At 36.8% G+C, this 57,671-nt stretch carries 44 protein-coding genes, 4 tRNA genes, 1 pseudogene and 1 riboswitch (2 of these 50 only partly in view); of the genes and pseudogenes, 17 read left to right on the forward strand and 32 right to left on the reverse strand.

Features of this window, described 5'->3' with window-relative positions:
* Nucleotides 1-1,075, forward strand: the 3' portion of a protein-coding gene (gene thrC, locus DF947_RS15410; RefSeq protein ID WP_109930935.1) for a threonine synthase. It extends 233 nt beyond the left edge of the window; the window shows 1,075 of its 1,308 coding nt (coding positions 234-1,308); its start codon lies beyond the left edge, outside the window; the stop codon is at nucleotides 1,073-1,075.
* Between the two features lie 172 nt (nucleotides 1,076-1,247).
* Entirely contained in the window at nucleotides 1,248-1,790 is a 543-nt protein-coding gene (locus tag DF947_RS15415) for an REP-associated tyrosine transposase (protein WP_109930936.1), read from the forward strand.
* A 154-nt stretch (nucleotides 1,791-1,944) separates the two neighbouring features.
* On the opposite strand, the gene DF947_RS15420 is transcribed toward DF947_RS15415, so the two are convergent.
* The 6 genes and pseudogenes from DF947_RS15420 to murQ form a co-directional block, all read right to left on the reverse strand.
* The gene (locus tag DF947_RS15420) at nucleotides 1,945-2,898 is read right to left on the reverse strand and encodes a methylenetetrahydrofolate reductase (RefSeq protein WP_109930937.1); all 954 of its coding nucleotides are present in this window, start codon (nucleotides 2,896-2,898) and stop codon (nucleotides 1,945-1,947) included.
* A gap of 76 nt (nucleotides 2,899-2,974) precedes the next feature.
* A pseudogene (locus DF947_RS15425) lies at nucleotides 2,975-3,241 on the reverse strand (four helix bundle protein); the annotation flags it as partial.
* A gap of 144 nt (nucleotides 3,242-3,385) precedes the next feature.
* Nucleotides 3,386-7,087 (reverse strand): methionine synthase, encoded by a 3,702-nt coding sequence (gene metH / locus DF947_RS15430; RefSeq protein WP_109930939.1) that lies wholly within the window; start codon nucleotides 7,085-7,087, stop codon nucleotides 3,386-3,388.
* A gap of 120 nt (nucleotides 7,088-7,207) precedes the next feature.
* A riboswitch (SAM riboswitch) is annotated at nucleotides 7,208-7,311 on the reverse strand.
* 115 nt (nucleotides 7,312-7,426) lie between these two features.
* Nucleotides 7,427-8,182: a Bax inhibitor-1/YccA family protein gene (locus DF947_RS15435; protein WP_109930940.1), complete on the reverse strand. Its 756-nt coding sequence runs from the start codon at nucleotides 8,180-8,182 to the stop codon at nucleotides 7,427-7,429.
* Between the two features lie 38 nt (nucleotides 8,183-8,220).
* Nucleotides 8,221-8,787: a hypothetical protein gene (locus DF947_RS15440; protein ID WP_109930941.1), complete on the reverse strand. Its 567-nt coding sequence runs from the start codon at nucleotides 8,785-8,787 to the stop codon at nucleotides 8,221-8,223.
* A 100-nt stretch (nucleotides 8,788-8,887) separates the two neighbouring features.
* A complete protein-coding gene (murQ, locus tag DF947_RS15445; RefSeq protein ID WP_109930942.1) occupies nucleotides 8,888-9,694 on the reverse strand; it encodes an N-acetylmuramic acid 6-phosphate etherase in 807 nt (268 codons plus the stop codon).
* A 189-nt stretch (nucleotides 9,695-9,883) separates the two neighbouring features.
* Here murQ and DF947_RS15450 point away from each other — a divergent pair, with 189 nt between their 5' ends.
* Nucleotides 9,884-11,491 (forward strand): S41 family peptidase, encoded by a 1,608-nt coding sequence (locus DF947_RS15450; RefSeq protein WP_109930943.1) that lies wholly within the window; start codon nucleotides 9,884-9,886, stop codon nucleotides 11,489-11,491.
* Between the two features lie 468 nt (nucleotides 11,492-11,959).
* Nucleotides 11,960-12,466 (forward strand): GNAT family N-acetyltransferase, encoded by a 507-nt coding sequence (locus tag DF947_RS15455; protein WP_109930944.1) that lies wholly within the window; start codon nucleotides 11,960-11,962, stop codon nucleotides 12,464-12,466.
* Nucleotides 12,467-12,835: 369 nt separating this feature from the next.
* Here DF947_RS15455 and DF947_RS15460 read toward each other — a convergent pair whose 3' ends face one another.
* On the reverse strand, nucleotides 12,836-13,405 hold the full coding sequence (locus DF947_RS15460; protein WP_109930945.1) for a cupin domain-containing protein: 570 nt from the start codon (nucleotides 13,403-13,405) through the stop codon (nucleotides 12,836-12,838).
* A gap of 179 nt (nucleotides 13,406-13,584) precedes the next feature.
* Here DF947_RS15460 and DF947_RS22290 point away from each other — a divergent pair, with 179 nt between their 5' ends.
* On the forward strand, nucleotides 13,585-13,743 hold the full coding sequence (locus tag DF947_RS22290; protein ID WP_158526284.1) for a hypothetical protein: 159 nt from the start codon (nucleotides 13,585-13,587) through the stop codon (nucleotides 13,741-13,743).
* Between the two features lie 96 nt (nucleotides 13,744-13,839).
* On the opposite strand, the gene DF947_RS15465 is transcribed toward DF947_RS22290, so the two are convergent.
* Together DF947_RS15465 and DF947_RS15470 are read right to left on the reverse strand one after the other, a co-directional pair.
* The gene (locus DF947_RS15465) at nucleotides 13,840-15,414 is read right to left on the reverse strand and encodes a Na+/H+ antiporter (RefSeq protein WP_109930946.1); all 1,575 of its coding nucleotides are present in this window, start codon (nucleotides 15,412-15,414) and stop codon (nucleotides 13,840-13,842) included.
* 109 nt (nucleotides 15,415-15,523) lie between these two features.
* Nucleotides 15,524-15,922 (reverse strand): response regulator, encoded by a 399-nt coding sequence (locus DF947_RS15470; RefSeq protein WP_109930947.1) that lies wholly within the window; start codon nucleotides 15,920-15,922, stop codon nucleotides 15,524-15,526.
* Nucleotides 15,923-16,306: 384 nt separating this feature from the next.
* Between DF947_RS15470 and DF947_RS15480 the strand changes: the two genes are divergently transcribed.
* Nucleotides 16,307-16,516, forward strand: a complete 210-nt coding sequence (locus DF947_RS15480) for a hypothetical protein (protein ID WP_109930949.1) — start codon at nucleotides 16,307-16,309, stop codon at nucleotides 16,514-16,516.
* Between the two features lie 33 nt (nucleotides 16,517-16,549).
* Nucleotides 16,550-16,744, forward strand: coding sequence for a hypothetical protein (locus DF947_RS15485; RefSeq protein ID WP_109930950.1), 195 nt, complete (start codon nucleotides 16,550-16,552; stop codon nucleotides 16,742-16,744).
* Between the two features lie 144 nt (nucleotides 16,745-16,888).
* Here the strand turns inward: DF947_RS15485 and DF947_RS15490 are convergent, their stop codons facing one another.
* Nucleotides 16,889-17,491, reverse strand: a complete 603-nt coding sequence (locus tag DF947_RS15490; protein ID WP_109930951.1) for an FMN-dependent NADH-azoreductase — start codon at nucleotides 17,489-17,491, stop codon at nucleotides 16,889-16,891.
* 113 nt (nucleotides 17,492-17,604) lie between these two features.
* On the opposite strand from DF947_RS15490, the gene DF947_RS15495 reads away from it, so the two are divergent.
* On the forward strand, nucleotides 17,605-17,982 hold the full coding sequence (locus DF947_RS15495; protein ID WP_109930952.1) for a winged helix-turn-helix transcriptional regulator: 378 nt from the start codon (nucleotides 17,605-17,607) through the stop codon (nucleotides 17,980-17,982).
* A gap of 228 nt (nucleotides 17,983-18,210) precedes the next feature.
* On the opposite strand, the gene DF947_RS15500 is transcribed toward DF947_RS15495, so the two are convergent.
* The 4 genes from DF947_RS15500 to DF947_RS15515 all read right to left on the reverse strand — a co-directional run bounded on the left by DF947_RS15500 (nucleotide 18,211) and on the right by DF947_RS15515 (nucleotide 20,236).
* Nucleotides 18,211-18,282: transfer RNA gene (locus DF947_RS15500), tRNA-Glu, on the reverse strand.
* 80 nt (nucleotides 18,283-18,362) lie between these two features.
* A tRNA-Met gene (locus tag DF947_RS15505) sits at nucleotides 18,363-18,438 on the reverse strand.
* 189 nt (nucleotides 18,439-18,627) lie between these two features.
* Nucleotides 18,628-19,827, reverse strand: a complete 1,200-nt coding sequence (locus DF947_RS22510; RefSeq protein WP_109930953.1) for a sugar transferase — start codon at nucleotides 19,825-19,827, stop codon at nucleotides 18,628-18,630.
* Between the two features lie 4 nt (nucleotides 19,828-19,831).
* Nucleotides 19,832-20,236 carry a response regulator transcription factor gene (locus DF947_RS15515; protein WP_109930954.1) on the reverse strand — a complete coding sequence of 135 codons (405 nt, stop codon included), beginning with the start codon at nucleotides 20,234-20,236 and terminating at the stop codon, nucleotides 19,832-19,834.
* Between the two features lie 752 nt (nucleotides 20,237-20,988).
* Here DF947_RS15515 and DF947_RS15520 point away from each other — a divergent pair.
* From DF947_RS15520 to DF947_RS15530, 3 genes are all read left to right on the forward strand, one after another.
* Entirely contained in the window at nucleotides 20,989-24,420 is a 3,432-nt protein-coding gene (locus DF947_RS15520) for a PAS domain-containing hybrid sensor histidine kinase/response regulator (protein WP_109930955.1), read from the forward strand.
* Nucleotides 24,421-24,849: 429 nt separating this feature from the next.
* Nucleotides 24,850-29,922 (forward strand): hypothetical protein, encoded by a 5,073-nt coding sequence (locus DF947_RS15525; RefSeq protein ID WP_109930956.1) that lies wholly within the window; start codon nucleotides 24,850-24,852, stop codon nucleotides 29,920-29,922.
* A gap of 30 nt (nucleotides 29,923-29,952) precedes the next feature.
* The gene (locus DF947_RS15530; RefSeq protein WP_109930957.1) at nucleotides 29,953-33,972 is read left to right on the forward strand and encodes a hypothetical protein; all 4,020 of its coding nucleotides are present in this window, start codon (nucleotides 29,953-29,955) and stop codon (nucleotides 33,970-33,972) included.
* A 54-nt stretch (nucleotides 33,973-34,026) separates the two neighbouring features.
* Here the strand turns inward: DF947_RS15530 and DF947_RS15535 are convergent, their stop codons facing one another.
* The 4 genes from DF947_RS15535 to DF947_RS15550 form a co-directional block, all read right to left on the reverse strand.
* Complete coding sequence (locus DF947_RS15535; RefSeq protein WP_109930958.1) at nucleotides 34,027-34,344, reverse strand: RNA recognition motif domain-containing protein; 318 nt, start codon at nucleotides 34,342-34,344, stop codon at nucleotides 34,027-34,029.
* A gap of 284 nt (nucleotides 34,345-34,628) precedes the next feature.
* Nucleotides 34,629-35,186 carry a hypothetical protein gene (locus DF947_RS15540; protein WP_109930959.1) on the reverse strand — a complete coding sequence of 186 codons (558 nt, stop codon included), beginning with the start codon at nucleotides 35,184-35,186 and terminating at the stop codon, nucleotides 34,629-34,631.
* Between the two features lie 287 nt (nucleotides 35,187-35,473).
* Nucleotides 35,474-35,545 (reverse strand) — tRNA-Glu (locus tag DF947_RS15545).
* Between the two features lie 79 nt (nucleotides 35,546-35,624).
* Nucleotides 35,625-35,700 (reverse strand) — tRNA-Met (locus DF947_RS15550).
* Nucleotides 35,701-35,815: 115 nt separating this feature from the next.
* On the opposite strand from DF947_RS15550, the gene era reads away from it, so the two are divergent.
* The 3 genes from era (at nucleotide 35,816) to DF947_RS15565 (ending at nucleotide 39,014) form a co-directional block, all read left to right on the forward strand.
* On the forward strand, nucleotides 35,816-36,712 hold the full coding sequence (gene era / locus DF947_RS15555) for a GTPase Era (protein WP_109930960.1): 897 nt from the start codon (nucleotides 35,816-35,818) through the stop codon (nucleotides 36,710-36,712).
* A 131-nt stretch (nucleotides 36,713-36,843) separates the two neighbouring features.
* Complete coding sequence (gene der / locus DF947_RS15560) at nucleotides 36,844-38,145, forward strand: ribosome biogenesis GTPase Der (RefSeq protein WP_109930961.1); 1,302 nt, start codon at nucleotides 36,844-36,846, stop codon at nucleotides 38,143-38,145.
* Nucleotides 38,146-38,504: 359 nt separating this feature from the next.
* Nucleotides 38,505-39,014, forward strand: a complete 510-nt coding sequence (locus DF947_RS15565; protein WP_205940799.1) for a GNAT family N-acetyltransferase — start codon at nucleotides 38,505-38,507, stop codon at nucleotides 39,012-39,014.
* Between the two features lie 96 nt (nucleotides 39,015-39,110).
* Here DF947_RS15565 and DF947_RS15570 read toward each other — a convergent pair whose 3' ends face one another.
* From DF947_RS15570 to DF947_RS15620, 11 genes are all read right to left on the reverse strand, one after another.
* Nucleotides 39,111-39,326 (reverse strand): hypothetical protein, encoded by a 216-nt coding sequence (locus DF947_RS15570; RefSeq protein ID WP_109930962.1) that lies wholly within the window; start codon nucleotides 39,324-39,326, stop codon nucleotides 39,111-39,113.
* 59 nt (nucleotides 39,327-39,385) lie between these two features.
* Complete coding sequence (locus tag DF947_RS15575; RefSeq protein ID WP_109930963.1) at nucleotides 39,386-40,150, reverse strand: 5'-nucleotidase, lipoprotein e(P4) family; 765 nt, start codon at nucleotides 40,148-40,150, stop codon at nucleotides 39,386-39,388.
* Nucleotides 40,151-40,191: 41 nt separating this feature from the next.
* The gene (locus DF947_RS15580) at nucleotides 40,192-41,319 is read right to left on the reverse strand and encodes an ATP-binding protein (RefSeq protein WP_109930964.1); all 1,128 of its coding nucleotides are present in this window, start codon (nucleotides 41,317-41,319) and stop codon (nucleotides 40,192-40,194) included.
* Nucleotides 41,320-41,514: 195 nt separating this feature from the next.
* On the reverse strand, nucleotides 41,515-42,399 hold the full coding sequence (atpG, locus tag DF947_RS15585; protein ID WP_109930965.1) for an ATP synthase F1 subunit gamma: 885 nt from the start codon (nucleotides 42,397-42,399) through the stop codon (nucleotides 41,515-41,517).
* A gap of 87 nt (nucleotides 42,400-42,486) precedes the next feature.
* Complete coding sequence (gene atpA / locus DF947_RS15590) at nucleotides 42,487-44,061, reverse strand: F0F1 ATP synthase subunit alpha (RefSeq protein ID WP_109930966.1); 1,575 nt, start codon at nucleotides 44,059-44,061, stop codon at nucleotides 42,487-42,489.
* Between the two features lie 230 nt (nucleotides 44,062-44,291).
* Nucleotides 44,292-44,831: an ATP synthase F1 subunit delta gene (atpH, locus tag DF947_RS15595; protein ID WP_109930967.1), complete on the reverse strand. Its 540-nt coding sequence runs from the start codon at nucleotides 44,829-44,831 to the stop codon at nucleotides 44,292-44,294.
* Nucleotides 44,832-44,935: 104 nt separating this feature from the next.
* Nucleotides 44,936-45,430 (reverse strand): F0F1 ATP synthase subunit B, encoded by a 495-nt coding sequence (locus DF947_RS15600; RefSeq protein WP_109930968.1) that lies wholly within the window; start codon nucleotides 45,428-45,430, stop codon nucleotides 44,936-44,938.
* A gap of 86 nt (nucleotides 45,431-45,516) precedes the next feature.
* Complete coding sequence (gene atpE / locus DF947_RS15605) at nucleotides 45,517-45,729, reverse strand: ATP synthase F0 subunit C (protein WP_025144011.1); 213 nt, start codon at nucleotides 45,727-45,729, stop codon at nucleotides 45,517-45,519.
* 41 nt (nucleotides 45,730-45,770) lie between these two features.
* A complete protein-coding gene (atpB, locus tag DF947_RS15610) occupies nucleotides 45,771-46,901 on the reverse strand; it encodes a F0F1 ATP synthase subunit A (protein ID WP_109930969.1) in 1,131 nt (376 codons plus the stop codon).
* A gap of 14 nt (nucleotides 46,902-46,915) precedes the next feature.
* Nucleotides 46,916-47,305: a hypothetical protein gene (locus DF947_RS15615; RefSeq protein ID WP_240615392.1), complete on the reverse strand. Its 390-nt coding sequence runs from the start codon at nucleotides 47,303-47,305 to the stop codon at nucleotides 46,916-46,918.
* Nucleotides 47,306-47,455: 150 nt separating this feature from the next.
* Nucleotides 47,456-47,677, reverse strand: coding sequence for an AtpZ/AtpI family protein (locus DF947_RS15620; RefSeq protein ID WP_109930970.1), 222 nt, complete (start codon nucleotides 47,675-47,677; stop codon nucleotides 47,456-47,458).
* 111 nt (nucleotides 47,678-47,788) lie between these two features.
* On the opposite strand from DF947_RS15620, the gene porW reads away from it, so the two are divergent.
* The 3 genes from porW to uvrC all read left to right on the forward strand — a co-directional run bounded on the left by porW (nucleotide 47,789) and on the right by uvrC (nucleotide 54,902).
* Nucleotides 47,789-50,557, forward strand: coding sequence for a type IX secretion system periplasmic lipoprotein PorW/SprE (gene porW / locus DF947_RS15625; protein WP_109930971.1), 2,769 nt, complete (start codon nucleotides 47,789-47,791; stop codon nucleotides 50,555-50,557).
* A gap of 101 nt (nucleotides 50,558-50,658) precedes the next feature.
* On the forward strand, nucleotides 50,659-52,878 hold the full coding sequence (locus tag DF947_RS15630; RefSeq protein ID WP_109930972.1) for a transglycosylase domain-containing protein: 2,220 nt from the start codon (nucleotides 50,659-50,661) through the stop codon (nucleotides 52,876-52,878).
* Between the two features lie 191 nt (nucleotides 52,879-53,069).
* Complete coding sequence (gene uvrC, locus DF947_RS15635) at nucleotides 53,070-54,902, forward strand: excinuclease ABC subunit UvrC (RefSeq protein WP_109930973.1); 1,833 nt, start codon at nucleotides 53,070-53,072, stop codon at nucleotides 54,900-54,902.
* A gap of 130 nt (nucleotides 54,903-55,032) precedes the next feature.
* Here uvrC and porN read toward each other — a convergent pair whose 3' ends face one another.
* The 3 genes in view from porN to porL are tightly spaced (at most 44 nt apart) and all read right to left on the reverse strand, a layout consistent with a single transcriptional unit that may run on beyond the window.
* Complete coding sequence (gene porN, locus DF947_RS15640; protein ID WP_109930974.1) at nucleotides 55,033-55,944, reverse strand: type IX secretion system ring subunit PorN/GldN; 912 nt, start codon at nucleotides 55,942-55,944, stop codon at nucleotides 55,033-55,035.
* 7 nt (nucleotides 55,945-55,951) lie between these two features.
* Entirely contained in the window at nucleotides 55,952-57,484 is a 1,533-nt protein-coding gene (gene porM / locus DF947_RS15645) for a type IX secretion system motor protein PorM/GldM (protein WP_109930975.1), read from the reverse strand.
* Nucleotides 57,485-57,528: 44 nt separating this feature from the next.
* Nucleotides 57,529-57,671 carry the 3' end of a type IX secretion system motor protein PorL/GldL gene (porL, locus tag DF947_RS15650; protein ID WP_109931099.1) on the reverse strand. 667 nt of this gene lie beyond the right edge of the window, so the window shows 143 of its 810 coding nt (coding positions 668-810); the start codon falls outside the window, past its right edge — the gene reads right to left on this strand; it ends in the stop codon at nucleotides 57,529-57,531.

The raw sequence follows: 57,671 nt of genomic DNA on the forward strand, positions 1-57,671 counted from the left end.
TGCAATTAATTTTGATGCGCCTGCGGTGAAGCTTGATGATAAGACCTTTGTATTGGAACTTTTTCATGGCCCATCTTTAGCATTCAAAGATTTTGGCGCCCGTTTTATGAGTCGGGTGATGGCCTATTTCTTAAAAGACGGCGAAAAGTTATTAGATGTTTTAGTTGCGACTTCTGGCGATACCGGTGGTGCTGTCGCATTGGGCTTTTTAGGCGTACCAAATACTAGAGTAACAATCCTTTATCCCGAAGGAAAGGTTAGTCCGATACAAGAATTACAGTTAACCACAAATGGCCAAAACATTAGAGCTGTAGAAGTTAAAGGCACTTTTGATGACTGCCAAGCTTTAGTTAAACAGGCTTTTGCTGATGCTGAATTGAATGCAAAGTTCAGATTGACCTCTGCAAACTCCATCAATATTTCGAGATTAATTCCGCAGACTTTCTATTATTTCAACACCTATGCACAATTGAAAAAACAAGGGTTAACTGATGTTATTTTTTCTGTTCCCAGTGGTAACTTTGGAAATATCGGCGCAGGCTTACTAGCTTATAAACTCGGCTTGCCTGTTAAACAATTTATTGCAGCAACCAATATCAACGATACCGTTCCACGCTTTTTGGAAACAGGTATTTACGAAACTAAACCATCAACCCAAACCTATTCAAATGCAATGGATGTTGGTGCACCAAGCAATTGGGTTCGCATTATGAATTTGTTTAAAGAAGATGTTGAAGAACTGAAAAAAGTGGTTACTTCATATCGTTTTAACGATGAAGAAACACTTGCAGGCATTAAAGAAATCGATGCTAAGTTTAATTATGTTGCATGTCCGCATACTGCGATTGCTTATTTAGCCATAGAAAAATTTAGAAAGGAACACCCTGAAGATCAAAGTGCAACTGTGTTTCTATCAACGGCACATGCTTGTAAATTTCCAGATATTTTCCCTCAAGATATTGCTGCCAAAATCGAAATTCCTGAACAGGTAAAAGCTTTGGAAAGTAAACCTAAACATGCGGATAAACTGGGCGTAGATTTTGAAGGATTTAAGCGTTATTTGTTAGAAAATTAAGGTGGATTATAAATCCACAACGCTATGGTCGAGAAAACATTTCTCGACCAGCCTAAGCATTAGTTAGTCGGGATTTGCAATCCCGTCTTTTGAACTAAGGGTTTTTAATCCTTAAATCCCCCTATTATAGATTACATCAAAACTGTACAAAAAGCATTTTATAATACTTATTATGGCTTTTAAATACAATGTAACAGATCAAAATGATCTTTATTTTATAACAACAACTGTAGTTGGCTGGATTGATGTCTTTACCCGCAAAGAACTTGCTCAAGTCATAATTGACAGCTTAAAATTTTGTCAGCATCATAAGGGATTGGTTATATATGCATGGTGCTTAATGCCTAGTCATTTACACATGATTGTTAGCGCTGAAGAAGGCAAAAAGCTTTCTGATATTATAAGAGATTTTAAAAAATTTACATCAAAACGAATTGTATCTACAATCAAGGAAATTAATGAAAGTAGAGATTGGTTATTGGATAAATTTTCATTTGCAGCCACAGTACACAGCAAGAGTGATGAGTATAAATTTTGGCAGGACGGATTTCATCCTATTGCGCTATATTCAAATGAATTTAAAGATCAAAAATTAGAATATATTCACAATAATCCTGTTGAAGCTGGAATTGTACATGAACCAGAACATTACATTAATAGTTCTGCTATAAATTATTCAGGAGGATTAGGGCTATTGGATGTTGTATTTTTATAAATTTTATTATTAATGTGGATTAAAAATCCACATTTCTATGGTCGAGAAAACATTTCTCGACCAGCCTAAGCATTAGTTAGTCGGGATTTGCAATCCCGTCTTTTGAACTAAGGATTTGCAATCCTTGAAAAGGAATGACCAATTTTTAACCAAATTAAAATATCGCTTTAGCAATTTTTTTAGTTTGTTCTGGTCTACCCATGGTATAAAAATGCAATACTGGCGCACCGAAATCCATTAACTCTTTACATTGCTTAATCATCGCTTCCGTACCGATTTCTTTTGCTTCAGCATTGTTTTTTGCGTGAGATAAGGCATCAGTTAATTCGTCCGGTAAATCGATATGAAAAATTTTAGGCAAAACATTTAACTGTGTAAGTGTGCTAATCGGTTTTAAACCTGGAATAATAGGAACGTTAATATCGTTCTCTCTGCATTTTTTTACAAAGTCGAAATATTTTTGATTATCGAAAAACATTTGGGTTACAATAAACTCTGCACCCATATCTACCTTTTGCTTTAAATATTTGAAATCGGCATTTAAGTTTGGTGCTTCAAAATGTTTCTCAGGATATCCGGCAACGCCAATACAGAAATCGCTTTTAAAGGTTTCTATATCCTCGTGCAAAAATTTCCCATCATTGTGGTTTTTAATATGCTGAATTAAATCAGTAGCATAACAATGTCCGCCTTTTGTTGGAATAAAAGAATGATCTGCTGCTCGAGCATCTCCACGCAAAGCCAAAACATTATCAATACCTAAAAACTGCAAGTCTATTAAGGCATTTTCTGTTTCCTCTTTAGTAAATCCGCCACAAATTAAATGCGGAACAGCATCTATTTTATATTTATGGATTATGGCTGCACAAATCGCTATCGTACCTGGTCGTTTACGGTAAGAAACCTTTTGTAAAAGTCCGTTTTCCTGTTCTTTATAAATGTAATCTTCTCTTAGAGAGGTTACATCAATAAACGGAGGATTAAACTCTAATAAAGGATCAATTGCATCGTAAATCCATTGAATGCTTTGTCCTTTTATGGGTGGCAATAATTCAAAAGAGAATAAGGTTTTACCCTTTGCGTTTTTTATATGGTCTGTAATTTTCATTGTGTAGTTGGTTCGTTGTTTGGTTTTTTAGTTGGTTTGGGTGTAAATCACAAAGCCTACTTTATTTAATGAAATTCTATTCTTTTGTGAGATATCTTATATAGCCATTAACTAGTTTCCCTAAAATCTCAATTTCATTTATGCATTCAGTTAGTTGAATTTCTGAAATATATCCAATATCAAATGAGACATAAATTTGAGTTTCTAGCTCATAAAGCGAACCTCTAGAAATTGCCAAAAACTGGATAGTTTCCTTTCCGTGGCGCCTACCCGACCCTTCAGCAATATTGGATGGAACTGAAACAGCACACTGCCTAATTTGAGATGTTAATCCATACATTTCTTCTTTGGGGAAAGCTCATGTTAATTTGTATATAAAAGCTGTAAATGCCCTTGCCTTTTTCCAAACATCTAATTCTGTATATTTTTGATAAGCCATATTTAACTTCTTAACAACTAAAAAACCAATCAACCAAAAACCAACAAACTAATAAGCCAAATTAGGACTCAACCAACGTTCAACTTCTTCAATCGACATATTCTTCCGTACGGCGTAATCTTCAATTTGGTCTTTGGTAATTTTTCCTAAACCGAAATATCTCGAATCTGGGTGGGCGAAATAAAATCCACTTACGGCTGCGGTTGGGTACATGGCGTAACTTTCAGTAATCTTTAAGCCAATTTTTTCTTCTGCATCCAATAAGGCAAATAAAGTACCTTTTTCGGTATGTTCCGGACAAGCTGGATAACCTGGCGCTGGACGGATACCTACATATTCTTCCTTAATTAAAGCTTGATTATTTAGATCTTCATCTTTTGCATAACCCCAATATTCCTTACGAACCAATTCATGTAATTTTTCGGCAAAAGCTTCTGCTAGCCGATCAGCGAGTGCCTTTACCATAATGCTGTTATAATCGTCGTAGTTTTTTTCGAACTCCGCGACCAGTTCATCACATCCTATGCCAGTTGTAACTGCAAAACCACCAAAATAATCTTGTACGCCACTCTCTTTATCGGCAATAAAATCTGATAAAGCATAATAAGGCTGTCCATCTACTTTTTCTGCCTGTTGGCGTAAAGTATGGATTCTTACCTTTTCAGCATTTCCGTTTTTAAGTTTTTCGTCGGCTTTTAACGTATCGCTTTGCACTTCCAATTCAATATCATCGCCTACGGCATTAGCTGGCCAAAATCCAAATACAGCTTTGGCAGTTAACAGCTTCTCGCTTACAATTTTGTTTAAGAGTACCTGTGCATCGTCAAAAAGTTTTTTGGCTTCATCGCCAACATTTTTATCATCAAATATTTTAGGGTAGCTTCCACGAAGTTCCCAAGTATGAAAAAATGGTGTCCAATCGATGTATGGAACAAGTTCTTCTAAAGGATAATCATCCAATACTTTGGTTCCTGTAAAACTTGGTGCTGGTGCAACCTTCGTGAAATCAGACTTAAATTTGTTCGTTCTCGCTTCTTCCAAAGTTTTAAAACGCTTATCAGAGCGTTTATTCAAGTGTGCTTCACGGGCTTTATCGTATTCTGCTCTAATCCCCGCCACGTATTCATCTTTGGTTTCGGGGTTCATCAGTGTACTACAAACTGTAACACTTCTCGAAGCATCCAAAACATGAATTGCCGGTCCAGAATAATTGGGCGCAACTTTAACCGCCGCATGGATTCTAGATGTTGTAGCTCCACCAATAATTAACGGAATGGTAAAACCCTCGCGTTCCATTTCTTTGGCAAAGTGAACCATTTCATCCAATGATGGGGTAATCAAGCCACTTAAACCAATAATATCGGCATTAATTTCCTTGGCTTTTTTAATGATTTCCTGTGCAGGAACCATTACACCCATATCTACAATTTCGAAGTTATTACAAGCCAAAACAACGCCCACAATGTTTTTACCAATATCGTGCACATCGCCTTTTACGGTAGCCATTAAAACCCTTCCTGCTGATGAACTTTGATTTTGATCTGGATTATCCAATTTTTCCTGTTCGATAAATGGCAACAAATAAGCAACTGCCTTTTTCATTACCCTTGCCGATTTTACCACTTGTGGTAGGAACATTTTTCCAGCGCCAAATAAATCCCCTACGATGTTCATTCCATCCATCAACGGACCTTCGATAACCTGGATAGGACGATCATATTTCTGGCGTGCTTCTTCAACATCATCATCCAGATATTCTACAATTCCTTTTACCAACGAATGGGATAATCGTTCCTCTACTGTTCCTTTCCTCCATTCTTCATCACGAACAATTTCTTTTCCCTTACTTTTGATGGTATCTGCATATTCTACCAAACGTTCGGTAGCATCATCTCTGCGATTAAGCAAAACATCTTCTACACGCTCTAAAAGTTCGGGTGGAATTTCCTGATAAACTTCAAGCATTCCTGCATTTACAATGCCCATATCTAAACCTGCCTGAATGGCGTGGTATAGAAATGCGGAGTGCATCGCTTCGCGAACCGTATTATTTCCTCTAAAAGAGAATGATATGTTAGAAACGCCACCACTAACTTTAGCGTAAGGCAGGTTTTCTTTAATCCACCTTGTGGCATTTATAAAATCGACAGCATAATTGTTATGCTCTTCTAAACCGGTTGCTACGGTTAATATGTTTGGATCAAAAATAATGTCTTCGGCTGGGAAACCAATTTCATGAACCAGAATATCGTAACTTCGTTTACAGATTTCTTTTCTGCGTTCGTAGTTATCTGCCTGTCCTTGCTCATCAAAAGCCATTACCACAACCGCAGCGCCATACTGCATAATTTTGCGGGCACTCTCACGGAATTTATCTTCACCCTCTTTTAAGGAAATAGAGTTTACAATTCCTTTTCCCTGCAAACATTTCAGACCATTTTCAATAACCGACCATTTAGACGAATCGACCATAATGGGCAGTTTTGCAATATCAGGTTCTGAAGCAATTAAGTTTAAGAATTTGGTCATCGCCGCTTCCGAATCCAACATCCCTTCATCCATGTTCACATCAATTACCTGCGCACCGCCCTCTACTTGTTGCAATGCAACGGCTAATGCGGCTTCGTAATCACCTCCTAAAATTAATTTAGAGAATTTTGGAGAACCTGTAATATTGGTTCTTTCTCCAATATTTACAAAAATGCTTTCGGGAGTTATGGTTACGGGCTCTAAACCACTAAGGCGCATAAATGGCTCAATAGCGGGAATTTTTCTTGGCGTTGCTTTTTTTGCATTTTTAGCAATACAGCCAATGTGTTCTGGCGTTGTGCCACAACAACCACCTACAATATTTACGAAGCCCGAAGCAATAAAATCATCAACCAAATGAGCAGTTTCATGCGGCTGCTCATCGTAAGCTCCAAACTCGTTTGGCAAACCTGCATTTGGATATGCCGATACATAGCATCCTGCTTTCGCTGCCAGCTCTTCAATATGCGGACGCATTTCTTTTGCACCCAAAGCACAGTTAAAACCGATACTTAAAGGTTTGGCATGCCTTACAGAATTTAGAAATGCTTCGGCAGTTTGGCCCGAAAGGGTTCTTCCAGAAGCATCGGTAATGGTACCGGAAATCATAATTTCCAGTTTTCTACCGATAATTTCTTCATATTTTTTGATGGCAACAATAGCCACTTTTGCATTTAATGTATCAAAAATGGTTTCGATTAGAAGTACATCAGAACCGCCATCAACCAAACCTCTAACCTGTTCGTAATAGGCAGCTTCCAACTCATCAAAATAAACAGCCCTATAACCTGGATCGTTTACATTGGGCGACATAGAAAGCGTACGGTTTGTGGGACCGATAGCCCCAGCCACAAAGCATTTACGATCTGGGTTAGAGGCCATAAATTCGTTAACCGCTTCTTTTGCAACCCTCGCCCCTTCGAAACTCATTTCGTATGAAAGGTCTTCCATCTGATAATCAGCCATGGAAATGCGCTGCGTACTAAACGTATTGGTTTCGATAATATCTGCACCAGCCTGCAAATATTCTAAGTGGATGGCTTTAATAATATCTGGACGCGTGATGTTAAGCAAATCGTTGTTGCCTTTTACATCACAAGGGTGATTTTTAAATCGTTCGCCTCTAAAATCCTCTTCAGTTAATGTATAACGCTGAATCATGGTACCCATAGCACCATCAATTACCAAAATACGCTTTTCTAATTCTTCTCTTATACCCATTGTTTTGTAAAATGTGGGATGGGAAATGGAAGATGGAAAAATGCCATAAACATCTTACATCAAACATTTTACATCTCCAAAAAGGCTTATCTTAAAAGTTGGCAAATGATTACCTTCCTAAACTTATCTTCTCTCGCCACTGCTGAGATTAGAATTTAGCACCTTGTTGGCACAGGTTGCTAAGACATCTTTGGGTCTAATCCCTCCGTCTTTCTTAATAAGCACACAAAAATGCAACAAAGCAACATCAATTCCAAAAATTATCGCTTTGCTACCAAATAAAATTACAAAGGCCATGCAAATCTGCACGGCCTTAAGAATATTGTTCTGTTTATAAAATTACCTTCTGTTTCCGAAAATTCGAAGTAAAAAGATAAAGATGTTTAAGAAATCCAAATAAAGAGAGAGCGCTGCAACTATCGAAGTTTTCTTAGCATCGATGGATAACACCTGATCGCCATTTGCTTCAATTCCTTCTCCAATTCTTTTAATCTTTTGAACATCGTATGCTGTTAAAGCAGTAAATATGGCAACACCAGCATAGGCCAAAAGCAGATTGAAGCTTTCGCTTTGGATAAAATAATTAATTAGTGTTGCAATGATAATTCCAATAACGCCTACCATTAAAATGGTGCGGAACTTACTTAAATCTACATTTGTAGTATAACCCATAAATGCCATAATCCCAAAAATTCCAGTCGCACCAGCAAAACAGCTTACTACCGAACTTGATGTATAAGCCCATAATATAAAACTTAAGCTTACACCTGTTAGCGCAGCGTAAAGAACAAATAATGATACGAGCGCAACATAAGATAGTCTACTCAAACCGAAACTAATTGTCATTACAAGAACTAGTGGAGCAAACATAGCAATGTAACCAAAAATGGTTGTACTCATTTTGCCTGTTTCTGGGTTAACAACCCTTAAATATTGCATTAGTTCTAAATTTGTTCCGAATAGATATGCGGCTAGCGTTGATAAACCTAATGCCACAAACATCCAAGTAAAAACACTTGCGAAGAATTTTTTAGAAACAGAGCCTTGCTGTACAAAAACACTGTTTTCCTGATATTGATAATTTTGTTGTTCCATTTTAATTTTGTGTATTTAAATTATATAAAAATAATGCTTTAATTCAATCTTTTTGTCAGTTGCTCTTCAACTTTTTTAAAGAATTGTAAAGGCTTTAATGTACGCCAGGGCATATTATCAAAGGCTCCACCAAAATTTATATAATAATCAATGTTGTTATCTTTAAACTCGTTAATCACATGCTCGCTAAAGTTTACACCAGCAATCCAGCCATCTTCAACTTCCTGAAACCATTCTTCATAATAGCTATCATCTGAAGCATGAAAATTTAAAACGTTTTCGCCAATGAGAATGAACTTGTTAATGCCTTCATCCATCATCAGTTCTAGAATATCCCGTTTCAACAACATAATATCGTTGTTTATGGCATCATTCCATTCTCCTATAAATTCTATAATTGCATAACTTCGGTCGTAATCGGCAAACAACACTTTCATGTAAAGCGTATTCGATCCAAATTCGTCCCATTGTGGGTGTAAAAGAAAGTTATATATCTGTTTATCGAAATAAAGTTCCGAATATTCGGTATTGTAAAATGGCGAACGCTCATCTTCTGCCGAAATATATTCATCTCTCCACTGATAATAAGGCTCTATTTCGTGCATCTATTCGTTTTTTGGTTTTTTGGATGTTTCGTTTTTTTAGTTTTCATTCGATATCATTCAAGCTCTTGGCCTAAAAACCAACCAACTAAAAACTAACCAACTACCCTTTACTTGCTTCTACAGCTTTGCGTACACTTCCATACTGGGTTAACAAATCGGCGGCTTCGTTGTATTCAATTTTCAATTCATCGGCTACCATTTGTATTCCTCGATCTACCAATTTATGGTTTGTTAACTGCATATCGACCATTTTATTGCCAACAACTCTTCCCAGCTGAACCATTACAGTAGTACTCAGCATGTTTAAAACCAGTTTTTGGGCAGTTCCAGATTTCATCCGTGTAGAACCCGTAATAAATTCGGGACCTACAACAACTTCAACCGGAAAATCAGACTCTGCGGCAATTGGACCACCGGTGTTACAAACTATGCATCCCGTTAAAATGCCCATTTTGCGAGCTGTATTTAAACCACCAATAACGTATGGCGTTGTACCAGAGGCGGCCAAGCCTACTAAGCAATCTTTTTCGTTGATATTGAATTCCTGCAAATCTTTCCAAGCCTGCTCGGCATCATCTTCTGCAAATTCAACTGCTTTTCTAATGGCGGTATCGCCACCTGCTATAATACCTACAACCCAATCAAATGGTACACCATAAGTTGGTGGGCATTCGGAAGCGTCTACAACGCCTAGCCGACCGCTCGTGCCTGCGCCAATATAAAAAAGACGACCGCCTTTTTTCATTCTTTCGGCTACAGCCGTTGTTAATTTTTCTATCTGAGGCAAAGATTTTTCTACTGCAAATGCAACAGTTTTATCTTCGTTGTTAATGCCCTGCAGAACTTCCATTACCGACATTTCATCAATGTGGTTGTAGTTGGATTCATGCTCGGTTACTCTATCCATAAATTTAATTTTGATAAAATTCGGTAAATTCTTTCTAAAAACTGCCTTAAAAATTCAAAAATATATGTTCAAACTTCAATCTTATAAATCGCAGAGTTAATTTATGTTAAAAATTATAAACAAAAGACAGTAAAATGGAGTTAAAAAATTAATCAACCCGCTAATTTTCATAAATTTGCAGCAACGCTGATGAAAAAAAACACCCGTAATAATTTACTAATATCCTTAAGCTATTCTATCATTTTAATAGTGGGGATGTTTTTGGGCATAAAATTCATCAAAGACCAAGGTTATGGTGTTCAAAAAAACACAAAACTAGCCGATAATAATTCCGAAAAACTGGATGAAATCCTACACATCATTAACAGGAATTACGTAGACGACATCAATACAGATTCTTTGCAAAACTTACCGATTGATAGTGTTCTTCATCAGCTCGATCCGCATAGTGTATATCTTCCTCCTTCTGATGCCCAGGATATGACAGACAATTTGGAAGGAAATTTCGAAGGTGTTGGTATAGAATATTATATGCTAAACGATACCATGATGGTTACCGGAGTAGTAAAGGATGGGCCAGCTTATCAAGCCGGAATTAAACTGGGCGATAAAATTTTAAGTATTGACTCTACTTTTGTTAGTGGCAGAAACTTGCCCAAAGAACAGCTTACCGGCCGCTTTAAGGGAAAAGCTGGAAGCGGTGTTAGCGTACTTTTAACTAGAGCAGGCCTTACGCAACCAAGCAGATTAATGGTTACAAGAGGCAAGGTGAACATTAGCAGCATAGATGCCTCTTACATGATTAATAACGAAACGGGCTACGTTCGAATTAGCAAGTTTGGCGCCAACACAGATGAAGATTTCGCAACGGTAGCGGCCAACCTGAAGGCTAAGGGCATGAAAAAGCTTATTCTCGATTTACGCGATAATGGCGGTGGCTACTTTACCGCGGCAACAGGTTTAGCCGATCAGTTTTTACCCGAAAACAAATTGATTGTATATACCCAAGGAAAACACGAGCCACGCACCGATTATTTTTCAACCGGAAATGGTGCGTTTCAACAAGGCAAATTGGCCATTTTAATAAACGAAAATACCGCATCGGCCAGCGAAATTGTTGCAGGCGCTATTCAAGATTTAGGTAGAGGAATAATTGTTGGCCGACGTTCTTTTGGTAAGGGCTTAGTGCAGGAACAGTTTGCTTTCGGCGATGGGTCTGCCTTAAATTTAACCATAGCAAGATATTATACACCATCTGGCAGAAGCATCCAAAAATCGTATAAAAAAGGCTACGATGCCTATAAACATGAGCTTGATGAACGTATGATTGATGGTGAGCTTACCGGTGACCGCACCTCTTTTCAGGATTCTGTAGAAAAAGCCGAGGGTGTTAATTTGCTTGCTGTAAAAAAAGGGAGAACAAGCGGTGGCATCCAGCCCGATGTTTTTGTGAAATTGGATACCACAGGTTACAATAAGTTTTATGGCAATTTGGTGAGTAAAAAAATCCTTTCCGATTTCGTTTTCAACGTACTAACCAACCGTTATAGCGCCAATTTTGTTGAGCAGAACATTAATACCTTTAACATTAGCGATAACGATTTTAAAGATTTTATCGGCTTTATTCAGCGCAAAAATGTACAGATCGATCGACTTCAATTGTACAGCTCGAAAACAGTTATTTTAAACGACCTAAAAGCCTTACTTTGTCGGTATTACTTAGGCGATGTTGGTTATTATAAAGCCATAAACCAAAATGACAACGCCGTAAAACAGGCATTGGCGAATCTTCAATAACCTTAAACTTTACCTAAGAAAGATATATTATCTATAAACTTTAATTAATTGCCATCTGATTTCTTTTTTTGAAAAGCAATGCTTCTTCTACTATTAAAGATAATCCCGCCAACCATTGCAAAGCCGTTTGCGTAGAAAAAATGCAATCCGTGTTTTTCATTTATGTCGGGTTTAAGAAATTGGGTTTCCTGCACGATTTAAGTTAGCTAAACCCGATCGACGCGTTAATCCTTTTTGATGCAAAAAAAGATCATTGCTTGCAGCGCCCTCATCAAAAAGATTAAAGCAAAGAGCGGGACTTTCCAATCCCATAAGCACTGGTTTTGCTTTTCTAAACAATGAAGCTGCCGAATGAGAATGTTTAATTTAAACCCAGTAATCTCCAGTTAACAAAAACTTCATTTAAAATACCAGATCTTTTAAAACCCAATCCACTATATTCGGTTATCTAATAAACCCTACTCACAAATGATTGAAACCGAAAGACTCATATTAAAATCATTAACTCACGATCAACTTTTAAAATACATTCAAGACGACCACTCTCTGGAGGCTGAGTTTAAGCTTTTGCCAACTAAGAAAAATATATCTCCTACCCTACAAGTAGCATTAGAGCAAACCATTTTGCCTAACGTTTTCGATAAAGACAAAGATTATCTATACAACACACTTTGGACGATTATCTCTAAGCCAGACAATAGAATGGTTGGCGATATCTGCTTCGTTGGCGAGCCTGATCCCAATGGCGAAATTGAAATTGGATATGGAACTTATGAGGAATTTAGAGGAAAAGGATTTATGACGGAAGCAGTGGGCAGAATAATTGAATGGGCTAAAGAACAGCCAAAAGTTAAATCGATTTTTGCTTCTACCGCCAAAGACAATATTGCATCTTATTCTATTTTAGAAAAAAATAATTTTGTACATGTTGGGGAAGTAGACGATATGCTTAGCTGGAAAATTCAGATTAAATAAATGGAATTAAAGTTTCTCTTCATATTTTTGAAGTAGATAAATGCATCATGACAATCTTCTTTTGTTCCTAAACTAGAACCAACCTGTTTCCCAGCTTCTTAATAAATTTTGGATATTTTTTTTTGTAGCAGCTAAACTTTTTCATAAAACGGCAGTCAAATTTCCAATTGATGCCAAAATGAAGAATCAAAAGGAAAGAAAAATAATTTCGTCAGAATCAGATAATGATTTAGATGATGGCGAATATCCCAGAAAGATGATATTTTTTATTCTTTTGTTAAGTGTTGTGCTTATTATTTCAATTTTTGCAAGCCGAATGACATCATAAAGAATCGGTAAGGGTTAAAGTTGAAATTGTTGAGTAAAATTTTAAGGTTTTTTCTGGTAATCAATGGCTGGGCCAACAACAACAAAGCCATGGTTTTTTCTAAATTCATCCTGCTGCTGCAGAGATAACCCTTTCATCTTTCCTTCTGATACATTTATAAAAAATTCTTCCATCTTACCCGCAGGTTGGAAGGTCATCAGCAATTTTCCGTTACCCTCTCCGAGTTTGGCAAATGCATGTGGTACGCCACGCGGACCAAAAACCGTATCGCCAACTTTGGCATTGTAGATTTCTTCGCCCACTTTGATTAAAAACGCCCCTTCTAAAACATACCAGGTTTCGTCTTGATCGTAGTGATAGTGAAGTGCCGGGCCTCCCTTTTTCACTCTTGTTGATTCATATATATACAGTGATCCGTCAGTATCCTTCGCCGAAACTTTGGTATAAAAGGTGTCTCCCTCAAAAAGGTTAATGGGTTTTTTATTTCGGTCTGCACCAGAAGGTACCATGAAACCTTTATTAATTTTAAGCGTATTTACAACACGGCTTAGGGCTACTGAAGGAAAAATAGCCAGCCCGGCTAGAATCTGAAAAAATGATTTTCTTTTCATGATTAAATATACAATTTACTGGTTATAAATCATATAGCTTAATTGTATTCTACACCGAAAAATTTCTCCTATCAAAATCCAGATGCAATTTAAATCCATTAAACCTTCGTGATTCTCTACCGTCAAAACCATACACACAGATTAATGCTTGATTTATGGTTTTACTTAAAATTTAGGTTATGAAAAGGATTTTGCATGTATTGCTTCTTTTAGCAATGGTAATTAATTTAAGTGCTTGCGTGGTAAGAACCCGTGCCCCAAGAGCGCAATGGGTACCCGGACATTACAATGTTGGTCCACACGGTGGCCATTATTGGGTAAAGGGACATTATCGCTAAAACTGTTATTGGCCATCATAATAGAAAATTGTGATGGCCTATTTTCTAACTCAATCAACTCACTACGCCTCACTCTTCTATTGCCCTTCTCCTTGATTACAAAAAGCTTAATTTTTCTTCCTCCAGATCAAGAAAATTAAGATGTTTTCTTACAAGATCTTCATTAAGAGTAACTTCTGTTTTATTTTTTGCGAGCAGCCATTCCCTTTGATTATTTAGGATATCAAGATAGATTGTTTTCCCTTTTTCATCGATTACTGTTCCATCTTTTAACAAATCCTTATCCTCCCACTTACGGGCCATTTGTTGAAGAAAAGGTTGGTTCAGCAATTGATCTGAATAATTTTGTCGAAGGTATTGGATGGCTTGATGTGCCAGTTGCTGACGTAAAAGGTGATCCGTCTCATCTTCGGGAGGAGTATGATCCAAATTTGGAATGTGAATTTTGTTGATTAAGTATGGCAAAGTAAGCCCTTGAAGCAGTAAGGTAAGGAGAATAACAATAAAAGTAATGAAAAGGATGAGGTTGCGTTGCGGAAAAGCGATGCCACCCTCTAAATGCACAGGAATAGACAGTGCGGCCGCAAGAGAAACTACCCCACGCATGCCTGTCCAGCCCAATATAAAAGGAACCCGGTAACCTGGATGCGTAGCATCTGCAACTGTAATATAATTGCGTGCAATTAAGGTAACAAATACGGCTCCATAGGTAGAAAGGAGCCTTGCTAAAATTAAAACAAAAGTTACCAATACACCATAACCAATTGCTTCGGGAATACCAACATTACCTAATCCAGCTGTTATTTCGGGAAGATCTAAGCCAATAAGCATAAATACCAAGCCATTTAAAATAAAAGAAAGGCTTTCCCAAACATTTACCCCACGCAAACGCGAAGCACTGCTTAAAAAAAAGTGCCGTTTGTTCGACATAAATATGCCGCCACTAACAACAGCTAAAACACCAGAACTGTGCAACTCTTCTGCAACAATGTACATAATATAAGGCGCAACAAAAGTGAGCACAATATCCATATTGGCATCTGTTGGAAGGTATTTGTGGATTTTAATAAAGATAAATCCTACAAGCAGGCCAATAACTACACCACCAATTAGCATCCAGCCAAAACTAAGTGCGGCTTCGTACCAGATAAACTGTCCGGTTGCAACAGCAATAAGTGCAAACCGAAAAATAATTAAGGAAGATGCATCATTTAACAGGCTTTCTCCTTCTAAAATTGATGACATCCGTTTAGGCACATTAACAAATTTTAAAATTGCCCCTGCACTAACTGCATCCGGAGGTGATACAATCCCGCCCAAGAGCAAACCGAGTGCTAATGAAAAGCCCGGAATAAAATGATTGGCAACAAAAGCTACAGAAACTGCCGTGAAGAATACCACAATAAAAGCAAAACTGGTAATAATCCTTCTCCACCGCCATAACTCTTTCCATGAAATGGCCCATGCAGCTTCATAAAGCAATGGCGGAAGAAATAAAATAAATATGAGTTCTGGATCGATATGTAAAATTGGAACACCGGGAATAAAACTAATAAGCAAACCAGCAACAACCAATAATACCGGATAGGCCACCTTTATTTTTTTGGCCAGCATAATGATGAGTACAATTGTAAAAATTAGCGCAAGATAGAAAGGGAAATTCTCTAGCATTAAATAAAATTTAAGCAATAAGCAAATAGACAAAATGGTACAAAGCTGTACCTCAATTTAAATATAGAAAAATATTGCGATTTGTTTTAGGCCTAATTTTTTACATTTTTTAAAAGGAGTCTATTACTTTTTTTATGGTTTTTAACATTTTAAAATGCTCCAAAACAAATGGTTTAGTTACAAAACCATGCACTTGTTTGTAGGCTGCGGCCCTTATTTTATCGGCTTCGTTTTCGGATGCTGTAACCAATACCACATAAATATTGTTACGGAACTGGCTTTTATTTAAGATTTCGAGCAATTGCCAACCATCCATTTCTGGCATACCAAGATCGAGCAAAATCAGAAAGGAAAGTTCGTAGGAAATATTTTTTTCGATATACTTTAATGCAGGCTTTGCACCATTAAAATATTTGGCTCCAAAAGAAAACTCACTTCCTTTTAAGAGTTCTCGGTGAATTAACAGGGTCATCTCATCATCATCGATGATCAGTATTTTCGTTTTCATTTAAAATAGGGATGTTTAACAATAAGGATCGATGGAGCTGCATCATAAAAAATGGGTATGAAAAAATTAATTTTTTCATACCCAGATTTAATAATAACGCTTTACATTGCGAAGATAGTTTTTTCTTTTCAGATCCCACATCCAATCTATATTCATTTTGTTCAAAAACGAATATAAAACTGATCATATATTAAGCAAATACATCGAAATATGGGGTATTCCATTTAGCGCTAAGAATTATGTGCGCACAAATTTGTAATCATGTAACACATTGGTTATCTGTTAATAACTTAATTAAATTGTGGATAAAAATATGATTAATCATACAGATTTTATTAGGTCTTGTTAATTTTTGGTATTAAATTTGGATATCCACCTGTACCTATGAAAAAAGTACTTCTAACCCTATTTGTGGCTGTAATTTGTTTTTCCAGCTGCAAGAAAAAATTTTGTGGCGTAATAACGGCCATTAGTTCTGAAACTTCGCCAGTTGATGGACAACCATTATACAAGCTGTATTTGGAAAGTGGTGAGGTTGTGCCTACCAAAAGCAGGGGCAATCATCAGGTTGGAGAAGCGTATTGTAATGATTAGAGTATTAACATTTATATTTCAAAAGAAACCGATATGTTACTCAAACTAAACCCGTCAAAATTTAGAGAGCTTTTAAATGTGTTTGATATCAATATTCAATCAAACAGAATCACGCTTTTTACACAGCTAGGATCAAACCCAAAAGGTGTTGGTGCAATTTATGTGGAGAAATCAGACTTCGAAGTTGCTTTTGAAGCCTATTTGCAAAAACTTGATAAATCAGCTTAATTTTGTTTCCAACTTCTATCGCATATTTATAGTTGCAGATATTTTTTTACTTAGGAAGATCAAAACCAATAATTATTTAATTTCGATCTTCCAGCAAGTTGGTTTACTTAATTTGTTTAAACAAAAGCTTACCATTTAAAAAGATTAATCAATCTCTATACTGTTTATCGCTTTATCAAACGCATAGTCCTTAACTCCAGGCACCTTTAGCCCTTCGGCACGGAATACTGTAAAATCTGTCATTCCCAAAAACCCAAGGAAAGCCTTTAAATAAGGCGCAACAAAGTCGTTTGCTTTGCCTGGCCCTTCAGAATAAATGCCTCCTGATGACATGGCGACGTATACTTTTTTCCCTGTAACCAAACCAATAGGCCCATTTTCGCCATAACCAAAAGTTATTCCCGCTCTGGTAATGTGATCAATCCAAGCCTTTAACGAAGATGGGATTGTAAAATTGATCAATGGCGCACCAATTACGATAATATCTGCAGCAAACAATTGTTTGACCAAATTATTGGAAAGATGAACAGATTTCCTTTCTGCTTCCGTAAGTTGATCATCAGGAATAAAGAAAGCATGGAGAACTTCTGGTGTCAGATGCGGAATTTCCATATCCACCAAATTGAGGGTTTCAACCCTACTTTCTGGATATTTATTTTGAATTTGTTCTACTATGGCTTCACCAAGCTTAATGCTATATGAGGTTACACCTTGTATGCTCGATATTAAATGAAGAATATTTTTCATGATTTTTTTCTTATTGATTATGGAGCTCAAAACTAAGGTTACCAGCTGATAAAAAGTTAGTCGTTACCCAAAGGTAAGTGCTTACATTGAGGTAAGTGATTATCTTTGCTATTATGGAAGTTGTTAAAAACCAGTCAATACCTGGCAAAGAAATATGTGCCGGATCGCTTAAAAACGTACTTGATGCATTATATGTCCTCAACGGAAAATGGAAATTAGCCCTAATTCTTTCGCTTGTTCAGGCGCCTAAAAGGTTTAACGAAATACAGAATGAAGTAGCCGGAATTTCATCTAAAGTTTTAGCTAAAGAACTAAAAGACTTGGAACTAAACGACTTTATAAAACGTCGCGTTTTCCCAACCACCCCAGTAAGTATTATTTACGAAGCGACCGACTATAGCGAGACTTTAAAAAATGTATTGGCGGAACTTAGTGCTTGGGGTGAGCAACATAGAGAAAAAATTAAACAAAGCATGCGGACTCACCTCTAAAAGGGAATAAGACTATAAACCAGTACCTAAAATTAAATTCAACATTTCAAATCATTTAATTCTACGTACCTGATTCAAACATTTAGAATAAACAAGTTTTACTTTTAATAAAGAAAGGATTTTCAAAAAAGAAAGCCGAGGATCATACTTCCATTTTAAATGTATCTGTGAAAATCCTTTAAAACGCAAAAAACCGTTAATAAATATATTAACGGTTTTAGTCTTATGTAGCCCGCAGGGGAATCGAACCCCTATTTCCAGAATGAAAATCTGGCGTCCTAACCGGTAGACGAGCGGGCCATTTTCAATTTTAGAGTTAAGATTTTAGAATTACGATTGTTTTCAATCTAAATTCGTAAATCTACAATCGTCAATTTACTTGGTAGCGGGGACACGACTCGAACGTGCGACCTTCGGGTTATGAGCCCGACGAGCTACCAACTGCTCCACCCCGCACTCTATATTGAACTTTTCGTCTCCACAAATTCTATTTTTCAATTTCATTTGTTTTAAGAGGCAGTCTTGGCCTTTTTCCTATCAATCTTAGCGTTTGAAGGAGTGCAAAGGTACTATTATTTGTTTGTTATGCAAACTATTGATGGAATATTTTAGAAATATTTTCAACAGATTAATTTAACCCTAAGTTTATACGCTTTCTTTTTGAAGTAGTGCCGGGATGGTTTTCAAAATCAGTTTGATGTCGTTTTTAAAACTTTGATTTTTAGCATAAGTGTTATCCAGCATAAGTCTTTCGTCTTCACTCATATCGCCCTTACCACGTTTTTCTACTTGCCATAAACCTGTAATTCCGGCAGGTGCAGCAAAGCGAAGCACGTATTTGTCTGTCGTTAATTTTTCCGCCTCATAAAGGGGAAGCGGTCTATTACCTACAATACTCATATCGCCAATAATTACATTCCAAAGTTGCGGAAGTTCATCGATACTGGTATTTCTAATAAAATTTCCAACCTTAGTTATACGCGGGTCGTTTTTGATTTTGAAGAAGGCAGAACCAGCATTGGCATTTTTACTGCTTATAAAATCCTTTTCGCACCACTGAATGTTATCGGCGTAAAGTGGGTACTGGCATTTACCTTCCGCAGCGCATTGAGTGCAGAGCGTTTGATTGCTTGTTTCTTCGGCCTTATCAACTCCTGCATCAATATCATATTGATTTAAGTGCTTTAGATCTTTAATTCTTTGATCGGCGTTAACAAACATCGATCTGAATTTGTAAAACCTAAAAACCCTAAATCCCGTTCCTGCCCTTAAAGAATAGTAAAAAACAGGGCCTTTTGATTCCAATTTAATCAAAATATAGATGATCACGAATAACGGTGCCAGTGCGATTAAAGCCATACCGGCAAAAAACACATCGAAAACACGTTTGGCAAAACCAATATTTTTAATTGGCGGAACATCTGATTTAATGTTGCCTTTAAGGTTATCCCAATTATCAATTAAAAAGTTAATTCGCCTTTCTACGCGGTTCATTTTAAGCGGAAGACGGAAAACGTCAGAAATACCTGCCGAAAGCGCAAGAACACGAAGGTTTGGGTTAAAATAATTTACAACGAGAAAAAATGGAACAATTGGATGTTCCTTTTTGTTAAGTGTTTCTATTAGTGATAATCCGGCTGGAGCCATGATCTCGCTGTAAGAAATTATAGCTGCAATATTAAGCTGATCATCGACCCATGATGAGGCCATTTTCATTCCATTATCGAAACGAACCAATATTTTATCCCCAAAATTGCATTGTTCAAATGCCTCCGCAGAAACATTGTCAAATCCTATAAGTGCAATTATCGGTTTTTTAGCTCCAGCATTAATTTCCTCAACCATATAATTAAGCACTCAATTTGCCCATACGTCTTAATACCACTCTTATTCTTGCTTCTAGCTCTGCCGGATTAAATGGTTTTACCACAAAATCATCAGCACCAGCATCTAAACATTTTATTCTTTTATCAGAACTTTCTTCGCCTGATAATATGATTATCGGAACAGAGTTAAAAAAATCGCTTACCTTAACTTGTTGAATGAGTTCTAAACCACTTAATTTTGGAGTATTTAAATCGGCAATAACCAAGTCGGGGATATTTCCATTTTGCATATAAGCCAAAGCATCCATTCCGTTCGACCTAATTTCGATAAGGTAAGAAGTACTTAAAATTTCTTCAAGTATGGCTTGCATAAACACGTCATCTTCAACAATAAGGATGTTAATTGTACGGGTAGCGGATAAATTCATTTTAATGGGGCGATTTAAACTATGCTCTTAATACGTAAAAAGGATTAAGAGGGATTTGTAAAAGTAATATTCTTTTAAGACATGAATGTTACTTTTACGATTACTATTTTATTATTAAATTATCTGTTCTTATTTTTTTGCTTAAAATCTGAATCTGAATTCTTTAATCGGGTTGAAAATTTTATAGGGTTTCTGCTTATATTGATAAATTTAGATTGATTTTGCGTTTTACAGTAAAAACTTTCTTGTCAAAACCCATTTATCATGTGTCCGCTTGGTTCGTTGCTTTTCGTTTCTTTGATTGTTGAAACATTTTTTGTGCAAGTAAATCAAATTGAACAACGTTTTTAAGATTAAATAGGTGATGGTTAGTGCAATTATAAAAAAAAAAGCTGACCTAATTACAAATTGATTTTAGAATAGTAAATAATTGTTTTTCTTTTTTTTAAAAAATATTGCCCTAATTGCTCTAATCGAACACTTAATTCATATCAATTTAATTATGGTGATGATTAAGTTTACAAAGATGTAAGTAAAAAATTGTTAAAAGCGTAGTTCTTTACATTTTTTAAAATTTAAACTTCTATCTTTAATCTTTATTATTCTTGATGAAATATCTTCGAAAGAAAGACCGAAATGAATTATTTCGACCATTTCTTGAATTGGTCTACTTTATAAGACAGGTCATCGACTAAAATTAATCGCTCCTCAGAATTTAGGTTCTGAAAAACAAATTATCCGTTTTAAAAAAAATGAGTACATCCCAATTTTCGTTCAGCAAAAAACAGCTCAACCGTTTGTTTCCGTTGTACATTCTTATTGATAAAGATTTAATTATTGAAGATTGTGCCATCGAAATAGAAAAGCTTTGTGAAAACTGCACCGCAAGTTCATTTTCAAAACACTTTGTTTTGGACAAAATCGATCATGATGCCTTAAGTTTTGATTCCCTAAGATCTTTAAACAGCCAATCAGTTAACCTTAAAGTAAAGCACAGCTCGGAATATATTATTAATGGCAATATAGAATACCTTGAAGATGTAAATCAGATACTTTTTACAGGAACATCTTACGATTTAGCCCACGCGGATATTGCACCGGTTTCTACCAGCAGTAAGGAAGAACAGTTAAGAACCTTATCTACAATTGCCGAGATAAACATTAACACAATTATTATAACCGACCGTAACGATAAAATAACTTGGGTAAACAAAAGTTTTAGCGAAATGACTGGCTATACTTTTGAAGAAGCCTTAGGGCAAAAACCCGAATACCTGCTCCATGGCGAAAATACAAGTCAGGAAACATTAAATTATTTAAATAACCAAGTCAAAAAAGGCCAGGCTTTCAATGCTGATATTTACAACTATTCCAAATCGGGAAAAGCATATTGGGCCCGTATTAAAGGTCAGCCAATACACAACCAAACTGGCGAGCTTACCGGTTTTTTTGCCTTAATAGAAGATTTCACAAAAGAAAGAGAAGCTCAGGAACTTTTAAAGGAATCTGAAAACCGCTTCAGGTTGGCCTTGGAAAAAATAGGAAATGTTTGGGAACACGATTTTAGAACAGGGAAAACCATATTTTCTAAAACCAACAACGAATTTTGGGGCTATTCTGATGATGACATGGACACCAATGATATTGTTTGGTGGGATAAGGTGCATAAGGAAGATTTTCATCTGCTTTTTCAAAACTTTAAAAAATACAAACGAGGACTAATAGATTCGCATAATGAAGAGTATCGAATCATCCAAAAAGACGGAGACGTAAAATGGGTTTTAGATCGTGGTGTGGTTATAGAAAAAGATGAAAACGGCAAACCGCTTAGAATTGTAGGTACGCATACCGATATTACTCCAATTAAAAAAACCGAGCTGGAGCTTGAACAACATGTAAGGCAGTTCAGATCACTTTCTGAAAATATTCCAGGGGTAATTTATGAATATGAATACAGAGAAGATGGCACTGATGGATTGCGATACATAAGCCCGGCTGTTGAGCGTGTATTTGGAATTACAGCAGAAGAATTTTGGAACGGCAAATATATTTCTCCAACAGATCAAGCCAGGATTGATCGCAAGCAACAACACAGTAGAAATACTTTAGAGCCTTTTTACGATGAATCGGAAATTACAATTCCTGGGTTAGATACCCGTTGGTATGCGGTTCACTCTGCTTATTCGTATACCAGTCAGGATAATGCAAAGGTTTTTACTGGATTTATGGCCGATATTACGGAGCGTAAAACGGTAGAAGAATCGTTAAGGGTTAACGAAGAAAAGTACCGAAGCATTTTGGCCAATATGAAATTAGGCATGGTTGAGGTAGACAATGATGGATACATTACTTACGCCAACAACAGTTTCTGCCATATGTGCGGTTTTAGTATTCCTGAACTTATTGGAAGAAAGGCCGGTGATATGTTTTTATCGCCAGATCAGGTTTACCTAGAGCAGGATAAAATCAAAAAGCGCCAAGAGGGCGTTGCAGATGCTTACGAAGTAGAAACCAAAAATAAAAATGGCGAAAAGAAATGGTGGCTGGTAAGTGGTGCACCACGCTATAACGATAAATCTGAATTGGTTGGCTCTATCGGCATCCACCTAGACATTACAGAACAAAAATTACAGGAAATAGAATTAATTGCAGCTCGAAATGAGGCTGAACATTTGGCGGCAACGAAAGAAACATTTTTGGCAAACATGAGCCACGAAATGCGTACGCCGATGAATGCAATTATGAGTATGACCAACCAGCTTGCCAAAACCGAGCTTGGTACCGAGCAGGAGTTTTATTTAGAAACCATACAAAAAGCATCGAAAAGCTTATTGGTGATCATCAACGATGTACTCGATCTTTCTAAAATCGATGCAGGCAAACTAAGCTTGGAAAACATTGGTTTCAATTTGGTGGATGTACTTCAAAACTCTATGCAGGTAATTACGCATAAAGGAGAACAGAAAGGATTAGATTTAAATAATTACTACTTTGATAGTAAAATTGCACCTGTTTTAATTGGCGATCCGTATCGTATTAATCAGGTATTATTAAACTTAATGACCAATGCCGTTAAGTTTACCGAAAAGGGCTCGGTTGATTTAAGCTGTAAAGTAATTACCGATAAGCTTAACTCCCAAATTATAGAAGTTTCTGTAAAAGATACCGGAATTGGGATGGAAGAATCTTTTGTTACCCATTTGTTCGATAAATTTAGTCAGGAATACGAATCAGTTAGCCGTAAATATGGCGGTACAGGCTTAGGAATGAGCATTTGTAAAAATCTGATCAAACAAATGGGTGGAGAAATTTTTGTAGATAGCGTTAAAAACGTTGGCTCTACCATTTCCTTTATCCTAGAATTACCAAAAGGCGTAGCTGAAGATATGCCAGAGAAAGTAGTGACAGAATTTAGTGAAGAATTTTTGCAAGGCAGAAAAATACTCATTACCGATGATAATGACTTGAATCGATTGGTAGCTTCTATTTTGCTTTTAGATTTCGGAGCTACCGTAATGGTTGCAGAAAATGGATTAATGGCTCTAGATATGATTGCCAATGATCAATTTGATGTGGTTTTGATGGATATCCAGATGCCAATTATGAATGGTTACGAAACCACGCGGAGATTGCGGGAAATGGGAAATCAAATTCCAATTATTGCACTAACCGCATCTGCAATAAAGGGCGAAAGAGAAAAATGTATCGCTGCTGGAATGAACGATTACATTACAAAACCAATTGACGAAGAAACGTTTTTAAAAACAATAGATAAGTGGATTAACAAAGATGAGGATGCTCAGCTTGAAGATGAACTCAAAATGGAAGAACCTTTATATAATTTATCTTCACTGCGTGTGATTAGCAAAGGAAGAGAAGACTTTGTTAAAAAAATGGTCGATATGTTCTGTGAGCAAATGCCACCAATGGTTAATGAACTAAAAGAAGCGCATGAAAGCCATAACCTACAACAGATGGGTTCAGTAGCACACAAATTAAAATCAAGTATTGATCATTTAAACATGACCACAATACAAAGGGTAATTCGGGATATTGAAGGTTTTGGAAATGAACAAATCAATGATCCATCTTTACCTGCCGCAATCAAAAATGTTGATGAAACCGTAAATGCTGTAATATCAATGCTCAAGGTAGAATTCCCTTCAGAAACAGCTGAAGCATAAATCATTTAAAATATTCTTGGCAGATATCAACTGCTATTTAAACCTGTCCAAGGTTGGCGAGCTGCCAACCTTGGATTATCACAACCAAAACCAGTTCCTCGGTATTTGGTATACCCTACTATTAGAATCTACCCGCTATAATTAAAATCATCAATTTCGTTTTTAATTCATTATCAATAAGTTATAAACATTTGCTAAAATCTTTTGTGAATAAAATACCGTAAATGCGGTATTTCTCTAGGAAAATTTAATTGTAGATTTATTCTAGTAAATGTGCATTAACAAACAGACATTTCTGTGCCCGATTTCTTTTTGAATTTCGACTGGCTTCCCCTTGGTTTGATTAATATTCTATTTTGGATCTCTGGCCATTTACTGCTTTTTCTTTTTCTAATTATTTCTGTATGGATACATTAACTCATCATTGAAATGGCTAAATCTACCTCCTTCCAAAACCAACTGAATCTCGTTCATGATTTGGTAATCAAACCAGATGAAAACCCTGAAAGATTAAATACCTTATTGGGCATGCTTAAAAAATCGGATGTTGCTGTAGAAAGCAATCGTTTTTTAAAAACCGAAAATCCCGATTTGGTTGCCCAAAATATTCGAAACAATGAGCAGTTGCAAAATTTCTCGACACTAAAACCCGAATCAAAAGAAAACGATCAATTGGTAATTAGGCGGGAAGCACCTGTATCCATTTTGGGTAATTTGGATGGTTTGGCCAGCTCAAAAAATCTTTTTTCGCTTAACCCTTTGGCAAACCCTGCTCAAACTTTGGGGCCATTTACCGCAAACGATGGAAGGTTATTCTGGTATGATTTTTTCAACTATGAAAAGCTAGTGCCAATTTATTTAACCGGAGAAAACAAGCCTCTAATGCTTGTGCCCTTAAAGCTTTCAAAAATAGGCAGACCGGTTGCGGAATATACTTTGGCTAAAGGAAGTATTTGGATTCGTGCAGATTTATTTGCAACGCAGGCAGGTGCTTCAAATTATACGGGTTTTAAAATTAATTCTGGGAAATTAACGCTTTCAAAAATAATCTCAGTGCTTAGCGATACACTAAAAATTACGGCAGATGTTGGTTTTAGACTTGATTTGGTTTTGGATAATACCTTCGTTAATAAGGGGAATACGAATTTTGGCATCGATTCTAGAAACGCAAATATAAAACCACCAGAATCTTTAAACCTTCAATATGCAAACAAAAAAATCTCCGTTTCCCTAATGGGCCCAGCCAGCTGGGAGCTTTATGGCGACCGCAGGCTATTTACCTATGCCGGAAAAGAAGCCACTTATAGTACAGAATTGGGTAAGATCTTTATTCCACTTTTGTCAGAAAATCCAGAATTTACCATCCGAGATAATCAATCACCGTTTTTCAAAATTGATGGAACCTGTAAAGTTAGAGGTTCGGTTTGGTGTTTATCGTTAAACGAATTAGATGTTGCCAAACCCTTTTCTATCCGGAATAATGGCGCACTAGGAATAAGCACACTACAGGGCTTAACCTGTAGTTGGCAAGGCATTGATGCCCGTTTACCTGTTTATTTATCGCGTACGTTAATTCTTGCAGAACCTGGTTTGTTTGTGGTGCACGAAACAAATGCAGATTTTAAAGGCTTAAGCGAAAACTACAGACTTTGGGATCGGGATGAAACTTCTGGCATAAAAGCGGGCGCAATTTTATCCTTTAAAGGCAAAAAGAAATTAGATTATTCTTGCGCAGAAGAAGGTGCAGAAGGTATAGGAGCCGCTGTAGATTCATCTATTGAAGCCGATAGACCCATTCGGGCAGATGGAATTCCAGTCGCACCAAAAACCCTTGATAGCATTTATGTAAAATATGTAACGCCCACACTTGCCGAAATGATGCTGATTGATCAGGATATGAAGGCAGAAAACCTTTCCGATTCATCAGAAAATTTAATTTCTAAACTTAAGTTTGCCACAATTAAAAAGATTACACGGCCTTATCAGTTTGCGCTGGAAAACGCTTATCTGCTAACTACACCTCCTGCAACCCTTATTTTAAATGGAAGTTTTAATGGTGAAAACATTTTAACAAAAGGAAAACTGACCATTTTATATGGCTTAACGGATTTAGTGCCAACTTTACCCCACCCCTACACCTCCGAAGTTTTATTCCAAAATTTGCGTAAAGCCTCTACATTTACCGATGTAGCCAGCTATAATCAAAGCTTAATGGGCGCCTTAAGTTCTACCTGCGATTGGAGACAAGATGAACATAACCTTGCCTTGGTAGAGGTAGATTTCAAGTTATTTTACGATCAAAAGCAGGTTGTTCCGGCTATGATCCAAACTCCGGCTACAGGAAAAGGAAACGAAAGCCAGGGAATTGAGGCATTTACCTCACAAGAATCGGGTGGCTTATCTAAGTTAGGCGCTGCCCGAGGCATGGATTCTAAAATATTTCGAAGTCCGAGAATATTTTCTCTGCTCGATTTAAGTACAAATTATGATCTTTTGGGTGTTTCGATGTCGTTCAACCAAGTTAGATCGATTAGTCAGGGTTTTGCAAAAGTAAATCAGGTTTCCGAACAAGTAGTTACCATTGAGAAGATGAATTTGCGTACGCCAATGGCGATGTTAAACGGTTATACTTTGCCACATATTTCCTGGGAGCCTCTAGTCAATATTACGGAACCAGGGATAAGCGATGATCCCGACAAAGGAATTATTGGCTATAAAGACCAAGGGCCGGCAACTGTGTTTACCCAGTTCGATAGTACCGTAATTAATATTGATCCACTCAAATACATTGAAAAATTCCAGAACAATCTTAAACCTTATCTACAAGAGGACGAAGTTCCGGTAAATCCAATAAAGAAAAATCCAAATTTAGGAAGCAACGTATTATTTGGTTTGCCAAATGGAAAGGTTTCAATAGCCTTGCTAACACCATTTAATCCACAGCAAGCCACTATGAATAATCGGCATCTGGATTTTATTACACCGAGTTTTAAAAACGAAAAATTCAAAGGGGGCCTTCAGTTTAGGGTTTCTGCAAATGCGGCTAAAAATCCCGAATCGTTTCCTCCAGAATTATTTGGCGCAACTGTACAAATGAAAAATTCGACCGACTGGAATGGGAACAGCATTCCTCAAAGTGTTCTGGGCAAAGATGTACACACTATTTTCAATAAAACCTTTGCATCCAGCTTCGGCAAAACGGGTGTTCCATTAACACATATTGATTTTTCTGGTTATGGAGCAAGTATCTATAGCAATTGGCTGGCGCCTTTGGCCAAATTTGCAGATATCGCTCAGGTAAAATTTGATGTAATGCGTGGCCGATTGGCACACGAAGTTGTACAGGCAGTAAGTATGGTTTACCCATATGGAATTTGCGTAGTAAGAACAATTACCTTTTACAGACGCAATAATGCTATTGTCTACAGAGAAGATAGCGGCTGGGTAGCCAAAAGCGATGGTATTTTCGATTTCTCTTTTATCGGGAAGGATGAAAATGATAACCCAAAAAATTTCCCCAACCCTTACATTTTCCATCCGGGATTAGTTGGCGGTTTTTATAATGTACACAACATTAAAGAGATTGAAGGTGATTCCATTTCTATTGAATATACCCCAAATAATGGCGATTATTTCAAAAATAGCGCCGATGATTTTATACACGACAGTGGCAATGGAGATCCACAAACTGCCGAACTGGTAGGCATTACTTTCGATGCAGATGTGAATATAGATATTGATGGGCAGGGCAATTATAAAAAAGTAACTGGCAGGCAGTTTAAGGGCTATTTACAGCTTTCGCCGCAAGGTGTTCCCATTCCGGAATCTGTATTTAATGAATTAATGATGCGCAATCAAAATTCAATTGGCGGAAATGTAGACTGCCTGTTAAACTTAGGCGGCAGCAAACAAACCATTCTAGTTAATCGGGTCGATGTTTCAGCTTCGTATCAAAATGACGATAAAGGTGATGTGATATTTGTTGCAGCAGCAAGAGGATCGGTTCAATTACCTGCCGATGGAAGCTGGAGCATGGTAGAATTGGATAAGAAAACAGGCGATGTACTTCCGGTAAGCAACAAACAAAGCATACCAATTATTAGAAAAGGCGAACGTGATCGTATAAATCCAGAATTTAACATCCCTTTTCCAACAAAAATTTCGAAGGTTGCCTTTGCCGATGCTTTGTTTAACGAAGAAAACACGTTTGCAAAACGTTTTGGATTTGTACAGAATACAGGTACCCAAAAACTTCTGTTAACCGATCCGAGATATGATGCAGACCAAGTTGAAGCCTTATTAAGCGAAGCGCCTTTATTGGCCGATAGTTTTAGGTTGTTAAACAGCAAAGGACCTTTTCCAAATTTGGGCAACGCCATTAAATTAGAAGATGTTACTGAAGCGGTGACCGATATTTTAGAAAATGGCTTACGGAAAAAAATAGAACAATTTAAGCTTCCAGATGAACTGAGTTTCGATATTATCGGCAAAGCCGGAGATTCGTTTAGAATGTACATTCAGTACAAAAGCGAAACCAAAGCCGGAGAAAAATCGAATACTTTGGTAGACTATATAACCGATTCTGAAGCAGGCGAAAAATGGAAAAACGAAATGGGCAATATGAGTATTGTTGTCGATTTAGCTTCGTTTAAATCATTGATGACGATCAGTGGAGATTTTAAGGCAAGTGTAAAAGCCAATCCGGATTTTGGCTCGAATTTAAATAATGCACCTCAACTTAAACTTGCAGAACCATTAGAAAAAATTTATCAGATTCTGGAATTTTTGGATAACCTTGATCCAACGCAACCTGTTGAGGCCGTTAAAAAAGGTTTAAAAATTGCCATGAGCAACAATGCAGATTCATGGGATTATAAATTTAAGGCCGATAAGGAAATTCCATTTGTTAAATTTCCCTTTGATCCGGTAAACTACAATTCACCAACAACGCCGTTAAAGTTAGATGCTTCCTTCAAAATTGGTTGTTACTTTAATCAGCCGATAAAAATTCCAAACACCATTGATGAGGTGATGCCATCTGCCGGAGCATTTTTAGAGCTGGGCGCAGATTTGAGGGTAATGTGCGTTTCACTTGCGGCGGCAACCATTTACGCAACAGGAAGAGCCGAAGTTGGGCTCGCTGCAGATCTAAAGCATTCGCCAACCCTGCATTTTAAATTTGGTTTTGGTGTAGAACTTTGTGTAGGCTTGCCTGTTATCGGTAGCGTTGCCGTATTGTACATGGTTGGCGTAGATATGTCGCTGAATACGGAAGAATTGGTGATCGGTGCATTTATCTATTTCAGAGGCAGGGCAGAAATTTTTGGTGGCATTGTAACCATAACCATACAAATTGAAGCTGCGGGCAAAATCCAGAAACAGCTTGGCGGCGGACCAACCAGTTGCATTGCCATGTGCACCTTTGCTTTAGACATTAGCATTTTCTGGGTTATCGATATCAATTTTACCGAAACCTGGGAAGAAACCCGTCAAATTGCTTAATCCAATTACCAAACCTTATTTGCAATTATTATGGAACCAACAACACTTTGCATCTTAACATTTCCTCAATATTATAAAAATGGAAGATTAAACTTCAACATTGTTATCATTCCGAGAAATTTAAATCCTTTATTATCCTTAAAGCCGGGATTAGCAGCCTTTGCCGATGCTCAAATCCAATTTAAATCCATGGCGATCAATAGCCTGGATGGTTTGCCCATTACAGAAAATGTAAGCTCAAACCCGGTTATCGATCTGGAAAATCCCGTAGTACCAACCCGTAATATCTGGGAAGCGCTAAAAAAACAAATGGAACTGAGCGATGGAATGAAAATAGATGATGCTGAAACCGGAAAACCAGCACAGCGGGCAAATGCTGATTTAGAAAGATATAAAGATAGGTCTATTCGTAAATACTTACCAGAAAGCTATAGAAACGCGTTCAACTTTGTGCGTGCAAAAACAAAATATGCCTTAAGTGGCGATGAATATTCATGTGCAGTTAAAAATAAAAACAACGATAATACCGATCAGAACACACAAAGAGACACTTTATCTTGGGGCAAGGTTGTGGCCTTTTGTTTAAGAAACCCGGCATTGGCAGAAAAAGTCGGGCTGATTTATAAAGCATCCATTGCCTTAAATGCCGACGAAAAACTTTTTGAGCAAGGTGGATGGATGTATACTGAATTGGCTACAGGAAGTGATTTTGATGGTGCAGCAAAAATGAAATATGCAGCAAGAATCCCTGCACTTAAGGGATTAACCGAACGTGTTCTTTTTTCTGCTGTACAGTTTCCTGTTTCAGAAGTTGCCATTAACAACCTTGGCTACGATGAAATTTTGAGAGATGCCATGATTTATGATGATGGCTTTGCCAAAATTGTGCATGCAAACCAGCCTGTCAACCAAGATCTGTTGCAGGAAAAGGATAAATCAAATCCGCCGTTAAAAGATCTTGGTATTCGATTAGGCTGGGATGATGAGCAAATTGCCATTTGGTATAATAGGCAAATGTTGCAAAAAGAAGAACAAAGTGGAGCCATTATAGATGCGCCTTTAGGCGTTTTTGGTTATCGATTGGATGCTCGCAAATTGGGTGAAGAAAAATGGCTTTCGCAAAACAGCTTGGTTGTTCAACAAACTACTGCGCTTGACGGTGGCGCCATTCCGATTTCCTTGGCTGGCGATATTTTGGAACCTGGTATAGAAATTCATCCTGCAGCGCATGGCGATTCGGAGGGGGAAGGCTTTTGGCTCCCAATGTATTTTAGCAGCTGGGCGGGGAAACCCGTTTCCATTGCAGACAAAGATGCCGAGGATATTAATATGCTTACGGCCGATAAGATGATTGCTCCTCGACCAGACATTCAAAATAGCATTAATACCATTCCAAAACGTGTTAGCCATCCTTATTTAGCTAATCCAGAATATGTACTGCCTTTAGTTTATGGCGAAGATTATGAATTTAGGATTCGGTTAATGGATATTTCTGGCGGTGGCCCAAAAGCCGAAGATAAAGCCTTAAATGGTGGAGAAAGACCGATAGCGCATCAGCATTTTAAACGATACATTGCTGCAGGTGCTATGAATATCGTAACCATGAAAGATCAATACGATGTTTTATCCAAAGGAACTCAAGATTTATTGCTAAAGGATACCAGTATCCTCCAAAATGTTCTTGACAAAAATAATCCAATACTGAAAATTAAAAGGCCACTATTGGGTTATCCAGCAGTAGTTTTTACAGGAAAATATACGAATGCAGTAGATAAATTGAAAGCCATCCTTGGCAATTTAAACGGCGATCAGGTTGGGGTTGATATTGGTTTGGCAGATCCTGATGTAGAATCTTTTAAAATCCGTGTAGAGGTTAGGGGTTTGGAAATGGATAACGGTCGTTCAGAAAACGGAAGAGAACCTTACTTTCTGTTGTTTGAAAAAGAATTTGAGATGGAAAAGGAAGCAAATAATTACGATCAGGAATTCGAGCTTAAAATTGTTCATCAAGATGTAAATGTAATCGACTTAGAAAGTGGTTTTGGCAACTCGGGCGAAAAAAACGAATTGGTTTTGCCAACTTCCAGAAACTTGCGTTTAACTTTTATTCCATTGATTAAAACTGCGGACAATGATTATGCTGATGTCGAAATTGCAGAAGGAAAGAAATTAGTAATGACGTCTTATCAGCCTTCGGTAAATGAAGTTGATCTGCTTTCGAAAATTGATACAGGCTATAAAGCAATTTATCTTCAGCCGGAACATCCGGTTGATCAGCACAAGGTAACAGGTTTTGGCAATATTTTAGAAATCAATCTCATTAACAGCACCACGCCGATAGAATTAAGCCGATTGGCAGATGCCTTTAATCTGGTGGCCCATAACCTTACTTTAGAAGGAGAAAAAGGTACGCGTGTACAATTTGGCTGTTCAAATTTGATGAGACATTCACTCGCTCCTGATGCATCATCACTTACCTTTTCATCATTAGGCGAATTATTTAACCATTGGATTATCGGAGTCGATTTTACCTTATTAAGAGATTGGTCTTGGGATGGATTAAAAAGACAAAGCATTACAATTTCTAGAGGCTGGAAAGCTAAGCGAGGTGGAAAAATAGGCGATGTTATTGAAATAGGTACTATAAATGTTTCGGATACGGCTTCTATGAACTCGCTTCAAGATGCAGATCGTCAATATTCCCGTCTGATTTTTATGGATGCTTTCGATCCCAAACAAACTTTTGATGAGTTTCCATCTGGCGCCGTTCTTACTTACTCTATAAAAGTAAACTTTGAAGATGGTGTAAACGGCGAAAGTCAGTCTGATGCTTGGAATGGTGAGATAGAATTGCCAGTTACGATTATCCCGAAACAGATTCCGAAATTAATTTCTGCAGGAATAGCCCTGTCGCCGTACGTTTCCGATTCTGAGAAATATGCTTCAACAGAATTCAGACAAAGGTTCTTATGGCTCGAAATGGACCGCGAACCTGATGATGAAATGGACACCTATTTTGCCAGGGTATTATCTAACGCACCAGATCCTTTATTGTGTGCCGTAAATGAGAAACTATTGAAATATGATCCTGTTGATCCAGTATTAAACATCAATGATGAAAAAATAAGAATTATCCTTGCCGGTGGGCATGATGATAACGCAGGCATGGGCGCTATGCAAGAAATGATTCGGGGTGAGGATGAAAGTGGCAAATCGAGTTTTTATATGTTGCCCCTGCCTCCGGGTTTACATGCTGATAGCGATGAACTTTTTGGATTTTTCAGTTACGAAATTAGATTGGGGCATAAAAAAGAACTTTGGAGTACTGCACAAGGCAGATATGGCAGACCATTGAGAGCAAATGGTGTTCAGCATCCTGCACCTGCATTAAGTTGTACGGTAATTAGAAGAAAAACAGGTTTGGCTAGAAACCCAGTCCGTGGAAAAATTATAAACAATCTGGAACAAGAATTTAGAAAAGTTCCAAAAAGAAAAGGCCTTGAATTGGAGGAAACAGTATTAACCAGAGCTGTTAGAAATGAAATCGTAATCACCGCCCCTTTTGCAACCGCAGTTTTAAACGGCGAAAACGTTTCATCGAATCCACCTCAAACCAGTATGTGGTATATGCTTTATACACAGGTTAGGCAGGCTGACGGAAAATCATACCGGAACCTACTTATCGATTCGGGAAATATGCCATATATTCCACCAAAAGGCAGAATTTTAGATAAGGAAACGGTTTATCAACCCAAGCCAGAAGGCACAAAATCTGGTCGGGCCATATTAAAAGTAGATGATGTACAAGCCAGATTGGTAGAAATGGGCCTTCCTGCAGAGAGCAGTTTAAGTGTACTGTGTGTAGAAATGTTTCCTTTAAATAATCAATGGAATATGAATTTAAGAGGCCAGCGTTTTGAAAATATTGAAGGTGAAAGAGAAGAAGAGACCGAACTTTTAAATCCCTTAACTACCGGTTTGGGTTCGTATCGAATTTACAGAACCTCAGCCTTGGTACCAGTATCGGATGTATGTTGTGATGACTGCTAAAGAATGAATTATTATATATTAGGTAAAGCGGGATCTCTAGGGATCTCGTTTTTTTTACCCTTTAGAAACTCTTGGTCTTTTCTTTTTAAAAGAATCGTTATTTTTTGAAAAGGGTTTGGTTACAACAGGTGTATCTGGATTAATTTTTATGGTTACTACGTTGCCTTTAAAGGTTTCGCCATCTAACATAGAAATAATGTTTTTAGCATCGGCTAAATCTGGGATTTCTAAAAACGCATAACCTTTGCATTTACCTGTGGCTCGATCTCTCACTACTTTTATTGTATCCACGCGACCATGTAAACTTACGAATATCGCCAGTTCCATTTCCTGAATGTTTTCAGCTAGTCCACCAATAAAAAGTTTAGGCATAAAATATTGTTTTCGGATGTTCTTTTAAGTTCTTTCGGCAAACTTCTTCAGTAATCCGTTAAGAGCATTACAAAATAAAACAATTGAAAGCTGAAATCGAAATTTTATAGCACGTTTTACGTAAAAAAAATCGCAAATCGCTTGATTTTTAGATTGTTTTATTTTTATAAAGCAAACTCAGTCCATCGGCAACTTTAACAATAGATTATATGCTCATAATTAATTTAGGTGGTTTAAAAATTTCCGAAACCATTTGTTTGAGAAATGGCTATTAAAGCCATTCCTCAGCAACCGTTATTTTTGCTAAAATCACGTTTAAAAAGCACCTTGTTATTTTGCTCTATGTAATCGCCCGAGATAATCAAATATGGATGATTAGGCGAATATCCTGCGCTTCGGCTTTTTACAATTATTTTGTCGTTTACCTTTAAGCCATTCAATTGCTTAAAATCCTGAGGACTAAATTGCATCATGTACTCTTCTCCACCAATTTGCACTATAAGCCATTTCGATCCTGATGAATTTAAGCCCGTGCGCTGAAAAGTAACAGAGGTAACTACAGCCTCCATATTGGCAAATTCTTTAATGTAATTCCTTATTTTATCGTGACTGGCATGCACTTTTTTACCTGCAGGAGAAACCTCCCATTCTTTGTACCTAATGCCATCAGGCGAAGCTTCCCATTTTTTCCTTTCATCCAAGCGGGCTTTCTTGTCAGCAATAGACAATGGCCTTGGAGATGGCTTAGTTTCATTTTTAATTTCACGATTGGCAAATACAAATCCGCCTACCACAATCAGTGGTGCAATCATCGCATAGATGACATTTTTTTTATTTTTCATATCCTTTGAAATTGATTGAACGAATTTACTTTGATATTTTTCAGGCTGTGTGATTTGGATTGTAAATAAAAATGTAAACTTTGTAAATAAATTATAAATACTTACTGAATCGCTGATTCTATGCAGATTTAGGGATGAAAATTAGCTACTTCTTGCCTGCAGTATCTTAACGCAATCATTAGCTGTAGGTTTTGCCAATAAACATAATTTGGAAACGGATAGGAGGATTGACCAAAATAGCACGCATAAAAAAAGCATCAACCTTTATCAGATTGATGCTTTTCCTGTAGCCCGTAGGGGAATCGAACCCCTGTTTCCAGAATGAAAATCTGGCGTCCTCACCCCTAGACGAACGGGCCATTAAATTTTAGAGTTTAGATTTTAGAATTACGATTATTTTCAAATCTAAATTCATAAATCTACCATCGTCAATCTACTTGGTAGCGGGGACACGACTCGAACGTGCGACCTTCGGGTTATGAGCCCGACGAGCTACCAACTGCTCCACCCCGCACTCTATATCAACTCGATTTTTCACTTGAATTAAATCCTTAACTCTGTTTCCGAATTGGAATGCAAAGATATAATTCGTTTCTTTGTACTGCAAATTTTTTTTAAAAAATATTTTAATGGCGCATAAAGCAGGTTTTGTTAGTATAATAGGTAAACCAAATGTAGGTAAATCGACCCTCATGAATGTGCTTGTAGGCGAGCGGCTTAGCATTATTACTCCTAAGGCTCAAACCACAAGACACCGAATTTTAGGGATCGTAAATGAGGAAGATTATCAGATTGTTTTTTCTGATACTCCAGGTATAATTAAGCCAAAATATAGCTTACAAGAGAGTATGATGAGCTTTGTTAATGGATCTTTAACTGATGCCGACGTACTTTTGTTTGTAACCGACATTAACGAAGAGCATGATGAAGATGATGTTTTGGAAAAAATTTTAAACCGAGATATTCCAACAATCGTACTCATAAATAAAATAGATAAAGCGTTACAAGGACAGGTAGATGAGAAAATTGCCTACTGGCAGGAAAAGCTTAATCCCGTTTCAATTCATGCAATTTCTGCCTTACATAACCACAATGTAGACGGAATTATGGATCTGGTTCTAGATTTATTGCCAGAGCATCCTGCTTATTACGATAAAGAAGAATATACAGATCGCTCAGAACGTTTTTTTGTTTCGGAAATTATCCGTGAAAAAATCTTCTTAAATTATCAAAAGGAAATTCCTTACAGCACAGAAGTTATTGTAAAAAGTTTTAAGGAAGAACAACTTAAAAATGGTAAAGGCGATATGATTCGCATCAGTGCAGAAATTGTGGTAGAACGCGATTCTCAAAAAAATATCTTAATCGGTACTGGTGGCAACATGCTTAAGAAAGTTGGTACAGAGGCCCGCACAGAAATCGAGAAGTTTTTAGATAAAAAAGTCTTTTTAGAAATGTTTGTAAAGGTAATTCCAGATTGGAGAAGTAAAAAGAACTACCTAAAGAGCTTCGGTTACGATAATTAAGCGTACCTTTGCAGCCCGAAAGAAATCGGTTAGTAGTTGATAGTCAATGGCTGATAGCCAAATCATTTAAGCACAATGCGTAAATATCCCGACCATTAACTATAAGCCATTAACTATCAATAATACAGATCATGAGTAACATTATAGCCATCGTAGGCAGGCCAAACGTAGGCAAGAGCACCCTTTTTAATAGATTAACAGAAAGTCGCAAAGCAATTGTAGATGATTTAAGTGGCGTAACCCGCGATAGACATTACGGCGTTGGCGAGTGGACCGATAAACAGTTTACAGTAATTGATACCGGTGGTTACGTAGCCAACTCGGAAGACGTTTACGAAGCCGCAATTCGCGAGCAGGTAATGATTGCTATTGAAGAGGCTAGCGTTTTGATCTTCATGGTTGATGTTACTACAGGTATTACCGATTTGGATGACGACATTGCACAGGTTTTGCGCAAAAGCAACAAGCCGGTTTTTGTTACGGCAAATAAAGTAGACAATACAGCTTTACACAGCGAAATCAGTACTTTTTACGGTTTCGGTTTGGGCGAGGTTTATCCACTCTCGTCGATGACGGGTTCTGGAACTGGAGAGTTGTTGGATGAGATCATCAAAAATTTCGAAGACATTCCGGAGGAAGAAAATCAATTACCCAAAATTACCATTGCAGGTCGCCCAAATGTTGGTAAATCATCATTGGTAAATGCCTTAATCGGTAAAGAACGTAATATTGTAACAGCCAATGCGGGTACAACCCGCGATTCGATTAAAATTCATTACAACCAATTTGGGCATGAATTTATGTTAATTGATACAGCAGGTTTACGTAAAAAAACCAAGGTAAAAGAAAACCTTGAGTTTTACTCGGTAATGCGTACCATTAAAGCCTTAGAAGAAGCTGATGTTGTTGTGTTAATGATTGATGCTCAAGAAGGAATTGAAAGTCAGGATATCAATATTTTCCATCTTGCAGAAAAAAATAAAAAAGGGATTGTAATCTTGGTAAACAAGTGGGATTTGATCGAAAAAAATACGCAAACCATGAAAGCTTTCGAAGAGCAGATTCACGAGCGTATCCGTCCATTTACCGATGTGCCCATCATCTTCACTTCGGTATTAAACAAACAACGTATTTTTAAAGCAATCGAATCGGCTTTAGAAGTTTATAAAAATCGCAGCAAGAAAATTCCTACTTCGAAATTAAACGATGTAATGTTGCCATTGATCGAGAAATTCCCACCGCCAGCATTAAAAGGTAAACACATTAAAATTAAGTATATCACTCAGATTAACGCAACATCGCCAATGTTTGCATTTTTCTGCAACTTGCCACAGTACATCAAAGATCCGTATAAACGTTTCATTGAAAACAAGTTGAGAGAGAACTTTGATTTTTCTGGCACGCCGATTCAGATTTATTTCAGACAGAAATAGAATAAAACCAAAGCTGAGGCTATAGTTCAATTTCAAAATAATTATAATTAGGGCTTGCATTTATTTGCAAGCCCTATTCTATTTTCCATAGCATCCATTTCTGTTTTTACGCTTTGCCATTTCCTCTGGAGGGAACAAGAGGAGGAACTGATCGTTTATCCTCTTTTGTGATATAAATATTAGATTGAGGAGCAATTTGCAGGTGAAAAGTATAATGCATCTTAAGAGATCTTCCTCCTCGCGAAAAGCTCGTTCGAAATGACGGTTAGGCCAATCGATTTTTTGTTGTTTATCTTTCCAAATAATGAATGCCCCGATTTATAATTTCGATTTTCCAAAAACCTATTTATCTTCGCAATATGCAAATCCAAGTATTAAATAGCCAAAGCAACGATATTGATACCATTTTCGAATTTTATGATATGGCTATTGCGCATCAAAAGAAAGTGTTTAACAAACATTGGCAAGGCTTTAGCCTGGATTTGGTTACGCAGGAAGTTTCAGAAAATAGACAGTATAAAATCTTGGTTGATGGTGTAGTGGCCTGTGTATTTGCCGTTACTTTTGCTGATAAATTAATTTGGGGCGATCGTGATCAGGATTCTATTTATATCCACAGAATCGTTACCCATCCAAATTTTCGGGGATATGCCTTTGTTAAGGAAATAATTAAATGGGCGAAGGAGTTTGCATCGGAAAACAATATTAAATACATCAGAATGGACACCTGGGCCGATAACGAAAAATTATTGGAATATTATACCGCCTGTGGTTTCGAATACGTTGGAGTGGTAACCCTAAACGAAAGCGAAGGATTACCTAAGCATTACGAAGGCATAAGTTTAAGTCTTTTTGAAATCGTAGTTTAACTAAACTTTCCCAAAACCTAAATCGTAATTGAATTACAATAAAAAAAGCCGATCATGTTTAACATAATCGGCTTCCATATTTAGAAAGAAATATTTTTATGCATCTAAAATTTTGAATACACCTTTAATGCAGATAATTGCACCGATGAATAGGATAATCCAAGAAACTAAAGATAAAACCCAAGAATCGAATGCAAAACGTGCATAAGTACCAACCATACAAACCAGTACGCCAAAAATCATCATTTTATAAATACCTGGCTGGTTAGCCGCTTTCATGCTTTCTGTATTGTGTTTTAATTCGTTTTCCATAATGAATTTTATTTTATGATGTTGCAAAAGTAATACTTATTGCTGAATATTTATAAAACTTAGTAACTTTTTAATCGTTCTAAACGTTGTTTAGCTTTATCTTTTTCGCTTAGCTTTTCACCCTTGTACAATGGCTTTTCCCAATCTCCGTACATTGGGTTGGGTAAAACAATAAATTTTGTTCCAAATAGCGCCTGATTTCCGTTTACCTGCTCGAAAGTATTTTTTTCATCGCGATAAAAAATGTTACTAAAATCGCTTAAGTTATCGCCACAAAGCAATAAAATATGATGAGTTTCTGCTATTTTTTGGCGGCGGGGCTCTTTATTTGATGTACCTTTTGAAACCACTAGGTGAGCATCATCTGCATACGGAAATCCGAATTTCTGAAGGTTTTTTAGTGTTGCTGCATAATCTTTTTCATCGCGATTGCTTACATAAAAAGTTTCGATATTTTTAGAAGCTGCAAACTTTAAAAAAGCCAAAGCACCTGGCACGGTATCTGCCTGAGAAAGGTTTGTCCATTCAGTCCAATCCGCAGGGTTGTAACTTAAATCTTTTTTAATTTCATGACCTTGAAAAGCAGAATTATCCAAAACGGTTTCATCAATATCTACGATTACACAATTTAGCTTTTTGCTTGTATCTGCCCAAAGTGCTTCTTTTAGTGATAGACGAGCAAAGTTATAAGCCTGAAAACATAGAGCCCTATATTCGCCAGATGTTTGTTGCCAAAGCACCGCGTTTGTATAATCTCTTGCTGGCGATTGTGCCTTAACTAAAAATGAAGTGAGCGATAATAGGATGAAGATGTATTTTTTCATACGTTCAATTTAGAGCAAATGTAGTTGATGAGGTTTAAAGGTTAGCTATTTAGAAAAACTGCTCTTTCAGCTTTGGATAAAATATTTGTTACAGCGTTGGGGTAGGCTTGCGTAAAAGTAACCGGAATCTTATCCTTTGCTTTTTCATTCCATTTAAATTCTACCGCTAAAAGTTTATCCCCTTTTTTTTCAATATAATCTATTTCTTGTTGTTGTGTAGTGCGCCAGAAAAAAATATTTGCCTCTATCTGGTTTTGGTGCAGATATTTCATTCTTTCCGCAATCATATAATTTTCAAATAAAGCACCTGTATCATTTCTGTTTGCCAGCGAATTAAAATTTCTGGTAACAGCATTTATAATTCCAGTATCGTAAAAATATATTTTCTTGTTCTTTTTGATTTCGTTACGCACATTGCCAGAAAATGCTGGCAAAACAAAAACTACAAAAGCTTTTTCAAGAAGACTGATATATTTTTCAACAGTTTTTTGATCTGCCTTTACCAATTGTGCCAATTCCGAAAAATTTACTTCACTCCCAACCTGTAAAGCCAGTGCTTTTACAATTTTTTCAAATAACAAAGGTTTTTTCACATCCTCTAAAGCAAATAAGTCCTTATACAAATAACTATCAGCAAGTAACCTTAAATGTTCTTCCGCATTTATAGGATCATTAATTACTTCTGGATAAGAACCATAAATTAATCTTTGTTCCAAGGATCTTTCTTCAGTAAGAAAATCAGTATTATTTACCAGTTCTGCATACGAAAAAGGCAGAAGGAGCATTTCATATTTTCTACCCGTTAAGGGTTCATTAATCTTGCTGGATAATTCAAATGCTGATGATCCAGTTGCAATTACCTGAACACTTTTAAAACGATCTACAATAATTTTAATGAATAAACCAACATCAGAAATTCGCTGTGCTTCATCTATAAAAAGTATTTCATAATCGCTCAGCATTTGTGCGATATGAGTAGCATTTGGTTTGGTTAAACTTTCTCTTACATCTGCATCATCACCATTAAGATACAGCGTTTTTTTATTCACTTTTTCCAGTAACTGCTCTACAAAAGTAGTTTTACCAGTTTGTCTCGGTCCAAAAATGACGAATGCTTTGCCTTTAAAGAGCCTTGCGAATGCATAATCTATCTGCTTTCTAAAAACCATACTAATAATCTACACTACAAAGTATAATAATTTTGGATTATATTCCAAAATAAATATAATAATTTTGGATTACATTCCAAAAAAAACATAATTATTTTGGATTAGCATCTACATTTAATCAAAAAAACCCTCATCAATTAAGATGAGGGTTTGTGTATCTTAACCTTCGACAAGCTCAGGATAATAAAATTAACTTTATCCATTCAATGCGGCTGCACCACTTACAATCTCAGTTAACTCAGTTGTAATCGCGGCCTGACGAGCCTGGTTATACGAAAGTTTTAAGGCTTTTAATAATTCTCCGGCATTTTCCGTTGCTTTATCCATTGATGTCATACGAGCGCCGTGTTCTGATGCGTGAGAATCTAAAACTGCTTTATATAACTGAATTTTAACTGATTTAGGAATTAATTGCTCTACAATTTCTTCTTGCGAAGGCTCTAAAATGTAATCAACATTGGTTGATTTAGTTTCAACCTTTGTTTCTTCAGCTTTTGGCAAAGGCAATAATTGTTCAGAAGTAATAATTTGAACCGCCGCGTTTTTAAAGCGATTGTACACCACTTCTACTTTATCAAAGTCGCCTTTAATAAATCCAGCCATTATAGCATCGGTAATTTTGGTTACGTTTTCAAAAGTTAGCGCCGAAAAAACCTCGTTGTTATTACCAATTACGTTGTAGTTACGTTTTTCGTAAAAATCTTGAGTTTTCTTACCGATAGAAATAATACTTACATTACCGTTTTTCAACTGTTCGCTGTATTTCTCTGCAATTAAGTTGTTGGCCGCTTTAATTACGTTCATGTTAAAAGCACCCGCCAAACCACGGTTTGATGATACAGTTACAATTAATACCTTATTAGGTTCACGCTCCTGTATAAAAGGCGATGAAGAACCTTCTAAACTTGCAGATAGATTACCTAAAATCTCTTTCAGTTTAGTTGCATAAGGACGTAAAGCGATAATTGCATTGGTTGCACGTTTCAACTTAGCTGCCGAAACCATTTTCATAGCTTTGGTAATCTGCTGGGTTGATTGTACCGATGCAATTCGGTTTCTTACTTCTTTTAAATTAGCCATTCTTTATTTAGATGTGAGATGTGAGATATAAGATGTGAGACGTTTCCGTCCCAATCTCAAATCTCAAATCTCATGTCTCAAATCTTATTAATATTTACTTGAAATCTCTTTTGCCACTGTATCTAACACACCAGTAATGGTATCATCAAACTTACCAGCTTTTAATGCCGCTAAAGTTTCTGGATGACGCATTTCCAATTGGGTTAAATATTCTGTTTCGAATTCTTTTACTTTATCAACTGGTACGCTACGCATTAAGTTTTTGGTACCTGCATAAACAATAGCAACTTGTTTTTCTACTGTAAAAGGAGTAAACTGTGCTTGTTTTAACATTTGTACGTTACGTGCACCTTTATCCAAAACCGATTTTGTTGCAGCATCCAAATCAGAACCGAATTTAGAGAAAGCCTCTAACTCACGGTATTGAGCCTGGTCTAACTTTAAAGTACCTGCTACTTTTTTCATCGATTTAATTTGAGCATTACCACCCACACGTGATACCGAGATACCTACGTTAATAGCCGGACGGATACCTGAGTTGAATAAGTTCGACTCTAAGAAAATCTGACCATCAGTAATCGAAATTACGTTAGTTGGAATATATGCTGAAACGTCTCCTGCCTGAGTTTCGATAATCGGTAAAGCTGTTAATGAACCACCACCTTTAACAATATGTCTGATCGATTCTGGTAAATCATTCATCGCTTTTGCGATATCATCATTCGAGTTGATTTTCGCAGCTCTTTCTAACAAACGACTGTGTAGGTAGAAAACGTCACCTGGATATGCCTCACGGCCCGGTGGACGACGAAGTAATAAGGATACCTCACGGTAAGCAACTGCTTGTTTAGATAAATCATCATAAACAATTAAAGCTGGTTTACCTGTATCACGGAAAAACTCACCAATTGCAGCACCCGCAAACGGAGCATAAAACTGCATTGGAGCAGGATCTGCAGCTGAAGCAGCAACAACAACTGTATATGGTAAAGAGCCATTTTCCTCAAGTGTACGTACAATGTTCGCAACGGTAGAGTTTTTCTGACCAATAGCTACATATATACAGAATACAGGCTGGCCTGCTTCATAAAATTCTTTTTGGTTGATAATGGTATCAATACAAACTGCAGTTTTACCAATCTGACGGTCACCAATAACCAACTCACGTTGACCACGACCAATTGGAATCATTGCATCGATTGCTTTAATACCGGTTTGTAAAGGCTCATTTACCGGCTGACGATAAATTACACCCGGTGCTTTACGCTCTAAAGGCATTTCGTAAGTTTCACCCAAAATCGGACCTTTACCATCTAAAGGCTCTCCTAATGTGTTAACTACGCGGCCAAGCATACCTTCACCAACTTTAATAGAGGCAATTTTTTTAGTACGTTTAATTGTATCACCTTCTTTAATCTCGTCAGAAGCACCCAAAAGTACCACACCAACGTTATCTTCTTCAAGGTTTAATACAATGCCCTGTAGGCCGTTTGCAAATTCAACCAACTCTCCCGATTGAACTTTAGTTAAACCGTAAACACGGGCAATACCGTCGCCCACTTGCAACACGGTACCAACTTCTTCCAGTTCGGTTTCTGATTTAAAGCCCGCCAATTGCTGTCTGATAATTGCCGATACTTCGTCTGGTCTTACCTCTACCATAATTTTAATTATATCTTTTTGTAAATGTAAATCTTGTAGTTCTTTTGTTATTGTAGTCCCGCTATTCGTTTCAAGTTTTTGTTAATGTCATGCCGAGCTTGTCGAAGCAACGCAACAAAAAGCTTTTCACTTCTATCGGGTTTATATATTTTAGTGCTGTAGTTCTTTTATTATTTCAGTACCCATCATAGTTTCTTAAAATCTACACTGATACTTTATATTAAAGTTTACTACAATGCAAATTCTTTTTTTAGTTTACTTAAGCCACTGGCAATACTGGCATCAAATTGCTTATCGCCAACTTTCAATATAAAACCGCCAATTAATTTTTCGTTAATTTTCTCGTTAACAATTACCTGATTAGCGCCTAATTCTCTTTTTACAATCTCAACAATCTGCCCTTTGGCTGCTGGGCTTAAAGCGGTTGCTGTTGTCACATCTGCAGTAACAATACCTTTAATTAAGTTGTATTGTTGCACAAATTGTTTTGCTGTTGCGAATAATATAGCCGAACGGCCCTTACTAATTACAATTTTGAAAAAAGTAATGGTTAACTGACTTACTCTATTACCGAAAATACCATTTAAAATACCAGTCTTTTTATCCAAAGGTACAATTGGGTTTTTCAATATCGCTTCCAGCTCAGGGGTTTCATCAACCACTTTTTCAAACAAAACCATATCATTGTAAGAAGCTTCTAACGCGTTGTTTTCAACGGCTAAGTCTATTAATGATTTGGCGTATCTGCTTGCAACTTTAATTTCTGACATATTTTTGAGTCGTAAGTTGTAAGTTATAAGTTATAAGTTAGTTGATCATTAAAATCTTTCAACTACACCCTAATACTTAGAACTTAAAACGTAATACTTATAACTTAATTTAATTCAACGTCTTTTAACAAATTAGCTACCAAGGCTTCTTGTTTGGTTTTATCATCTAATTGAGTACGCAGTACACGTTCAGCAATTTCTAACGATAAAGAAGAAACCTGATCTTTAACTTCTGCTAAAGCTGCTTTCTTTTGGTTTTCGATTTCAATCTTAGCTTTTTCGATTAATTTAGAACCTTCTACCTGAGCTTGTTTTTTAGCTTCGTTTAAGATCCCATCTTTAAGGGTTTTAGCTTCCTTTAAAATTTCATCGCGTTCAGCACGGGCTTGTTGCATCAAATCTTGGTTTTGAGCAGTTAAGCGGGCCATTTCTTGTTTAGCCAATTCAGCTTTGTTCAAAGCTTCATCAATACTTTGCTCACGATCATGGATAGCACCTAAAATAGGTTTCCATGCAAATTTCCTAAGTAATATTAATAAGCAGATGAACGATATTCCGGTCCAAAAAACTAATCCTATGCTTGGGGTTACTAATTCCATTTTATCTAATTTTTAAAATAATCTTTTTATTAAGGCTGGGTAAATAACCAATCGTTAAATACCCTGCCTAAATTTTTCAGTGATTATTAGCCGTTTAAGCCTAATAATGCAACTACTACACCGAATAAAGCAGCACCCTCGATAAGGGCAGCAGCGATAATCATTGCAGTCTGAATTTTTGATGCAGCTTCTGGTTGACGAGCAATACCTTCCATTGCTTTACCACCTACTTGACCGATACCGATACCTGCACCGATTACTGCTAAACCGGCACCAATTGCCGCGATTGAACCTACCATAACTAATTTAATTTATATTAATTGTAAAAAATAGTTTTCTATTAATGATGCTCTTCTACTGCCATTCCAATAAATAAGGCAGTAAGTAATGTAAAAATAAAGGCCTGTAAAAATGCCACTAGCAATTCCAATACATCCATAAACAAAACGAAGGCTACTGAAACTGGAGCGATAGCCAATGTTTCGAAAATAAAAATTAGGGATATTAAGCTTAATACGATGATGTGACCAGCAGTAATGTTTGCAAACAAACGTACCATTAAAGCAAAAGGCTTAGAAATAATACCTACTACCTCTACTACAACCATTAAAGGCCATAACCAAAATGGAACATCGGGTAAAAAGATATGTTTCCAGTAATATTTATTACCATTAACATTCACGATAATCATAGTACCTAAAGCCATCACAAAAGTTAAAGCGATATTACCCGTTACGTTTGCACCGCCTGGAAAAATTGGCACCAAGCCTAACAAGTTGTTAAACCAGATAAAGAAAAATATTGTTAATAAGTACGGCATAAATTTCGCATACTTATGACCAATATTTGGCTTTGCAATATCATCTCTAACAAAAACAATAATCGGTTCAAGAAAAGACTGTAAGCCTTTTGGTGCCTTACCAATTCGTTTTCTATATGAACCAGCGACAGATATAAACACAACTAATATTAAAAATATTGCTACGAACATCGCCGCAACGTTTTTTGTGATTGAAAAATCCAAAACAGTTTTACTGGCAACTTCGTCAACATTACCATCAGCACCAACCACTTTAATATGATCTTCTACCAAACGGTAAGTGTTGTGAGCACCCTTGTAATCTTCTTCTCCATGATGAAAATGACCCGAAGAAAAGAATTCCAATCCATTAGCTGTATAAAGGATTACTGGAAGTGGCATTGAAGTATGACCCCAGAAATGCCACATATGCGAATCCGCAATGTGCTCCATAATAACCTTTGTTGGCTCAAATTTTTCTTTACCGTGCTCTACAGCACCATGTTCGCCAGAAACGGCCTCAGCGGTTTTGGCAACAGCACTATCAACTGGAACAACAGCACTATCAGCTTGAGCGAAAGTATCAATTTTGATAGATAAAAACGCGATTAAAAGCGTAAAAACAATAATTACCTTCTTAACTTTTGATACTAAAACTTGGTTACAATCCATTTATTGGCAGATTTTTACTTTAAATTTTGGTGGCGCAAGTTACGTAACAAACAGTAAATTTCAAAGACAGAAAACAATAAATATAAAGAAAAAAAATTAAGGAGAAATATTACCCCAATTCCCTTTACTTTAATACTGTAAATCAGCACAAAAGCCATACAAAATAACATCTTCACAGCAATAGATCCCATAATTGCCATAATACCTACTTCAGGATCGCGTTTTATACCAATATCAACAAGCAAATACGCAATGTAGGTGATGCCAGCCAAAAAGCCAAACATGAGCCAAAAGTTAGGCACAAACAATTGCAGTCCTGAAAATATTGAAGGTAAAACAGCAACAACGCCAATTAAGACGCCAATAAAAATGAGATAGATACTTGTAAATTTGGCTAGAGTCAATGGAATAATTTCTTTGCAAATAAAAACTTTAGCAAAGATAGGATTTTAGGGCGATAAGCGCTGTGGAAATGTTAAATTGTTTGATTGATAGATTGTTGAGCAATAAGTAACTTTCCTTTCAGCCCAAATTTATAGTACAGCACTAAACAATTACTTTGTTGCCTGCCGAATAGCTTGGTATAAAGCAATACCAACACCTATTAATGCAAATAGCGCCGTAATTAAATTGGTTTTACTGTTTCGGTGCTGATCGATTTTATAACCTATAAAAGTAAGTAAGCCTATGGTTGCAATCATTTGAAAGCCTATAGCTGAATATTTTGCAGCGGCATTTACCTTTTTTTCGGGTTTTTCTTCTTTCTGATTTTCCATTTTTTAATGCAATAATTAAATTAACTTTGAATAATTAAAATTTGTTGCCCAATAAAATAATTTTGCATACTTTTTGTTAAATGTATATCCACTTAAAGAGATTTATTATACTTGAAAAAACGCACCTACAAACCCTTAAATCCCTTCCTTTTTTGCTTATGTCTGTTATTTGCCTTCGGGTGCATAACGCCTAAAGATACCACTGTTAGCCGCAAGATGCAAAACTTGACGGCAAGGTATAACTATATCTATAACTCTAATGTTTTACTTACAGAGTATAATGAAGCTCTGGCACAAAGTTATTCTGATAATTACGAGAAAATTCTACCGGTTTATTTGGATCCTGAACCTCAGGTTAATCTGGTTTTAACACCGGGTGTTGCCAACAAACAATTAGATGAAGTTATTTTCAAAGGTCAGACTATTATTAATGATAAAAGCTTCAGCAATTATATCGATGATGCCTATATGTTGCTGGGCAAGGCCAACTATTTAAAAGGCAACTATTTTATTGCTTCAGAATATTTTGACTATACCGCCAAAACGTATGGAAGCGATTTAAAAACTTTTATAATGGCGCTTAACTGGAAAGCGAGAAGCCAGATGGAGCTAAATAATATGGCATATGCCGATAAGATTTTAGATACCATGTTGCGTGCTGCAGATGAGCTTAAAAAAGATTTGGCAGAACCTTTAGCCACTACTGCTCAAATGCGCATTTATCAAAAAAGAAACAAAGAAGCCATTCTTTTATTGGAATCGGCAATTTCCAGTTCTTCGAAAAATCAGGATCGGATTCGTTGGAAATTTATTCTTGCCCAATTGCAGGAAAAAGAAAACAATCTGCAAGATGCTTATGCCAATTTTACCAAAGTAGAAAAGAGCAATGCTCCTTTTGAAATGTATTTTCATGCAAACTTAAACCGTATAAAATTAAGGGCACTATTAAGCGGAGAAAAACTGAATAAGGAACAGCAGTTGCTCGCTTTGTTAAAAGACGATAAAAATTTCGACTATACCGATCAGATTTATTATCAGGTTGGCGAATTATTCTCCGCTCAGGGAAATTTTGCAAAGGCAGAAGAAAATTATCAAAAATCAGTTCAAAAAAGTACAAGAAATCAAAACCAAAAAGCACTCTCCTATTTAAGAATTGCCGATTTAAACTTTAAGGAGTTTAACAATTACATTAAGGCAAAATTGTATTACGACAGTACAGTCATGATATTGCCGAAAAATTTCCCTGATTATGACAACATTGTTAAAAAGGCAGATAATCTTCAATATTTAACCGATCGATATACCATTATATCAAAAGAAGATACTCTACAAGCCATTGCGAAATTGCCGGAAACAGAACGCGAAGCCAAAGTAAAAGCTTTTTTAACACCTAAAGTTACCTTAGTTAACACCGGATCGAACAATAATCAATTTCTCAATGATCCAAATGCACCGAACCAGGCTTTGAATTCACCTCTTGGTTCCGGAAGCACATTTTATTTTAATAATAATGCGGCCATAAGCAATGGTTTTTCTGATTTCAAAAAGCGTTGGGGAAATAGACAGCTGGAAGATAATTGGCGCCAAAGCGTCCGTTCATCGGCTCAAGAAAACAACCAGGTCTTAGCTGGGGGAAATGTTGCAAATGGAATTACACCTGCGAACAATACAAATCCAACATCTACAAATGATCAAACTTCTTTAGAAAAACAATATTTGGAAGCTTTGCCAACCACGGCTGATTTGATTTCTAAATCAAACCAAAAAATTATCGATGCTTATTTTGAAATTGCGAGTTTCTATCAGCAGGAGCTAAACGATAAGGTTGAAGCCAATAAAGTATATCTAGAATTACTTAAACGTTTCCCAGAAAACAACCATTTAGTGGCGGTTTACTACAGTCTTTATTTAAATTATCAAGGAGTTGATCAGGTAAAATCTGACGAATACAAGCAACTGGTTCTAACTAAGTTTCCAAACTCGAACTTTGCAAAAACCATTCTAGATCCTTCGTATTCGGCAAAACAAAATCAATTGGAAAACGTGGCCAACAACAACTACAATTCAACCTTTGATGCTTATGCAAAGAAAGATTATACAAGTGTAGTAAAGCAGGCAAACGATAACATAAGTGCTTTCCCAGAAAACGATTTGGCACCACAATATGCTTATTTAAAAGCAATCGCTGTTGGCAGAACATCAAAAGTAGATGCCTTATTAACAGAATTCAATTCGATTATTACCCTTTATCCAAACGATAAAATTATTACGCCACTGGTTAGGGATCATTTAAAATACATTGATTCAAATTTGGTAGAGTTTAAGCAACGTCCTGTGGCCTTAATTGATTTTGATGCAAATGAACCGCGTTTCGTAAATCAGGCAAAGCCTGAAGTTGCAAAACCTAAGCCCATTGAAAAAAATATAAACGCTGCCGATGAACCAAAAGTCGCTGTAAATAAGCCTGTAGAGAAACCGGCCGAAAAGCCTGTTGTTAACCCGAACAAACCTGCAAGTATTTTCAGTACTGCAACATCAGACACATATTATTACGTTATTGATGTAGCGGATGCAACGCTTACCTTAAGTTCATCGCGTTTCGGATTGGGCCAATTTAATCGTGGAAATTATCCAGATAATGATTTGGTTCATAAATTGATAGAACTGGATAATGATCAGCTCATTTATGTGACGAGCTTTATTGATTTAGAAGATGCGAAAATTTATGAAGAGAGCATTAAAGGGCAGTTAAAAAACATTATGAAGGTTCCTGAAAATATTTATAAAGGATTCATTATTAGTAAAGAAAATTTCGATAAGCTAAAAGATAGACAAAGAATTAACGAGTATCTCGAGTTTTACAAAAACAATTATCAATAAGGTTGCCGATATTTGCGACATTATTTGCTTGTAGATAGATATAGACACATCATGATTTACGATGTATAGTTAAATATCTGTAGGCAACAAAACAACATACAATGAACAAACCCCTTTCAAAAGAAGAAACAAAAAGATACAGTCTGCGCATTTGGAAAGTATTAATTGGTGGAATCGCATTATTTGCAATATTCATTTCGATGATTGGATTTGGCCTTTTTGGTGCGCTTCCGTCTTTCCGAGATATTGAGCATCCTAAAAGCAATCAGGCTTCAGAAATTATTGCGGAAAATGGCCGAACGCTTGGAACGTACTTTGTTCAAAACAGATCGAATGTTAGCTATAAAGACATTTCGCCCAATGTAATAAACGGTTTAATTGCTACTGAAGATACCCGTTTTAAAGAGCACTCGGGAATAGATTTTCAACGTACATTCACCATCATATTTTATAACTTAATCGGGAAAAAACAAGGTGGAAGTACCATTACACAACAATTGGCTTTAAACCTTTTTTCGGAAGAAGGCAGACAAAGAAACTTCTTTAAAAGGGTAATGCAAAAATTTAAGGAGTGGATTGTAGCTGTAAAACTAGAACGCAATTACACCAAAGAAGAAATTATTACCATGTACCTGAACACGGTAGATTTTGGTAATCAGGCATATGGTATCAAATCGGCTGCTCGGGTTTATTTCAATACCACACCAGATAAGTTATCCGTTACCGAAGCCGCTACATTAGTTGGCATGCAGAAAGGAATTACTATGTACTCACCTACGCGTAATCCGGAGCGCTCAAAAGCTCGAAGAAATACCGTTATGGCAATGATGGTAAAGTCTGATTACTTAACCCAGCAGGAATTTGAGAGGCAAAAAGACCAGCCACTAAATTTACATTTCAATGCTGCAACCGTTAATGATGGAATTGCCCCTTATTTCCGTTCGGTCTTAAAGAGCGATATTAAGACAATTTTTCAAGATCAGGGGATTACAAAATCTGACGGAACACCTTATGATTTGGATCGTGATGGGTTAAAAATATATACCACATTAAATTACGATATGCAGGTGTATGCTGAGGAAGCTCAAAAAGAATACATGAAGGTTTTACAGCAACAGTTTGTAAATAGCTGGAAAGGCCGGAATCCGTTTAAAGATAAAGCCTTACAAATTGAGCAAGGGATTAAACGTTCCGATCGTTATAAATCATTGAAATTAGAAGGAAAATCTGACGAAGAAATAAAACAAGATTTTAATACGCCAACAGATCTAACCATTTTTACATGGAAAGGGAATGTAGATACAACCATGAAACCGATTGATTCTGTACGTTATTATAAAATGCTTCTGCGCAATGCCATGATGACAATGGATCCAACAGATGGTCATGTTAAGGCTTGGGTAGGTGGGATAAATTTCGAGCATTTTAAATACGATCAGGTTAAAATGGGTACTCGGCAGGTTGGCTCTACCGCCAAGCCATTTACTTATGCAGTTGCAATAGAAAACGGTTACTCACCTTGTTATACAGTTCCCAACGTTCCGGTTACCATTGATGGCTACGGAGATCCCTGGACTCCAAAATCTACAGGAACCTTGCCAGGAATTTTGACCTTGCAAAAGGCTTTGGCTTATTCGCAAAATTACATTACAGCTTACTTAATGAAACAGGTTGGCCCCGTGGCCGTAGCAAATTTGGCAACTAAAATGGGCATTCCAAATGTTCCGGCTTACCCATCTATTGCGCTTGGTACGTTCGATGCATCGATATATAATATGGTAGGCGCTTACGGTGCTTTTGCCAATAAAGGGTTTTACACGCAACCCATTTATCTTTTAAGAATTGAGGATAAAAACGGTGTGGTACTGTATTCTCAAAAAGCGATTCCGAAACCTGTAATGAGCGAGGAAGTTGCATATGTTATGACCAGGATGCTAAAAGGTGTGATCACAAACGGAACCGGATCTAGATTAAACTATAAGTATAAAGTTAACGCACCAATTGGTGGTAAGACCGGTACAACTCAGAATAACTCTGATGGTTGGTTTATGGCCATTACGCCTCAATTGGTTACCGGCGTTTGGACAGGTTGCGAGGACAGAGCTTTTCATTTTATCAGTACTGGCCAAGGTGAAGGTGCAAATACAGCACTTCCAATTTTTGCTGGTTTTATTAAACGTGTATATGCAAATCCTTCTTTAAAGATCAGTCACGCAGATTTTGAAATACCTAAAGCAGGCGTTTCTATTGTATTTGATTGTAACCAATATCAAAAACAAGAAGAAGGAACAACTGAACTTGATGAAAAACTCGGCTTTTAAACCGCTGGGTTTTGCGTGAAGGATAGAAGTGGAAAGCCCGGAATGCCGATTTTTCATCGGCATGAGGACTTGCAACGGATAGCCTGACCCTTGCGAAGCTTGGTGGCACGCCCAAATGATCAAAAACAAAAATAATGGCAATCCCTTTTTAAAGATAGATTTTCGCTTTCGAATCCTATTTTTGTACTAATATGAGCACCTTCGACCATAAAACAGCATTAACCGCAATTCCGCATAAGCCCGGTGTTTACCAATATTGGGATGCGGATGGAAAGCTGATGTATATAGGAAAAGCGAAAGACTTGCGCAATCGGGTTGGTTCTTATTTTAACAGCGATAAAAATCAGTTTAATGGCAAAACGCGGGTTTTAGTCTCAAAAATCAGGAAGATTACCTTTACCATTGTTGATACCGAAATAGATGCTTGGTTGCTCGAGAACAGCCTAATTAAAAAGCATCAGCCGAAGTTTAACATTAACCTAAAGGATGATAAAACCTACCCTTGGATTATTGTTAAAAACGAAAACTATCCCCGTATTTATTGGACCAGAAAAGTAATTAAGGATGGATCTACCTATTTTGGCCCTTACGGTTCTATCGGGATGATGCATACCATTTTAGATCTGATTAAGGAAACCTACACCCTGCGTACCTGCAATTTGCCCTTGAATGAAAAAAATATAGCTGAAGGAAAATTTAAGGTTTGCCTGGAATATCAAATCGGGAATTGTAAGGGTCCTTGTCAGGATTACCAGTCAGAAAGTGATTATGATCGAAATATTGCTGAAATTAAAGAGATTTTAAACGGCAAAATTGGAAATGTAATTCGCGAGGTTAAGGGAATTATAAAAACGGCATCAGAGGAATTAAACTTTGAGCTGGCCCATCAATATTCAAGAAAATTACAGGTTCTAGAAAAATATCAAAGTAAATCGACGGTTGTAAATAGTGCAATTACCAATGTTGATGTAGTGAGTATTGCTTCTGATGAGCGTTACGCCTTTGTGAATTATTTGAAGGTAATGAACGGAACGATTATTCAAACACAAACCATTGAGATTAAAAAGCAATTGGATGAGAGTGACGATGAACTTTTAACGACTGCCATGTTGGAATTCCGCACAAAATTCAGTAGTACATCGAAAGAAATAATTGTGCCTTTCGAACTTTCTCTAGAAGATGAAAATTTGAGATTTACGGTTCCTAAACTTGGTGAAAAAAAGAAGCTTTTGGAGCTTTCGCAAAAGAATGTGCTTTTCTTTAAAAAGGAAAAATTAAATCAATACGAAAAGTTAAATCCTGATTTACGCACCGATCGGATATTAACAACGATGCAAAAGGAATTACGTTTAACGCAATTGCCAAAACATATCGAGTGTTTTGATAACTCAAACTTTCAGGGTAAATATCCAGTTTCTGCCATCGTAGTTTTTAAGGATGCCAAGCCATCCAAAAAAGATTATCGCCACTTTAATGTGAAAACGGTGGAAGGTCCGAACGATTTTGCGACCATGGAAGAAGCTGTTTTCCGTCGTTATAGGCGCATGTTGGACGAAGATCAGCCTTTGCCTCAACTCATTATTATTGACGGCGGTAAAGGTCAGCTTTCTTCTGCTATGAAGAGTTTAAAATTATTGGGTATTGAACACAGGGTTACCGTAATTGGAATTGCAAAACGATTGGAGGAGCTCTTTTATCCGGGAGATTCTTTTCCTTTATATCTCGATAAAAAATCTGAGACATTAAAAGTGATTCAACAATTACGAGATGAGGCGCACCGTTTCGGAATTACCTTTCACCGCAAAAAACGAGATCAAGGAACGCTTAAAACTGAACTCGAACAAATTGAAGGAATTGGCAAAACTACGGCAGATAAGTTGTTAACCCATTTTAAATCCGTGAAAAAAATTAAGGAAGCAACCGAGAAAGAATTGGCAACATTGCTAAACAAAAAGCAGGTGATAACGCTTCAAGAATATTTTACCCCCCAAACCCCTGAAGGCGGAGCTGAAAACCCACTTTAAATAAGACTTGCAAAAATGTAGGCGATTTAAAAGAAAAGCGTTTTAATTTTATCTTTCACAAAAAAAGGAACCAATACAGATTGGTTCCTTTTTTTATGCGTTTTATAAAGCCCCCTTTAGGGGGTTGGGGTTAGTATTCCCAAAGTCCCTGCTCGTAATCGAGAACTGACTTTTTAATTCTTTCTGATTCCATAAGTCTTTCTCTAGGATCAGTAATAATATCTCTAAGCTTGTTATCGCCAGGATTAGATTCTTTAACAATATAGCTGCTAAATAAACGACGGATAAAGAAATCGTCAAAGCTTAAGGTAGAAGCATCATTATTGGTATTAATTAAGCGTTTTTTAGTTAAGATTTCTCTGGCTTCTGGATAATAAACCCAAAAAACCGGTTGCCATTGTTTTGATACCTCATTAAATTTTAATGGTGCAATACCAACAATACGAGGTTCGAAAATAGAACGTTTAACATCAAAAATCCAATCTTCCTTAATTCTGAATTTAAGGAATAAATCAGGGTTAAAATCATTTACTACAGTGGTTACTGTTCCCGTTTTGTTATTTGAAACTTCGGCAGTACCAAGTGCAGATTTAGCTGCAGAATCTGCTGATAAAGGATTAAGAAAAGAATCATCTTCGTTTAATGCACTATCAATTGGAGCATAAGCGGTTAATTCTTCTGATTTAATTGCAGAGATTAATACGTCGATCAATCTTGATTTTGGTGATTTTAACGCTGAATTTACCGTATCACGCAAATCAATCTCTCTCCAGATTCGTTTTGCATAAAAAACATCTTCTTCACGCACATCTGCCAAAGGTACCATTTCTGTGCTATCAATATCCTTACGGGCATAGAAGCCATCTTTTGGTGGTACTTTTAGCTTTTTCTTAGCTGTTTTAACCGGTGCTTTAACTGTATCTACAACGGGTGTAGCAACTACTGCAGCTGGTTTTTTCGGAGCTAATTTTGTTGCCTTTTTTTGGGCAAAAGTAAATGTTGCGATTAAGACTAAAACAGCTATACTTAAAATCCTTTTCATAATCTTTTTATTTTACGCTAAATGCCAGTGAAGGTAAAATATTCTGACGGCCATCAGGGCCAACAGAAACAATATCTTCAAAAAACACTCTTGTTCCAGGGGTAATAGAATTTATAGCAGCCTTAACAGCTCCAGCAAAACTACCACCACTTCCTGAAATGGTTACCGCATCAGAACGTGGTTTTATAATCGTTAACTTATAACGTTGAATTTTGAATTTTACATCAAATGGAAAATCATCCAAATCTGCTTCAATTTCACTTTCACTTTTCAATTGAACGGATGCAATATCGCCACCAGCTCTTCCGCCAACTTTAGCCACCGGTTTTGGAATTGCCTTTACTCTGAATTTTTGCGAACCTAAACTCACATTTTTACCTGCATTGCTAGCTGTTACATTTATGGTAACATCTTGGCCAACCTGACCGCCACTTGCCAACACATTGTATTTTCCAGCACCTATTTTACTCATCGATGCACCAGAAGCACTAGCATTTACCGTTTCTAAAGGAAAACCTGCAGCCGATACTGAAAATGGATTTGGAATGCCTGCATAAATTACGTTCATTTTATCTGATGAAACGCTTGCCGATGGTTTTGCAACTTGATAAGTCTGTTCTGGAGTTTTATATTCTTTAATCTGCCCATCAGTTTGACGAACACGAACAGTACCCACCCATTTAAACACGCCTACACTTCCTGTACTACCAGTATAAGTTCCTTTACCATCTTTAACAGATAATTTTCCACCGCCAACAGTAATATCTGGATTTGATCTAGAATCACTAGCCGTTAAAAATACTTCAGCCGTATAGGGTTGCCCTTGGATAACATAAGAAGTAGGTGCCACAGCAACTGCAGCAAATTTATCTATGTTAACTACCGCTTTATCCATATTTCCGAATAACTTTTTAACTACTTCAGCTTCTGCATTTTTAGTATCTGCTTGAATTTTAGTTAAGTTGGTCATTGCAGCTGTTAAAGGCGTTCCTTCACCGAAGTTAACTTCTTTCCAATCGCCTTTACCTTTTTTAGGATCTTTAGCTTCCAGAGAGAATGATACACCCGCTCTATCATTTGGATCCAATAAAGAGATTAATTTCTCTCTGGTTGCATTAATTTTTGCTTTTAACTTTTCGCCTTCGCCTTGATTGATCATGATACCCTGAGCGATATCCATGTTCTCTCTACGTTTTAAATCACCTGTTAAAGTATCAACGCCATCACCAGCTTCGGTGAATTGCTTTTTGATGCCTTCAATAAAGTTATTCAAATCATCAGCAGCCGCTTTTGCCTGCTTAGCTCTATCGTAAATCGGTTGAGCACGAGCCGGTTCTTCTTTCAGTTTGGAATTTTCAAACGAAGAAAAAAGTTGCTCAATACTCACATTAACGTTATCTCTAGAGGTAGCTAAACTGTCGTTAATATTTTTAAAAGCATTTAATACTGTATCTGATACGTTTAAGGCGAGCATTGCCAACAATACCAAATACATGATATTGATCATCCGCTGCCTTGTTGTTTCTTTTCCGCCTGCCATGTTTTATGTAGCTTTCTTTTTTTATAAATTAAAAACTAGATAAATTATACCCGTGGGCTATTCATAGCCGATAGCATGTTACCGTAAATTGCATTAAGTGATGAAAGGTTTTTAGCCAACTTGTTCACTTCTTCTTTAAACTGTTTCGAATCTTCCATCGATTCGTTAAAGTTTTGCATGGTAAGTG

This window comes from Pedobacter paludis (assembly GCF_003173575.1).
Classification (GTDB): domain Bacteria; phylum Bacteroidota; class Bacteroidia; order Sphingobacteriales; family Sphingobacteriaceae; genus Pedobacter; species Pedobacter paludis.

Coding starts and splice junctions, on each gene's coding strand:
- DF947_RS15415 (WP_109930936.1), top strand. CDS start 1,248: ATGGCTTTTAAATACAATGTAACAGATCAAAATGATCTTTATTTTATA.
- DF947_RS15420 (WP_109930937.1), bottom strand. CDS start 2,898: ATGAAAATTACAGACCATATAAAAAACGCAAAGGGTAAAACCTTATTC.
- metH (WP_109930939.1), bottom strand. CDS start 7,087: ATGGGTATAAGAGAAGAATTAGAAAAGCGTATTTTGGTAATTGATGGT.
- DF947_RS15435 (WP_109930940.1), bottom strand. CDS start 8,182: ATGGAACAACAAAATTATCAATATCAGGAAAACAGTGTTTTTGTACAG.
- DF947_RS15440 (WP_109930941.1), bottom strand. CDS start 8,787: ATGCACGAAATAGAGCCTTATTATCAGTGGAGAGATGAATATATTTCG.
- murQ (WP_109930942.1), bottom strand. CDS start 9,694: ATGGATAGAGTAACCGAGCATGAATCCAACTACAACCACATTGATGAA.
- DF947_RS15450 (WP_109930943.1), top strand. CDS start 9,884: ATGAAAAAAAACACCCGTAATAATTTACTAATATCCTTAAGCTATTCT.
- DF947_RS15455 (WP_109930944.1), top strand. CDS start 11,960: ATGATTGAAACCGAAAGACTCATATTAAAATCATTAACTCACGATCAA.
- DF947_RS15460 (WP_109930945.1), bottom strand. CDS start 13,405: ATGAAAAGAAAATCATTTTTTCAGATTCTAGCCGGGCTGGCTATTTTT.
- DF947_RS22290 (WP_158526284.1), top strand. CDS start 13,585: ATGAAAAGGATTTTGCATGTATTGCTTCTTTTAGCAATGGTAATTAAT.
- DF947_RS15465 (WP_109930946.1), bottom strand. CDS start 15,414: ATGCTAGAGAATTTCCCTTTCTATCTTGCGCTAATTTTTACAATTGTA.
- DF947_RS15470 (WP_109930947.1), bottom strand. CDS start 15,922: ATGAAAACGAAAATACTGATCATCGATGATGATGAGATGACCCTGTTA.
- DF947_RS15480 (WP_109930949.1), top strand. CDS start 16,307: ATGAAAAAAGTACTTCTAACCCTATTTGTGGCTGTAATTTGTTTTTCC.
- DF947_RS15485 (WP_109930950.1), top strand. CDS start 16,550: ATGTTACTCAAACTAAACCCGTCAAAATTTAGAGAGCTTTTAAATGTG.
- DF947_RS15490 (WP_109930951.1), bottom strand. CDS start 17,491: ATGAAAAATATTCTTCATTTAATATCGAGCATACAAGGTGTAACCTCA.
- DF947_RS15495 (WP_109930952.1), top strand. CDS start 17,605: ATGGAAGTTGTTAAAAACCAGTCAATACCTGGCAAAGAAATATGTGCC.
- DF947_RS22510 (WP_109930953.1), bottom strand. CDS start 19,827: ATGGTTGAGGAAATTAATGCTGGAGCTAAAAAACCGATAATTGCACTT.
- DF947_RS15515 (WP_109930954.1), bottom strand. CDS start 20,236: ATGAATTTATCCGCTACCCGTACAATTAACATCCTTATTGTTGAAGAT.
- DF947_RS15520 (WP_109930955.1), top strand. CDS start 20,989: ATGAGTACATCCCAATTTTCGTTCAGCAAAAAACAGCTCAACCGTTTG.
- DF947_RS15525 (WP_109930956.1), top strand. CDS start 24,850: ATGGCTAAATCTACCTCCTTCCAAAACCAACTGAATCTCGTTCATGAT.
- DF947_RS15530 (WP_109930957.1), top strand. CDS start 29,953: ATGGAACCAACAACACTTTGCATCTTAACATTTCCTCAATATTATAAA.
- DF947_RS15535 (WP_109930958.1), bottom strand. CDS start 34,344: ATGCCTAAACTTTTTATTGGTGGACTAGCTGAAAACATTCAGGAAATG.
- DF947_RS15540 (WP_109930959.1), bottom strand. CDS start 35,186: ATGAAAAATAAAAAAAATGTCATCTATGCGATGATTGCACCACTGATT.
- era (WP_109930960.1), top strand. CDS start 35,816: ATGGCGCATAAAGCAGGTTTTGTTAGTATAATAGGTAAACCAAATGTA.
- der (WP_109930961.1), top strand. CDS start 36,844: ATGAGTAACATTATAGCCATCGTAGGCAGGCCAAACGTAGGCAAGAGC.
- DF947_RS15565 (WP_205940799.1), top strand. CDS start 38,505: ATGCAAATCCAAGTATTAAATAGCCAAAGCAACGATATTGATACCATT.
- DF947_RS15570 (WP_109930962.1), bottom strand. CDS start 39,326: ATGGAAAACGAATTAAAACACAATACAGAAAGCATGAAAGCGGCTAAC.
- DF947_RS15575 (WP_109930963.1), bottom strand. CDS start 40,150: ATGAAAAAATACATCTTCATCCTATTATCGCTCACTTCATTTTTAGTT.
- DF947_RS15580 (WP_109930964.1), bottom strand. CDS start 41,319: ATGGTTTTTAGAAAGCAGATAGATTATGCATTCGCAAGGCTCTTTAAA.
- atpG (WP_109930965.1), bottom strand. CDS start 42,399: ATGGCTAATTTAAAAGAAGTAAGAAACCGAATTGCATCGGTACAATCA.
- atpA (WP_109930966.1), bottom strand. CDS start 44,061: ATGGTAGAGGTAAGACCAGACGAAGTATCGGCAATTATCAGACAGCAA.
- atpH (WP_109930967.1), bottom strand. CDS start 44,831: ATGTCAGAAATTAAAGTTGCAAGCAGATACGCCAAATCATTAATAGAC.
- DF947_RS15600 (WP_109930968.1), bottom strand. CDS start 45,430: ATGGAATTAGTAACCCCAAGCATAGGATTAGTTTTTTGGACCGGAATA.
- atpE (WP_025144011.1), bottom strand. CDS start 45,729: ATGGTAGGTTCAATCGCGGCAATTGGTGCCGGTTTAGCAGTAATCGGT.
- atpB (WP_109930969.1), bottom strand. CDS start 46,901: ATGGATTGTAACCAAGTTTTAGTATCAAAAGTTAAGAAGGTAATTATT.
- DF947_RS15620 (WP_109930970.1), bottom strand. CDS start 47,677: ATGGAAAATCAGAAAGAAGAAAAACCCGAAAAAAAGGTAAATGCCGCT.
- DF947_RS15630 (WP_109930972.1), top strand. CDS start 50,659: ATGAACAAACCCCTTTCAAAAGAAGAAACAAAAAGATACAGTCTGCGC.
- uvrC (WP_109930973.1), top strand. CDS start 53,070: ATGAGCACCTTCGACCATAAAACAGCATTAACCGCAATTCCGCATAAG.
- porN (WP_109930974.1), bottom strand. CDS start 55,944: ATGAAAAGGATTTTAAGTATAGCTGTTTTAGTCTTAATCGCAACATTT.
- porM (WP_109930975.1), bottom strand. CDS start 57,484: ATGGCAGGCGGAAAAGAAACAACAAGGCAGCGGATGATCAATATCATG.